Annotated in this window: 60 protein-coding genes and 1 pseudogene (1 of these 61 cut by a window edge); 36 read left to right on the top strand and 25 right to left on the bottom strand. The window is 42.2% G+C overall.

Annotated features, from left to right (window positions below):
• The first annotated feature begins 3 nt into the window (after positions 1-3).
• The 3 genes from rocD (at position 4) to rocF (ending at position 3798) form a co-directional block, all read left to right on the top strand.
• A complete protein-coding gene (rocD, locus tag ACZ07B_RS17245; RefSeq protein ID WP_033882758.1) occupies positions 4-1209 on the top strand; it encodes an ornithine aminotransferase in 1206 nt (401 codons plus the stop codon).
• A 222-nt stretch (positions 1210-1431) separates the two neighbouring features.
• Positions 1432-2835, top strand: coding sequence for an amino acid permease (locus ACZ07B_RS17240; protein WP_014481465.1), 1404 nt, complete (start codon positions 1432-1434; stop codon positions 2833-2835).
• A gap of 72 nt (positions 2836-2907) precedes the next feature.
• A complete protein-coding gene (gene rocF / locus ACZ07B_RS17235) occupies positions 2908-3798 on the top strand; it encodes an arginase (RefSeq protein WP_003226959.1) in 891 nt (296 codons plus the stop codon).
• A gap of 34 nt (positions 3799-3832) precedes the next feature.
• Here rocF and ACZ07B_RS17230 read toward each other — a convergent pair whose 3' ends face one another.
• Both ACZ07B_RS17230 and rapG read right to left on the bottom strand, forming a co-directional pair.
• Complete coding sequence (locus tag ACZ07B_RS17230; protein WP_003226961.1) at positions 3833-3949, bottom strand: Phr family secreted Rap phosphatase inhibitor; 117 nt, start codon at positions 3947-3949, stop codon at positions 3833-3835.
• A complete protein-coding gene (gene rapG, locus ACZ07B_RS17225; RefSeq protein WP_464877478.1) occupies positions 3950-5047 on the bottom strand; it encodes a response regulator aspartate phosphatase RapG in 1098 nt (365 codons plus the stop codon).
• 110 nt (positions 5048-5157) lie between these two features.
• Between rapG and ACZ07B_RS17220 the strand changes: the two genes are divergently transcribed.
• The 6 genes from ACZ07B_RS17220 to fdhA all read left to right on the top strand — a co-directional run bounded on the left by ACZ07B_RS17220 (position 5158) and on the right by fdhA (position 9509).
• Positions 5158-5628: a GNAT family N-acetyltransferase gene (locus tag ACZ07B_RS17220; RefSeq protein ID WP_106610977.1), complete on the top strand. Its 471-nt coding sequence runs from the start codon at positions 5158-5160 to the stop codon at positions 5626-5628.
• Positions 5629-5769: 141 nt separating this feature from the next.
• Positions 5770-6507, top strand: a complete 738-nt coding sequence (locus ACZ07B_RS17215; protein WP_021481070.1) for a YiiX/YebB-like N1pC/P60 family cysteine hydrolase — start codon at positions 5770-5772, stop codon at positions 6505-6507.
• A gap of 10 nt (positions 6508-6517) precedes the next feature.
• Positions 6518-7681 carry a hypothetical protein gene (locus ACZ07B_RS17210; protein ID WP_249850732.1) on the top strand — a complete coding sequence of 388 codons (1164 nt, stop codon included), beginning with the start codon at positions 6518-6520 and terminating at the stop codon, positions 7679-7681.
• Between the two features lie 15 nt (positions 7682-7696).
• Positions 7697-7945 carry a DUF2651 family protein gene (locus ACZ07B_RS17205; protein ID WP_213419473.1) on the top strand — a complete coding sequence of 83 codons (249 nt, stop codon included), beginning with the start codon at positions 7697-7699 and terminating at the stop codon, positions 7943-7945.
• 104 nt (positions 7946-8049) lie between these two features.
• Positions 8050-8220 carry a hypothetical protein gene (locus ACZ07B_RS17200; RefSeq protein ID WP_338731787.1) on the top strand — a complete coding sequence of 57 codons (171 nt, stop codon included), beginning with the start codon at positions 8050-8052 and terminating at the stop codon, positions 8218-8220.
• Positions 8221-8282: 62 nt separating this feature from the next.
• Entirely contained in the window at positions 8283-9509 is a 1227-nt protein-coding gene (gene fdhA / locus ACZ07B_RS17195) for a formaldehyde dehydrogenase, glutathione-independent (protein WP_464877477.1), read from the top strand.
• Between the two features lie 33 nt (positions 9510-9542).
• On the opposite strand, the gene ACZ07B_RS17190 is transcribed toward fdhA, so the two are convergent.
• Positions 9543-9956 carry a hypothetical protein gene (locus ACZ07B_RS17190; protein WP_464877476.1) on the bottom strand — a complete coding sequence of 138 codons (414 nt, stop codon included), beginning with the start codon at positions 9954-9956 and terminating at the stop codon, positions 9543-9545.
• Between the two features lie 184 nt (positions 9957-10140).
• Between ACZ07B_RS17190 and ACZ07B_RS17185 the strand changes: the two genes are divergently transcribed.
• The 5 genes from ACZ07B_RS17185 to ACZ07B_RS17165 all read left to right on the top strand — a co-directional run bounded on the left by ACZ07B_RS17185 (position 10141) and on the right by ACZ07B_RS17165 (position 13814).
• Positions 10141-10311, top strand: coding sequence for a CxxH/CxxC protein (locus ACZ07B_RS17185; protein WP_003236479.1), 171 nt, complete (start codon positions 10141-10143; stop codon positions 10309-10311).
• Positions 10312-10391: 80 nt separating this feature from the next.
• Positions 10392-10871 carry a 23S rRNA (pseudouridine(1915)-N(3))-methyltransferase RlmH gene (gene rlmH / locus ACZ07B_RS17180; protein ID WP_003226975.1) on the top strand — a complete coding sequence of 160 codons (480 nt, stop codon included), beginning with the start codon at positions 10392-10394 and terminating at the stop codon, positions 10869-10871.
• A gap of 61 nt (positions 10872-10932) precedes the next feature.
• Positions 10933-11574 carry a hypothetical protein gene (locus ACZ07B_RS17175; RefSeq protein ID WP_090556831.1) on the top strand — a complete coding sequence of 214 codons (642 nt, stop codon included), beginning with the start codon at positions 10933-10935 and terminating at the stop codon, positions 11572-11574.
• A 62-nt stretch (positions 11575-11636) separates the two neighbouring features.
• A complete protein-coding gene (locus ACZ07B_RS17170; protein WP_090556833.1) occupies positions 11637-13112 on the top strand; it encodes a hypothetical protein in 1476 nt (491 codons plus the stop codon).
• Between the two features lie 141 nt (positions 13113-13253).
• Complete coding sequence (locus ACZ07B_RS17165; protein ID WP_090556835.1) at positions 13254-13814, top strand: hypothetical protein; 561 nt, start codon at positions 13254-13256, stop codon at positions 13812-13814.
• Positions 13815-14208: 394 nt separating this feature from the next.
• On the opposite strand, the gene ACZ07B_RS17160 is transcribed toward ACZ07B_RS17165, so the two are convergent.
• From ACZ07B_RS17160 to fbp, 3 genes are all read right to left on the bottom strand, one after another.
• Complete coding sequence (locus ACZ07B_RS17160) at positions 14209-14514, bottom strand: nucleotide pyrophosphohydrolase (protein WP_072173747.1); 306 nt, start codon at positions 14512-14514, stop codon at positions 14209-14211.
• Complete coding sequence (locus tag ACZ07B_RS17155; protein WP_090556837.1) at positions 14511-16157, bottom strand: DUF2075 domain-containing protein; 1647 nt, start codon at positions 16155-16157, stop codon at positions 14511-14513. Before ACZ07B_RS17155 ends, ACZ07B_RS17160 begins: the two co-directional genes overlap by 4 nt.
• Positions 16158-16627: 470 nt before the next feature.
• A complete protein-coding gene (gene fbp / locus ACZ07B_RS17150; protein ID WP_464877475.1) occupies positions 16628-18553 on the bottom strand; it encodes a fructose-1,6-bisphosphatase in 1926 nt (641 codons plus the stop codon).
• Between the two features lie 471 nt (positions 18554-19024).
• Between fbp and ACZ07B_RS17145 the strand changes: the two genes are divergently transcribed.
• The 5 genes from ACZ07B_RS17145 to ACZ07B_RS17125 all read left to right on the top strand — a co-directional run bounded on the left by ACZ07B_RS17145 (position 19025) and on the right by ACZ07B_RS17125 (position 22452).
• Positions 19025-19174 (top strand): epipeptide YydF family RiPP, encoded by a 150-nt coding sequence (locus tag ACZ07B_RS17145; RefSeq protein ID WP_014478520.1) that lies wholly within the window; start codon positions 19025-19027, stop codon positions 19172-19174.
• A 57-nt stretch (positions 19175-19231) separates the two neighbouring features.
• A complete protein-coding gene (locus ACZ07B_RS17140; RefSeq protein ID WP_003242609.1) occupies positions 19232-20191 on the top strand; it encodes a YydG family radical SAM peptide epimerase in 960 nt (319 codons plus the stop codon).
• Positions 20172-20930, top strand: coding sequence for a zinc metalloprotease LiaK (gene liaK, locus ACZ07B_RS17135; RefSeq protein ID WP_019712618.1), 759 nt, complete (start codon positions 20172-20174; stop codon positions 20928-20930). The genes ACZ07B_RS17140 and liaK overlap by 20 nt, the downstream gene beginning before the upstream one ends.
• Before the next feature lie 149 nt (positions 20931-21079).
• Positions 21080-21709, top strand: a complete 630-nt coding sequence (locus ACZ07B_RS17130; RefSeq protein ID WP_014481448.1) for an ATP-binding cassette domain-containing protein — start codon at positions 21080-21082, stop codon at positions 21707-21709.
• 20 nt (positions 21710-21729) lie between these two features.
• Positions 21730-22452, top strand: coding sequence for a peptide ABC transporter permease (locus tag ACZ07B_RS17125; RefSeq protein WP_014478516.1), 723 nt, complete (start codon positions 21730-21732; stop codon positions 22450-22452).
• 130 nt (positions 22453-22582) lie between these two features.
• On the opposite strand, the gene ACZ07B_RS17120 is transcribed toward ACZ07B_RS17125, so the two are convergent.
• A complete protein-coding gene (locus ACZ07B_RS17120; protein WP_024571480.1) occupies positions 22583-22741 on the bottom strand; it encodes a hypothetical protein in 159 nt (52 codons plus the stop codon).
• 28 nt (positions 22742-22769) lie between these two features.
• Positions 22770-23480 (bottom strand): GntR family transcriptional regulator, encoded by a 711-nt coding sequence (locus tag ACZ07B_RS17115; RefSeq protein WP_134154905.1) that lies wholly within the window; start codon positions 23478-23480, stop codon positions 22770-22772.
• Between the two features lie 155 nt (positions 23481-23635).
• Between ACZ07B_RS17115 and ACZ07B_RS17110 the strand changes: the two are divergent.
• The 4 genes and pseudogenes from ACZ07B_RS17110 to ACZ07B_RS17095 form a co-directional block, all read left to right on the top strand.
• Positions 23636-23794: pseudogene (locus ACZ07B_RS17110) on the top strand (PTS transporter subunit EIIB); the annotation flags it as partial.
• A gap of 23 nt (positions 23795-23817) precedes the next feature.
• On the top strand, positions 23818-24045 hold the full coding sequence (locus ACZ07B_RS17105; protein WP_464877474.1) for a PTS sugar transporter subunit IIA: 228 nt from the start codon (positions 23818-23820) through the stop codon (positions 24043-24045).
• Positions 24046-24127: 82 nt separating this feature from the next.
• Positions 24128-25567 carry a 6-phospho-beta-glucosidase BglA gene (gene bglA, locus ACZ07B_RS17100; protein WP_464877473.1) on the top strand — a complete coding sequence of 480 codons (1440 nt, stop codon included), beginning with the start codon at positions 24128-24130 and terminating at the stop codon, positions 25565-25567.
• A 289-nt stretch (positions 25568-25856) separates the two neighbouring features.
• A complete protein-coding gene (locus ACZ07B_RS17095) occupies positions 25857-27209 on the top strand; it encodes a polysaccharide pyruvyl transferase family protein (RefSeq protein ID WP_144500431.1) in 1353 nt (450 codons plus the stop codon).
• Positions 27210-27320: 111 nt separating this feature from the next.
• Here the strand turns inward: ACZ07B_RS17095 and ahpF are convergent, their stop codons facing one another.
• The 6 genes from ahpF to gntR all read right to left on the bottom strand — a co-directional run bounded on the left by ahpF (position 27321) and on the right by gntR (position 34963).
• The gene (gene ahpF / locus ACZ07B_RS17090) at positions 27321-28850 is read right to left on the bottom strand and encodes an alkyl hydroperoxide reductase subunit F (protein WP_003243077.1); all 1530 of its coding nucleotides are present in this window, start codon (positions 28848-28850) and stop codon (positions 27321-27323) included.
• A gap of 13 nt (positions 28851-28863) precedes the next feature.
• Complete coding sequence (gene ahpC, locus ACZ07B_RS17085; RefSeq protein WP_003243686.1) at positions 28864-29427, bottom strand: alkyl hydroperoxide reductase subunit C; 564 nt, start codon at positions 29425-29427, stop codon at positions 28864-28866.
• A gap of 466 nt (positions 29428-29893) precedes the next feature.
• Positions 29894-31300 carry a decarboxylating NADP(+)-dependent phosphogluconate dehydrogenase gene (gnd, locus tag ACZ07B_RS17080; protein WP_029726133.1) on the bottom strand — a complete coding sequence of 469 codons (1407 nt, stop codon included), beginning with the start codon at positions 31298-31300 and terminating at the stop codon, positions 29894-29896.
• A 22-nt stretch (positions 31301-31322) separates the two neighbouring features.
• Positions 31323-32669, bottom strand: a complete 1347-nt coding sequence (gntP, locus tag ACZ07B_RS17075; RefSeq protein ID WP_003243139.1) for a gluconate permease GntP — start codon at positions 32667-32669, stop codon at positions 31323-31325.
• A 28-nt stretch (positions 32670-32697) separates the two neighbouring features.
• Positions 32698-34239, bottom strand: a complete 1542-nt coding sequence (gntK, locus tag ACZ07B_RS17070) for a gluconokinase (RefSeq protein WP_464877472.1) — start codon at positions 34237-34239, stop codon at positions 32698-32700.
• Entirely contained in the window at positions 34232-34963 is a 732-nt protein-coding gene (gene gntR, locus ACZ07B_RS17065) for a gluconate operon transcriptional repressor GntR (protein ID WP_015715035.1), read from the bottom strand. Before gntR ends, gntK begins: the two co-directional genes overlap by 8 nt.
• Positions 34964-35158: 195 nt before the next feature.
• On the opposite strand from gntR, the gene ACZ07B_RS17060 reads away from it, so the two are divergent.
• Entirely contained in the window at positions 35159-36307 is a 1149-nt protein-coding gene (locus ACZ07B_RS17060) for a glycerate kinase (protein WP_464877471.1), read from the top strand.
• A 92-nt stretch (positions 36308-36399) separates the two neighbouring features.
• Positions 36400-37431 carry a polysaccharide pyruvyl transferase family protein gene (locus tag ACZ07B_RS17055; protein WP_464877470.1) on the top strand — a complete coding sequence of 344 codons (1032 nt, stop codon included), beginning with the start codon at positions 36400-36402 and terminating at the stop codon, positions 37429-37431.
• A gap of 39 nt (positions 37432-37470) precedes the next feature.
• Here ACZ07B_RS17055 and ACZ07B_RS17050 read toward each other — a convergent pair whose 3' ends face one another.
• Positions 37471-38163: an LrgB family protein gene (locus tag ACZ07B_RS17050; RefSeq protein ID WP_003227015.1), complete on the bottom strand. Its 693-nt coding sequence runs from the start codon at positions 38161-38163 to the stop codon at positions 37471-37473.
• Positions 38133-38537, bottom strand: coding sequence for a CidA/LrgA family holin-like protein (locus ACZ07B_RS17045; protein WP_268556076.1), 405 nt, complete (start codon positions 38535-38537; stop codon positions 38133-38135). Before ACZ07B_RS17045 ends, ACZ07B_RS17050 begins: the two co-directional genes overlap by 31 nt.
• Before the next feature lie 226 nt (positions 38538-38763).
• Here ACZ07B_RS17045 and ACZ07B_RS17040 point away from each other — a divergent pair, with 226 nt between their 5' ends.
• A complete protein-coding gene (locus ACZ07B_RS17040) occupies positions 38764-39195 on the top strand; it encodes a MarR family winged helix-turn-helix transcriptional regulator (RefSeq protein ID WP_003243994.1) in 432 nt (143 codons plus the stop codon).
• Between the two features lie 56 nt (positions 39196-39251).
• On the opposite strand, the gene ACZ07B_RS17035 is transcribed toward ACZ07B_RS17040, so the two are convergent.
• Complete coding sequence (locus ACZ07B_RS17035; protein ID WP_464877469.1) at positions 39252-40322, bottom strand: SDR family oxidoreductase; 1071 nt, start codon at positions 40320-40322, stop codon at positions 39252-39254.
• Positions 40323-40452: 130 nt separating this feature from the next.
• Between ACZ07B_RS17035 and yxaF the strand changes: the two genes are divergently transcribed.
• The 3 genes from yxaF (at position 40453) to ACZ07B_RS17020 (ending at position 43451) form a co-directional block, all read left to right on the top strand.
• On the top strand, positions 40453-41028 hold the full coding sequence (gene yxaF / locus ACZ07B_RS17030; protein ID WP_019712606.1) for a transcriptional regulator YxaF: 576 nt from the start codon (positions 40453-40455) through the stop codon (positions 41026-41028).
• Positions 41029-41121: 93 nt separating this feature from the next.
• Complete coding sequence (gene qdoI / locus ACZ07B_RS17025) at positions 41122-42135, top strand: quercetin 2,3-dioxygenase (protein ID WP_464877468.1); 1014 nt, start codon at positions 41122-41124, stop codon at positions 42133-42135.
• 107 nt (positions 42136-42242) lie between these two features.
• Positions 42243-43451: a DUF418 domain-containing protein gene (locus tag ACZ07B_RS17020; RefSeq protein WP_464877467.1), complete on the top strand. Its 1209-nt coding sequence runs from the start codon at positions 42243-42245 to the stop codon at positions 43449-43451.
• Positions 43452-43480: 29 nt separating this feature from the next.
• Here the strand turns inward: ACZ07B_RS17020 and ACZ07B_RS17015 are convergent, their stop codons facing one another.
• On the bottom strand, positions 43481-43936 hold the full coding sequence (locus ACZ07B_RS17015; protein ID WP_015250840.1) for an RDD family protein: 456 nt from the start codon (positions 43934-43936) through the stop codon (positions 43481-43483).
• A 255-nt stretch (positions 43937-44191) separates the two neighbouring features.
• On the opposite strand from ACZ07B_RS17015, the gene ACZ07B_RS17010 reads away from it, so the two are divergent.
• Positions 44192-44617 carry a DUF5391 family protein gene (locus ACZ07B_RS17010; protein WP_464877466.1) on the top strand — a complete coding sequence of 142 codons (426 nt, stop codon included), beginning with the start codon at positions 44192-44194 and terminating at the stop codon, positions 44615-44617.
• A 100-nt stretch (positions 44618-44717) separates the two neighbouring features.
• The gene (locus ACZ07B_RS17005) at positions 44718-45950 is read left to right on the top strand and encodes an outer membrane protein assembly factor BamB family protein (RefSeq protein ID WP_464877465.1); all 1233 of its coding nucleotides are present in this window, start codon (positions 44718-44720) and stop codon (positions 45948-45950) included.
• A 63-nt stretch (positions 45951-46013) separates the two neighbouring features.
• Here ACZ07B_RS17005 and ACZ07B_RS17000 read toward each other — a convergent pair whose 3' ends face one another.
• The 5 genes from ACZ07B_RS17000 to ACZ07B_RS16980 are packed head-to-tail and all read right to left on the bottom strand — an operon-like array spanning position 46014 to position 50963.
• A complete protein-coding gene (locus tag ACZ07B_RS17000; RefSeq protein ID WP_153255536.1) occupies positions 46014-47213 on the bottom strand; it encodes an MFS transporter in 1200 nt (399 codons plus the stop codon).
• Positions 47210-49453, bottom strand: a complete 2244-nt coding sequence (gene asnB / locus ACZ07B_RS16995; RefSeq protein ID WP_464877464.1) for an asparagine synthase (glutamine-hydrolyzing) — start codon at positions 49451-49453, stop codon at positions 47210-47212. Before asnB ends, ACZ07B_RS17000 begins: the two co-directional genes overlap by 4 nt.
• 20 nt (positions 49454-49473) lie before the next feature.
• Complete coding sequence (locus tag ACZ07B_RS16990) at positions 49474-49956, bottom strand: hypothetical protein (protein WP_003243073.1); 483 nt, start codon at positions 49954-49956, stop codon at positions 49474-49476.
• Between the two features lie 3 nt (positions 49957-49959).
• Positions 49960-50229, bottom strand: a complete 270-nt coding sequence (locus ACZ07B_RS16985; RefSeq protein WP_350415771.1) for a PqqD family protein — start codon at positions 50227-50229, stop codon at positions 49960-49962.
• Entirely contained in the window at positions 50229-50963 is a 735-nt protein-coding gene (locus tag ACZ07B_RS16980; protein ID WP_029318574.1) for a class I SAM-dependent methyltransferase, read from the bottom strand. Before ACZ07B_RS16980 ends, ACZ07B_RS16985 begins: the two co-directional genes overlap by 1 nt.
• A 390-nt stretch (positions 50964-51353) precedes the next feature.
• Here ACZ07B_RS16980 and ACZ07B_RS16975 point away from each other — a divergent pair, with 390 nt between their 5' ends.
• On the top strand, positions 51354-52346 hold the full coding sequence (locus ACZ07B_RS16975) for a JmjC domain-containing protein (RefSeq protein ID WP_003243554.1): 993 nt from the start codon (positions 51354-51356) through the stop codon (positions 52344-52346).
• 79 nt (positions 52347-52425) lie between these two features.
• On the top strand, positions 52426-52905 hold the full coding sequence (locus ACZ07B_RS16970; protein ID WP_003244176.1) for a GNAT family N-acetyltransferase: 480 nt from the start codon (positions 52426-52428) through the stop codon (positions 52903-52905).
• Between the two features lie 38 nt (positions 52906-52943).
• Here ACZ07B_RS16970 and ACZ07B_RS16965 read toward each other — a convergent pair whose 3' ends face one another.
• Positions 52944-54281: an aldehyde dehydrogenase family protein gene (locus ACZ07B_RS16965; RefSeq protein WP_464877463.1), complete on the bottom strand. Its 1338-nt coding sequence runs from the start codon at positions 54279-54281 to the stop codon at positions 52944-52946.
• Positions 54282-54423: 142 nt separating this feature from the next.
• Between ACZ07B_RS16965 and ACZ07B_RS16960 the strand changes: the two genes are divergently transcribed.
• On the top strand, positions 54424-55566 hold the full coding sequence (locus ACZ07B_RS16960) for a TetR/AcrR family transcriptional regulator (RefSeq protein ID WP_217019926.1): 1143 nt from the start codon (positions 54424-54426) through the stop codon (positions 55564-55566).
• A 29-nt stretch (positions 55567-55595) separates the two neighbouring features.
• On the opposite strand, the gene ACZ07B_RS16955 is transcribed toward ACZ07B_RS16960, so the two are convergent.
• The gene (locus ACZ07B_RS16955; protein WP_217019928.1) at positions 55596-56417 is read right to left on the bottom strand and encodes an SDR family oxidoreductase; all 822 of its coding nucleotides are present in this window, start codon (positions 56415-56417) and stop codon (positions 55596-55598) included.
• Positions 56418-56533: 116 nt separating this feature from the next.
• Between ACZ07B_RS16955 and ACZ07B_RS16950 the strand changes: the two genes are divergently transcribed.
• Positions 56534-56785, top strand: coding sequence for a hypothetical protein (locus ACZ07B_RS16950; RefSeq protein WP_014481429.1), 252 nt, complete (start codon positions 56534-56536; stop codon positions 56783-56785).
• Between the two features lie 167 nt (positions 56786-56952).
• A protein-coding gene (gene htpG / locus ACZ07B_RS16945) for a molecular chaperone HtpG (protein ID WP_021481039.1) crosses the window boundary here: on the top strand, position 56953 shows a 1-nt sliver of it. The gene runs 1880 nt beyond the window's last position; a 1-nt sliver of its 1881-nt coding sequence is all that appears in the window; the start codon is cut by the window's right edge — 1 of its three bases falls inside, at position 56953; its stop codon lies beyond the right edge, outside the window.

Raw genomic sequence — 56953 nt, 5'->3', positions numbered from 1 at the left:
AATATGCCAGCTTTATCTAAATCCAAAGAAATTATTGATCAGACGTCTCATTATGGAGCCAACAATTATCATCCGCTCCCGATTGTTATTTCTGAAGCGCTGGGTGCTTGGGTAAAGGACCCGGAAGGCAATGAATATATGGATATGCTGAGTGCTTACTCAGCGGTAAACCAGGGGCACAGACACCCGAAAATCATTCAGGCATTAAAGGATCAGGCTGATAAAATTACCCTCACGTCACGCGCGTTTCATAATGATCAGCTTGGGCCGTTTTACGAAAAAACAGCTAAACTGACAGGCAAAGAGATGATTCTGCCGATGAATACAGGAGCTGAAGCGGTTGAATCTGCGGTGAAAGCGGCGAGACGCTGGGCGTATGAAGTGAAAGGCGTAGCAGACAACCAAGCGGAAATTATCGCATGTGTCGGGAACTTCCACGGCCGCACGATGCTGGCGGTATCTCTTTCTTCTGAAGAGGAATATAAACGAGGATTCGGCCCGATGCTTCCGGGAATCAAACTCATTCCTTACGGCGATGTGGAAGCGCTTCGACAGGCCATTACGCCGAATACAGCGGCATTCTTGTTTGAACCGATTCAAGGCGAAGCGGGCATTGTGATTCCGCCTGAAGGATTTTTACAGGAAGCGGCGGCGATTTGTAAGGAAGAGAATGTCTTGTTTATTGCGGATGAAATTCAGACGGGTCTCGGACGTACAGGCAAGACGTTTGCCTGTGACTGGGACGGCATTGTTCCTGATATGTATATTTTGGGCAAAGCGCTTGGCGGCGGTGTGTTCCCGATCTCATGCATTGCGGCGGACCGGGAGATCCTAGGCGTGTTTAACCCTGGCTCACACGGCTCCACATTTGGCGGAAACCCGCTTGCATGTGCAGTGTCTATTGCCTCATTGGAAGTGCTGGAGGATGAAAAGCTGGCGGATCGTTCTCTTGAGCTTGGCGAATACTTTAAAAGCGAGCTTGAGAGCATTGATAACCCTGTTATTAAAGAAGTCCGCGGCAGAGGGCTGTTTATCGGTGTAGAATTGACGGAAGCGGCACGTCCGTATTGTGAGCGTTTGAAGGAAGAAGGGCTTTTATGCAAGGAAACGCATGATACAGTCATTCGTTTTGCACCGCCATTAATCATTTCCAAAGAGGATTTGGATTGGGCAATAGAGAAAATTAAGCACGTGCTGCAAAACGCATAAATCCGCACCATGGCGGGATATTCACTTCGTTTGTATAAATTTACAACAGAAAAATCAGCACTCCCTATTTGCTCAGCTACAGTATTTTAGTATAATGTATCTTTATGAGAAGAAGTGAATTTTATATTAAATAGATAGAGACTCTTTGGACAGCAAACTGGGATAGCACCATGCAGATGTTCCAGCTTAGATCCAATACAAGTTGCTGAAGGGGTGCAGAATGTGAATACAAACCAAGATAACGGAAATCAGCTCCAGCGGACAATGAAATCACGCCATTTGTTCATGATTTCATTGGGCGGAGTGATCGGAACCGGTTTCTTCCTTGGAACCGGGTTTACCATTAACCAAGCGGGACCGCTCGGCGCGGTTCTGTCCTATTTAGTGGGCGGCTTTATCATGTTTTTGACCATGCTCTGCTTAGGAGAGCTGGCAGTCGCCTTTCCTGTGTCGGGGTCCTTCCAGACCTATGCGACAAAATTTATCAGCCCGGCCTTCGGGTTTGCGTTCGGCTGGCTGTACTGGCTCGGCTGGGCGGTTACATGCGCCATTGAATTCTTATCAGCGGGGCAGCTGATGCAACGCTGGTTTCCGCATATAGACGTATGGATTTGGTGTCTGGTCTTTGCGGCACTGATGTTTATTTTAAATGCGATCACCACAAAAGCCTTTGCGGAATCTGAATTCTGGTTCTCAGGCATTAAAATTTTGATTATCCTTTTATTTATTATTCTCGGCGGAGCTGCCATGTTTGGCCTGATTGATCTGAAGGGCGGAGAGCAGGCGCCGTTTTTGACACATTTTTATGAAGACGGGTTATTTCCGAACGGCATAAAGGCAATGCTGATTACGATGATTACCGTGAACTTTGCGTTTCAGGGGACTGAGCTGATCGGGGTTGCAGCCGGAGAAAGTGAAGACCCTGAAAAAACGATTCCACGGTCAATCAAACAGACAGTATGGAGAACGCTTGTCTTCTTTGTGCTTTCCATCATTGTCATTGCCGGCATGATTCCGTGGAAACAGGCGGGTGTCGTGGAAAGTCCATTTGTTGCCGTATTTGAGCAAATCGGAATCCCATATGCAGCTGATATCATGAACTTTGTTATTTTAATCGCGCTGTTATCTGTTGCGAATTCAGGTTTATACGCATCGACACGTATTCTGTACGCGATGGCGAATGAAGGACAGGCCTTCAAAGCGCTCGGAAAAACAAATCAGCGCGGTGTGCCGATGTACTCGTTAATCGTAACGATGGCTGTGGCCTGCCTATCACTTCTGACAAAGTTTGCGCAGGCTGAAACTGTATATATGGTACTGTTATCTTTGGCGGGTATGAGCGCGCAGGTCGGCTGGATTACGATCTCGCTTTCCCAAATCATGTTCAGACGCAAATATATCCGTGAGGGCGGGAAGATAGAAGATTTGAAATTTAAAACACCGCTGTACCCGGTGCTTCCGCTGATCGGCCTAACATTAAATACGGTCGTGCTCATCAGTCTTGCATTTGATCCGGAGCAGCGTATCGCGCTGTATTGCGGCGTACCGTTTATGGTCATTTGCTACATCATTTATCATGTCGTCATTAAAAAACGCCAGCAGGCGAATCGTCAGCTAGAGCTTTAAAACGTTGTCCGTAAGTCATCTTTGTTATAACCCGCATAGGACATTATCTTAAATGTTGAGGTGGAATCACAGATGGATAAAACGATTTCGGTTATTGGAATGCCAATGGATTTAGGACAAGCACGACGCGGAGTAGATATGGGCCCGAGTGCCATCCGGTACGCTCATCTGATCGAGCGGCTGTCAGACATGGGGTATACGGTTGAAGATCTCGGTGACATTCCGATCAACCGTGAAAAAATCAAAAATGACGAGGAACTGAAAAACCTGAATTCCGTTTTGGCGGGAAATGAAAAACTCGCGCAAAAGGTCAACAAAGTCATTGAAGAGAAAAAATTCCCGCTTGTCCTGGGCGGTGACCACAGTATTGCGATCGGCACGCTTGCAGGCACAGCGAAGCATTACGATAATCTCGGCGTCATCTGGTATGACGCGCACGGCGACCTGAATACACTTGAAACTTCACCATCGGGCAATATTCACGGCATGCCGCTCGCGGTCAGCCTCGGCATTGGCCACGAGTCACTGGTTAACCTTGAAGGCTACGCGCCTAAAATCAAACCGGAAAACGTCGTCATCATTGGCGCCCGGTCACTTGATGAAGGGGAGCGCAAGTACATTAAGGAAAGCGGCATGAAGGTGTACACAATGCACGAAATCGACCGTCTTGGCATGACAAAGGTCATTGAAGAAACCCTTGATTATTTATCAGCATGTGATGGCGTCCATCTGAGCCTTGACCTGGACGGGCTTGATCCGAACGACGCACCGGGTGTCGGAACCCCTGTCGTCGGCGGCATCAGCTACCGGGAGAGCCATCTGGCTATGGAAATGCTGTATGACGCAGGCATCATTACCTCAGCCGAATTCGTTGAGGTTAACCCGATCCTTGATCACAAAAACAAAACGGGTAAAACAGCAGTAGAGCTCGTAGAATCCCTGTTAGGGAAGAAGCTGCTGTAATAAGAAAACCCCCGCACCCGCGGGGGTTTTTCATTTATCCAATCATTTTCTCAGCGACTTTCATTTCCTGTGAATGGGTTTGATGGTCCGCAATAAACCAACCTGATAAAATCACCGCTGCGACGCCTGCACCAATCAGAAATCTTTTCATTTATATAACCTCCGTTCGTTTAATCAGTTCTTCAATTTGTAATGCTTCATAAAAAAAGTGGGCAGCTTCTTTGTAAAGCTCAAGTTCCCTATACCGTTCGCCAGCCAAAATGGAAAGTTCTCTTACACTGTCATACTCTTTCTCGGACAACAAGTCATCCATATGTTGTTTGCATAAGTGAAACGTTTCCGCATGACCCCCTTCTGCATAAATGGCATATAAAATGGCTATTTTTGCCTCACATATTCTATTCGGCTCAGTATTCAATTTTTCCTTCACTTCTTGGTAATAAGATAAGGCCTGTTCTTTCTTTTTGATCTTAAACAGCTCTCGTATCAGCAAGTAGACAGAATGATAATAATAGGCGGAGCGGGCATACTCATCGTTCCGTAGAGCCTCCTCTAATTTCGAAACCGCTTCTTCTGATTTGCCGCTTTGCGCATGAAGAAGGCCGAAGTTATGCAAAAGCTGGGCTTCAAAAAAATGATCCTCTAATTCACTCGTGATCCGAATTGCTTCGTCCAAGTAAGCCTCAGCTTCTTCAAACTGGCTCATCTCTGTAAAATTGCCTGACATGGTAATCAGGGCTGAAGCCAGCTTCTTTTTATAATCAGTTTCTTCCCTGAATGTTTTGACTGCTTGCCGTGTATGATTGAGGGATACAATATTTTGTCCCAGCTTATAATAGAGCTTTCCGACCTTCAGGTGAAATTCGGCTTTTTCAATCGGATCGGGAATGTTGTCGAGATACTGCTCTGCATCTTTATACAGCCCAATGGCAATGTCATAATTATTTTTATAGGCCTCATACATGCCTTCAAACAGAAAAAAGTAATATTTCAGCATGTCAGACGTAGCATTCATATGAGAAGGCTCCTCATGCTGAAAGCCCTGTCCTCTCGCCTCGTGAAGCAAAACCTTGTGGCGCAGTTCCAATAAGGAGAAGTAGGCAAGCACCTCCTGATCCTCTTCCATGTCATCCAATAAAGGCTTCACTTCTTCAAATAAACGGGAGGACTCTTCCACTTCATGTTTCTTGATAGCAAGGTACCAATCGTTGAGCATGCTAGCGATTTCTGCGGGTGCGATCTTATTCATGTGAAACTCCTTTCTCTAGTGACTTATCAATCTCAGTTGCTTATTCTGATAGTAACACCTCTTTCTATTTTATGTAAAATCCTCTAGTCAATATATGAAGGAGAGATGATATGACAATCATGCTGACCCCAATGCAGTCAGAAGAATTTCGGTCTTATCTCACATACACAACAAAGCATTACGCGGAAGAAAAGGTAAAAGCGGGAACATGGCTGCCTGAAGATGCACAGCTTTTGTCTAAGCAGGCGTTTACTGATCTGCTTCCGAGAGGGCTGGAAACACCCCATCACCATTTGTGGAGCCTCAAGCTGAATGAAAAGGATATCGTTGGCTGGCTCTGGATACATGCTGAACCGGAGCATCCGCAGCAGGAAGCGTTTATTTATGATTTTGGGTTATATGAACCGTATCGGGGAAAGGGCTACGCAAAGCAAGCATTGGCGGCATTAGATCAAACGGCACGCAGCATGGGAATCCGCAAGCTGTCCCTTCATGTCTTTGCCCATAATCAGACGGCGCGAAAGCTATATGAGCAAACCGGATTTCAAGAAACAGACGTAGTGATGAGCAAGAAGATTTAACGAAAAGGGCCTGATAAAGGCCTTTTTCTGTAAACGTTTTCTAAAAATTCTGTAAATAACCTAGTTACTTTCCTTATTTTCCTAATATAATGTGGGTGAGGAAATTACCTTTCCTACACTCACAAGAAAAGAGGAGATGTAATGAAGTTGAAGAAACGAGTGTCGATGTTTTTGGTAGCGCTTACAATGTGCGGCGGCCTGTTTGTTTCTCCCGCCAAAGCCGTAAAGACCACAAATTATGCTGAAGAAATCGCCGCACTGCAGCCAGGCACGACACCGGAAGAAATCATGAAATCTGCCAGCCAGATTGCCAAACAGCAGCACGTAAAGCAGGACATTATCCTAAAACAGTTCTATAAGGAAATCACGGCTGATAAAGCAGAGGGAGACCGGCTCGCCAAGGAAAGCGGCATGTCTATCATGGGCGGCTCGTCCGGCACGAAAAAACTCCCGACAAGCGCGAAAGGCAATATCTATTACACGAACTCCTACACAGCCTACTACAATCACGGCCATGTCGGCATGTACTCCGCCGCTGACAAAATTGTTGAATCTGTCCCGAGCGACGGCGTCAGGCAGATCGCGTATAATGCCAGAGACGTGGAAGACAACTCCATTGTGCAAACCGTCAGCGTATCCTCATCTCAAAAAACAGCTGCTGCCGACTGGGCGGTATCAAAAGTCGGCGACCCATACTCATTTAACTTCGTCAATAACAGAAATACCGGCCATGACGGCGCCAAAAACTGTTCAAAGCTCCTATGGTCTGCCTTTTTGCTGAAAGCAGGGATTGATATAGACAGCAACGGAGGCTTAGGCGTGTATCCGCGCGACATCACTAGTTCTTCTTATACGACAACCATTATGACCATTTACTAAGGAGAAGGCTATGAAAAAGTGGATGATTACCATCGCCATGCTGATTCTCGCAGGAATCGCACTATTTGTCTTCATTTCTCCTCTCAAAAGCCATAAAACCGTGAGTCAGCAGGATCTCAGAAATCCCGATTTCCTGGATGACAAAGAAGTCCTGCTGTATTTCTCATCCTCTGCGGATCAAGATGCATTTGGCGGCGGGAAAAGTTACGCCCTGTTTATCAGCCATGACGGGACGCTGTCTTCCTTTCAGATGAAGGGCCTTGAGCTGGGCTCAGCAAAGGTTCACGGTGACAGCGTGATGCTGGAGGACAAAAACACGATTTATACGATCAAAAACGGCCTGCGCTCCCATAAAAGAACCTATCAGCACACAGGCGACAGCGCGGGCTTTCTGCAAAACACGGACGGCTTTTACACCTTATACAACTCCGGCTACGACAAAAAGGGAGACGGATACCGCTCAGAGCTGTACCGCCAAATGGACGGAGAGTGGAAAAAAGACGTCATCCCCTACTACATCCGAGCCTCCGGTTTCCATGATGGCGCCATTTACGCACTCGTCCCGACAGATGACGGAAAAGGCTATCAGCTCCTTCAGATTCAAGCAGATCAGAAGAAGCTTACCTATCTCAGCATAACGGAATGGCAGTACCGGGAAGGAGCCTCAGTCGAATCCCAACTTGCCGTGGACGACCAAGCTGTGTATGTTATGGTTCGCGGCCAAAAAGCCCACAATCTCTATCAAATGGTCAAGATCAACAAAAAAAGCGGCGAAGTAGAGCTGCACGATATCGCCGAATACAAAAACGACGAACAAACGATATACAGCTCCATGCCCTTCAGCTTTAAAAACAGCTTTTTCCCTTATGACGGGAACCTGTATTTCATTGACGGCTTCGGAAAGGTACACAAAATCGATGCCAAGACAGGAAAAACAAGCATCGTCTTCACCCTTTCCCCGGACAAAATGAAAGCCGAATTCAAAGAAATCACCCAAAAAGGCAGCAGCCTCTATTTCTTCACATACACGTACAACAAGCCTGCCTACATTGAACAGTACAATCTGAAAACCGGAAAGAAAATGAAAGAAAAAGTGATTGGGAAGGTAAAGGACGTCGTGACGCCGAAGAGTCATTTGAAGCTGTATGATGTTGAGGTGATGAAGGGGTTTTAGGGCAAGGAGGTTAGTATGGGAGCTATCGCCGTTTTATTTATCGTTTTTGGTTTTCCGATTTTTGCAGGTGTATTTGGTATAGCGGGTCATTTTTTATTTAAGAGGTTTTGGGTGGCACCGCTCATCGTCCTTATCGCGAGCTTGATATTGTTATTTACGTTAGCTTCGGGCAATAGCTCATTCATGTTTTGGGTTGTTATGTATACGGCGATTTCGTTAGTAACCAGTATTGTCACATTATTTCTCAGGAAATTTTTTAATTGATCTCTAATTATGAAGAGACTGGTGTGAAGTCTCTTTTTTTGTTGAACCGAAATTTGCAGAGGATTTTGGGTATGGTTTAGAAACGAATCTAAAGGAGGAATTACATGCAGACCAAACGGGTTATTCTTCTGGCAGTTATGATCTGCCTGGTTTCGGCCATTACTGTGTTCTTGTTAAATGGATGTAAAGTCGACTTCTTAGACATCGGCGGAACCATTATTGGCTGCCTTCTTGGCATATTTGTTGTTGTAAGAATACAGAAAAAGCAGGCGTGAAAAAGGGAAAGAGTCATGCCGAACCGAAGTCATGTTCAAGGACGCAAAGTCCAAACACATGAATGGGAGGAATGGCGTTGACAGGAAACAAAGCGGTTGTGTACAAAGGCAAAGGGACTGTAGCGGTGGAGGATATCGGTTATCCGGAGTTAATCTTGAGGGACGGGCCCGGCGTCCCGAAGGCGAATGTGAATCGAAAATGTGAGCATGGGGTTATTCTCAAAGTCATTACAACCAACATTTGCGGAAGCGACCAGCATATGGTCAGAGGCCGCACAACGGCGCCTGAAGGCTTGGTGCTCGGACATGAAATCACCGGAGAAGTCATTGAAACGGGGCGTGATGTCGAATTTATCAAAAAGGGCGATATCGTATCCGTTCCTTTCAATATTGCCTGCGGACGCTGTGTGATGTGCAAAACGCAGAAAACGCATGTGTGCCTGAATGTCAATCCGGACCAGCCGGGATCGGCTTACGGCTACGTCGATATGGGCGGCTGGGTCGGCGGCCAGTCTGAATATGTCATGGTGCCATACGCTGATTTTCAGCTTTTGGTATTCCCTGATAAAGAACAGGCGTTAGAAAAGATTCTCGATTTGACCATGCTGTCCGACATTTTCCCGACCGGCTTCCACGGAGCTTACACAGCGGGCGTGCAAACAGGTTCAACCGTTTATATCGCGGGAGCGGGGCCTGTTGGCTTGGCAGCTGCACACTCCGCTCAGCTCCTAGGCGCCTCAACCGTGATTGTCGGCGATCTGAACGAAGACAGACTGGCACAGGCGAGAAGCTTCGGCTGTGAAACGGTCAACGTGCAAAAACACGACCGCCTCGGCGAGCAAATTGAACAAATACTAGGTGAACCAACCGTTGATGCGGCAGTGGACTGTGTCGGCTTTGAAGCATCCGGCCACGGCAATCAAGGAGAAGCGCCAGCCGCCGTGCTGAACTCGATCATGGACGTCACTCAGGTCGGAGGCAGCCTTGGCATTCCAGGCTTATACGTGACCGAAGATCCCGGCGCAAAGGATGCGGACGCCAAAACAGGCTCATTAAAAATCCGCTTCGGACTCGGCTGGGCCAAAGCCCACACCTTTGTTACCGGACAAACCCCTGCTATGACATACAACCGCAATTTGATGAAAGCGATTCTGAGCGGCAGAGCGCAAATCGCAAAGGCCGTCAACGCTACTGTCATTTCTCTGGACGACGCGCCAAAAGGCTATAGCGACTTCGACAAAGGCGCAGCCAAAAAATTCGTCATCGACCCGCATGGAACATTGAAGTAAAAGAAAAAGCCGGACGTTCTCAGAACGCCGGCTTTATTGCTGATAATCCGTTTCTTCAAATCGATTTCCCGTTTCATCCTGTACGATGAATTCCCCTTCGATTTTGTCCAGTCCAATCAAAATATAAGGGTTTTTCTCATTTGCCGTAGGAGCAGGTTTTCGTTTCACAGTTACAATCGTTTCTTTAGGTGAGAATTTGACGTCTGACACTTCAAGCTTCTTATCTTTCTCGCTGCTTCCGAGAGACACAATAACCATTTTTCTTCCTTCTAAAATGGTGAAGACTTGATATCCTTTTACATCATCATGCATTTGAAGGTAATTAGCGTATATTTCTAAGTCTGGACTGCCCTCACTGATTCGATCCTTCTCCAACACCCAATAAGACGGCTGACACCCAGCAAGCAGCAACATGATCACAAAAAGCCAAACCCATTTGATCTGCAAATGTAGACCTCCCCACACATCGGTTACATCCAAACTAACATACGGGCGAAATAGAGTCATCAACAGCTTGTTTGTCGAATTGTGGATAAAACTCAGCCCGAAGCACTACTAACATGTGAATAAATAGGTTATATTGAGAAGAGAACAATTGTAAAAATGGAAGAAAACATCGGAGGATTTGAACATGAAACAAACGTATTATTCCTGTGAAGAACACATCGAAACGGTGCTGGATATGTACATAGACGACCACGAGCTGCCGCCCGAAATCAGAAAAATCGAACATACTAACAGTTTATCCACAGCCTGTGAATTATGTGGAGACCCCGCAGTATATATAGTGGGGAACGAATGATCTTACACAAAATACAGAAAAGATATCCACAATTGTGGACAACATATATGAATAACTTGTTTTTAAAGTGGGGATGACCTGTGAATATCAATATTGTGACAATCGGAAAACTAAAAGAAAAATACCTCAAGCAAGGCATTGAAGAATACACCAAACGACTTTCGGCCTACGCAAAAATCGACATCATCGAACTCCCGGACGAAAAAGCGCCGGAAAACCTAAGCGACCAGGACATGAAAATCATAAAAGACAAAGAAGGCGACCGCATCCTATCAAAAATCAGCCCCGACGCCCATGTCATCGCCCTCGCCATCGAAGGAAAAATGAAAACATCCGAAGAACTAGCCGATACAATAGATAAGCTGGCTACATATGGAAAAAGCAAAGTCACCTTCGTCATCGGCGGATCACTCGGATTGAGCGACGCAGTGATGAAGCGAGCGGATGAAAAGCTGTCGTTCTCGAAAATGACGTTTCCTCATCAGTTAATGCGGCTCATACTAGTTGAGCAGATTTATCGGGCTTTTCGGATTAATCGTGGGGAGCCTTATCATAAGTAGTGCCATGATGGAACAAATAGGTTACAACAGTCTAAAAAAATTATGGGAGTGAATAATTAGAGTGGAAACTAAATTCAATTTTACTAATCTTCTAGGAGTATATTTAGAAGGACTAAACTCAGAAGATAAAATGACCGCTTTTGAGATCAAAATTAATAATGGCAGATTTGTTTTTATGATGTTTCTTTCGGAAGAGGATTCAGCCAGAAGAGACGAACTTTACATACATTTGAGACGAATTAACAAAATTATCAAACTTAAAACATATGGAAATCATTTAAAGGGGAATTTTGAAGTTTGGATAAAAGAGAAAGATAAAGAGGATATCATTTCTGAACTCGATCTACAAAAGAATGGCACCATGTTTGATTTCAAATCATTTCTTGAGCAACTTAACGACAAAATCCCTAATTCAATAACTAAGGAAGAAAAAATAGCAACGATAAGGGCTAACAAAGGTGTAATTGGTGAATTAGGTATTGATGAGAATGATAAAATTATACTCATTGGAACAAGGCATTTATCGATTGGCACACCACAAGATAAAACATTGCGAAAACTCTATGTTTATACGGACAGTGAGGTAGAGGTAATTGAGGAGTTTATAGAACGTTTAAAAGAAACGAACAGTACGGTTGCATGGACAACTGAAGAAAATAGGAAAAATGCTCCGGACATAAGAAATTTAATAAATGGCTTGTAGCTTTATCCTCATATATTAATTTCTTAGAAAAAAATTATTTTATCAGTTTAGGAGTGTAATAGATGAAAATAAGTGAATACTTTAATCTCAATAGAAAACAAAATGAACTAGATTTTGTAGATATTGATTATGAAAATGATATGCCACTTTTTCTAGATCCATATTTTCTATCTATTAGAGAAGATAGATGGTCTCAACAGGCAAATGCTACTCTCGAAAACTTCTTTCAATATACCTTAGCGCAATTCAAAAATGGAGATATAGAGGAAGCTCGAAGGAATTTTAGATTTACGGAGCCATATGAAACATGCTTAGGGTTATCTAAGACAGGTGTAAAAGGAAAAAGTATAGGGGACGATGATGCTTCAGAACTATTTCAGTACATTTTGGATAGTAACGCGCTTGACGATGGTTTAATTTCCAGTGTTAAAGAAATTAAAATATTTGTTGATAATATTTCTCATGATAAAATATCTGATCTATGTACAAATGTAATCCGAAAACACCTAATTGAATATACTAAAAGCCAGTGTGAGCTATATGGTATAAAATTAGAGAACGGGATTGCAACAAGGGAGTACTGGGATCCCGAAAATTTGGAATGGACGGCAAGCTATGAAGAAATGCTAGTAATAAATGATAAACCCATACTTTTAGTACCTAAGTCTATTGTGTGTAGAAAAAGGGGTTACTATTATGATTCGGAGCAGTATGCACGTCATTTTGTATTAAATTTCCTAGTAAGTGAAGAGTCACGATTAAATACCAGTTTAGTTAAAAGAAAAAAATTAAAAAGTGGAGAAATCAAAACTTCTGTAGTTAAAGAGGAAGTTGCCAAAAAGTATAATGCTTATAGTAAAGGTTACTTGAGAAAGTTCACTAAGCAGCATCCAGCTTTCTTTGAGTCATTTAAGGCATCTGCAAAAAGAAAAGTATCATCATTGTCTAACGAAGATATACTTGAGAATTATAGTGATGAATTTTACTTAGATATTATCGATAGACTGATTACAGGTTTTTCTGAAATCAATCCAGGAACAGCTGAGGCAAACAAATTTCATAATCAGATTATTGCTTGTATGAATTTTTTATTTTATCCAAGTCTCACAAATCCTGTAAAAGAAAAAGAGATAAACCAAGGAAGAAAGAGAATAGACCTATCTTATAACAATGCTGCAGAAGAAGGATTCTTCTTTAATTTACAAACGGTTAAGGATATTCCTTCAGCATACATTTTTGTTGAATGTAAAAATTACACGAAGGACGTTGCTAACCCTGAACTGGATCAGTTAAACGGAAGATTTTCTCCAAATCGAGGAAAAGTAGGTTTTATGGTATTCCGTACTTGTAGTAACGAGGAAGTGCTTTTTCAGAGATGTGCTGACTATTATAGAGATAACAAGAACTTAATACTACCATTGCAGGACAAAGATTTTATTTCTATTTTGTCTAAAATGAAAGAAGATATATTTGAAAGAACAAACAGACCTCAAGAGAGTTTTTTGAATGAACTGGCTCAAAAAGTTATTTTATCCTAAATATTCACCTGTTAGAAAACACCTCAAATTAATTATATGAATGTATACTTCAAACATTATCTAAATTCTATGTAGCTTGTATACGATCAATGACATATGAATCTTTTTAATCAAAAAAATATTAAATAAGAGGAGGGTAATATGAGTTCAATTTATGTAAAAAATTTAATTAAAACAGTTATTGAAAAATCGGTAAGTAAGTCATGGGATACTGCTGTATTAGAATGGGAAATTGATGATGTTATTGAAGATGAAGATAACGAATCTTCTTGTATATGTGGTAAAGAAAATATTAGATATTTATTTACAATTAAGAATATCAATAATCAAAACACACTTTCTCCTATTGGAAGTTCTTGTATTAAGAAGTTTGATCGTGAAGATTTAAATGAACTTACATTAGTTAACGAAAAATTGTTTAAATTATTCCATGCTGTTAAAGCAAATGAATTTATCACTTTAAATTCTGAATACTTCTCAAGAAAAGTATTAAAGTATATTTTTGATCAAGGTGTATTCGCGCCTAATAAGTATAATAATTTTAATGGAGATAATGATTACAATTTTATGCTAAAAATGTTTAATATGAGAGGCGAGCCATCTGAAAAACAGTTAAAGAAAATAAGAGCTATCATTATTACTTCTATAAAACCATACCTTATAGAATTACTTAATGATAAAGTTTTGAAAAAAAGCTTTTAGATTCAAAATTAATATGTTTATTTAAAGTACGAATTATTATTTATAACATAACAACATTAGAAAAATAAAAAGAAATGTATTCAAAGTTCCTAATGAGAAAACTCTTGTTGTTAAATTTATTGACTGTCTTGAGTCGCACTCAATTTATAGGAGGAAAAAAGTTTGGAAAAATCCTGAGCTAAATTAGCGCGGGCATTTAAATATAAATATAAATATAAGTATTATTTAAGGTTTTCTCATCAACTTCAAAATTATTTCTTTTGTTTAAAATTAGAAAGAGTAGTATCTAATTATTTGTAAATAAATACCAATCACATAATTAAAAGATCGTCATGCACTTATTTTATTTTCTGATACATGACGATCGCTTTAATTAATATAAAGGAAAATATAATTACTCTTTGACCGGATACTTCCGACCATTCTTCATAACTTTCTCCTCAATAATCTCTTTCACATCCATATTAAGATCTGAACAAAGCATCAGCGAATAGATAAGAACATCGGCAATTTCTTCACGAATGTTTTCTTCGTTTGCTTTGAGTGCTTCTTCGTTGCTTTTCCATTGGAAGTCTTCTAACAGCTCGGCTGCTTCAATTGAAATAGAGATGGCAAGATCCTTTGGGTTGTGGTATTGTCTCCAGTTTCGTGCGTCTCTAAATTCATTAATCGTGTTAATTAAATCTTTGATTTCGCTCATTTTTTCCTTCTCCTTTTTAACTCTAGCAATCTATTTCTTAATTTTACATCCGTTGCGTAAATGTAAAGACCGTTGATGCCTCGTTTCATGAGGACGTTGATAGAGTTTAGAATAATCTCTTCCTTTATTTTCTTAATTTTCTCCGCAGACATGTCATCTCGTGTGGTGAATGCGCCTGTATCTTTATATTTTGCAGTGTCGATGAAAAGCTCATCCTTTTCACTATCATAGCTGACAGAAGGTCCTAGAATGACGCCAACATAATTTAGGTCAAAACCTTGAACAGTATAGATTGAACCGACCTCTTTAATAGAATCTGCATGTTCTGCCCAAGTCCATTTGTCATTTGTAGAATTCCATGGCATGTTAATACCTTCCTCATCGACCATATAAGTAGCACCATCTTTTTTATGGATATAGTCAAAGGTCGAGACAATACGTGATAGACCTACTTCATTATTCTTTTTTTCAATTGCAGCTTTAAAGTCGGCATGGTCCTCAAAGATTTTGAGTTGGAAGGTATCATTATTTTCTTGCGGCAGAGGGAGCAATTGTTTTGAGACAAAATGGTTAATCCACTTTAGTGTGTCTGGATTTGCATTCATTCTCATTTGCTCCGTGAGCTTTACTGTTTTCGCATGATATTGATTGGTGATCTCCTCAAGCAACCTTTCATTCCAATAGCTTTTAATTTTTAACACTTGTTTAGGATCGAAGATGACAATAGTGATTCTACTGCGTTTAATGATTTCTTGTAGCTGATTTTGATAGTGGAAATTATTATATCTATCCTCTTTGGTTAAAAGCAGATGAGCCTCATCTACTAATACAATATCAGCTATTTCCCCTGTTTTTGACATTTGATTTATAAAGGAGGTAGGCTTCATTAAGTTTTTTTTCTTTAAATTTGGCAAGCTGTTTGCGATGCTTTTATACGTCTTCAGCATTTCACCATGGTTCACAAGTAAGTAATTGTTCTTGTTTTTCAAATGTGAATTTTCATCTTTAGATAAATCTTGAATTGTATTAAATAGAGAGCTCAGTAGGACACTTTTCCCTGTTCCGGCATCTCCTTCTATAGAAATAACATGGTTACCTGGTTTCTCGATATGTACCTTGCAAAAATTAAGAATTTCATTTTTGATCTCCACCTGCTGAGGAGAGAGCTCTTTATACGGAGATAGTTTGTAAATGTCTTTATTTCTGAGGTTTTCAAGAGTGTCACTGACAATGTTCTCTTTCCGAAGCTGATCCCATATCTCCTCAAAAAGCTGTTCGTTATAAAAATTCTTTTGATAATAATGATGCATTTCTCTCGATCTAGTTTGACTGATATTTTGTAATTGGTAGTGATTTTCGGCAATAAAGTAATTAATAAGATTTGTCTCAATATTGTAGGATGCGGACTGGTGGAATCTCTCATGACCAATGAAAATGGTTTGCGTTAAATTTTTTCGCTTCTTGTCTCTCAAATGATTTTTCAATCGTCGTGTAGCCTGTACAGTCTGCCCAATATATGCAGTCGGCTTCTTTTTTTCGTTGTAAAGAATGTATACAATCGGATGGTTATCTAATTTAGATGCCTTCAATGCAAAAATTTGTTCTTGATTAAAATCTCTTTTTTCAAACACAAGTTCACTCATATGCTAGCCCCTGTATGTCTTTTACTGTCATCGTATCATAAATTTAACGGATGATCTCAGAGCGTTTAATGAATGACTCATAAATTTACTAAAAAAAGTGAATGAGACGGATCAATCATTTAGGTACATTGTATAGATAGCAATTGGATCAATAAAGAGAAAAATAGCCGAAAGCTTTTACAAAATAGGAGGAAATAATGGGGAAGATAAATTCTGTATTAAATGTTGAGATGAATTGGGAATAATTCATTCTTTGGATGTTCGGCGACGAAAGCAAACAGAAAAAGTTCTTTTTTCTGAAAGGCTTTGGGAAAGGAATCGGTTGAAGGATTCGTAGACGGAATCATAAGGTCTAATACTTATATGGATACTTAGCATATTGTATAGCGAGATTCTCAATTTTGATTTTGAAAAGTATTTATACTCGATTGTAAAAAAGAGCCCAGAGAATATCTCTGAACTCCATATACCTACTTCATATACCGATACTCCCGCAAACTCTCCAAAATCGCAACTTCCTGCAACAGTTCCTCACCCACATTCGTTTCCTTCACTTTCTTCCGCTCAAGCTCTTTGTCCACTAATCGTTTCACCGTTAAGACATCGGTGCCGGTGCTTAGGACTTCTGCCTTGGAGTTGAAGTGTTTATGGGCGACGAGCTGCATGCCGTAGGAGTTGTATAGCAGTGTGTAGCCGGCGATGCCTGTTGTGGATTGGTAGGCTTTAGAGAAGCCGCCGTCGATGACGATCATTTTTCCGTTTGCTTTGATTGGGTCTTCTCCTTCGATTTCTTTTACCGGCGTATGGCCGTTGATGATATGGCCGTGATCTGGATTGAGGCCGAATTCTGCCAGGATGTTTCGGCAGGTTTCCTCGTCTTCACGTAAATAGTAATACGGGTTTTTCTTCTCTTTATGCGTTTCCTTCTCTTTAATGAAATACCGTTCAAATGTCGTCATGGCGCGTTTTCCGAAGAGGGAGGAATACTCGCCTGTCCATAAATACCAGGTCATATCTGTCGCCAGATCATCGGTTTCTTCCGGGTGGGCAAACGCTTCCCGTAAGAATCGTTCAAATACATCAAGCAGCTCACGGCCCGCATATGATTTATCCTCAATCATCATCGTTTCCATATTGCCGTTTTCATCGACAGGAATACAGCCGTGAATTAACAGGTTGCCGTTATATTTTAAATAAAGGCTGCCTTTTTTCATCATGAAATTCATATGGCGGCCCAGCTTTTCGGAATGCTGGACAGAGAATAGCAGCTTGTCTATGACCTCTGCTTCTTCTTCTAATAGCTGGTCTGGCTGCTCCGGATTTATCGTCGCAAAGCAGGTGTTTTCCAGTTGATATGTTTTTCCGTTTAGCGTGATTTCGTTTTTGTCGTAATCTATTTTCTCTAATAACAGCCGCTCTTCCATATTAAAGTTCGGCCGTCTCTTGATAATCGGGCTCTCAAGCTTGAATTGAATCATCGCAATGGCTTGATGGATTTTTGTGATTTGCTTAATCTCATCCTCTGGCCTGTTGTCGTCTGCTTTTGGACGGAACGCTGGATTATCATCGTAATATTTTTCGGCCAGGTTCAGCAGCGGTCTCAGGTTGATGCCGTACACGTCTTCAATAATATCCAAGTTGTCGTAGCGGGCACAGATGCGGATAATATTGGCCAGGCACACTTTGGAACCGGCATAGGCGCCGATCCAAAGGACATCGTGATTTCCCCACTGAATATCGACAGAATGATAGTTGATCAGTTCTTCCATAATCCTATCCGGCTGCGGTCCGCGGTCGTAAATATCGCCGACCACATGCAGATGGTCGACCACCAATCGCTGAACGCTGTAAGCAAGACCGGTGATCAGCTTATCGGCTTGGCCAAGCTCAATGATCTGATCAATGATTTCGGAGTAATATTGCTCCTTGTTGCCAGCTTGTTCTGTTTTGTATAGCAGCTCCTCCGTAATATAAGCAAATTGGGCAGGCAGTGCTTTGCGTAATTTGGAGCGGGTATACTTGGAGGAGCAATATGAAACGAGCTTAATCATTCGATGAATCGTTTCTTTATACCACTCGTTTAACGCTTCTTTCGCAACAAAGTCATGTTTGATTAACTTCAGTTTGTCTTCCGGATAGTAGACCAATGCTGCTAATTCATCGATTTCTCTATCGTAAATGACACCGCTGAAGATGTCGCGTATCTTCTCTTTGACTCGTCCTGAACCATTACGCAGCACGTGTTGGAATGCCTGATACTCCCCGTGCAAATCACTGACAAAATGCTCAGTGCCCTTCGGCAGGTTCAATATCGCTTTCAAATTAATGATTTCTGTTACCACTTTTTCTTCACAATCGTATTTTTGAGCGAGTAGATCTAGGTACTTGCTTTCCAAAATCGTCCATCCCCTTTTTAGAATAAACCCCTATATATGATCATGTGCATGATAAGGTGAATTTAAAAGTATGACATTATTTTTAAACATTGGACCTTTATATGATAGTACCGCATAACTGCTTTTAGAGACAATTAAAACGAGAGAAAGAGGTGCCAAATGGGGTAAGCAAGAGCTTAAAACAGCTTTTCAGTACAGGTTGGTTTAGGGTAAGATTGTTTGCCTCATTTCTTCCACTTAAAATCTTTATATCCCTTAACTAGTGTAGTCAATATTGATGTTTTACTTTTCATTACGAAGCTTTAAATCAAACTATGGCCTTTCATTCGGTATAGCTTAGAGGGGCTAGAGGACTATAGGCTTTATATACCAAGAATAGTGACATTTTTCAGATTTTTTAGTTACAATATATTGACATGTATTGAATCATATAGAATAATTGGTTTATATTAGAAAAGGAGGAGGGATAATATGAAAAAGGAAAACACTAACAATGAGACTGTGAAAAACTTAGAATTTAAGGGTCTATTAGATGAATCACAAAAGTTAGCAAAAGTGAATGATCTTTGGTATTTTGTAAAATCAAAAGAAAATCGCTGGATTCTTGGAAGTGGTCATTAATTAGAGGGGGACAAAGGAGAGTCTAACTCTCCTTTACCATTTGTTGGGGGATATTTCATGTATAATAAAACAGTATCAATCAATTTAGATTCAAGGTGTAATGCATCCTGTGACCATTGTTGTTTTTCTAGTTCACCAACTTCAACAACCAGGATGGAAAAAGAATACATAAGAGAGTTAGTAACTGAATTTGCAAAAAACAAAACCATTCAAGTGATTTCTTTTACAGGTGGGGAAGTTTTTTTAGATTATAAATTTTTAAAAGAACTAATGGAAATCATTAAACCATATGAAAAACAAATAACGTTGATCTCTAATGGATTTTGGGGTTTGAGCAAGAAAAAGGTCCAGGAGTACTTTCATGATATGAATTCTTTAAATGTGATAGCACTGACTATAAGTTATGATGAGTACCATGCTCCATTTGTCAAGTCTTCCAGTATTAAAAACATATTAGAACATAGCAGGAAATACCCTGATATCGATATTTCTCTTAATATGGCAGTTACCAAAGACAAAATGTCCAACCATATTTTAGAGGAATTGGGGGATTCAATCTTAGGTGTAAAGATAACAAAATTTCCAATGATATCAGTTGGCGCTGCTAAAACTAGAATTAAGCAAGAAAACATACATAAATTTTACAGTCTTGAAGATGAAGATTCCTTACATTGTCCCGGATATGACATTGTATATCATCATGATGGAGAAATTTATCCATGTTGTTCCCCTGCTATTTTTGAAACGAAAATAACCCTAAGGGAAGAATATAACCAAAGTTTCGAAAGAACCGTGGAAAAGTTAAATTCCAATTTGCTATTATTTATTCTTAGAAAAGAAGGATTCAAATGGTTTTTGAATATTTTAAAAGAGAATAACAAGATAGAGGAATTTGACATTCCTTATGAATTTTCCTCTATTTGTGGAGTTTGTGGTTCCTTATTCAACTCTGCAGAAAAAATAAACTACTTCTATCCTTATATGGAAAAATACTATAATGAAAATTTTAAAGTATGAAGATGAAAAATATGAAGTGCTTGTGCAAAACAACGTATTTATAAAAGACAAAAAAAGCGGAGAATACTATAAAAATAGTTTAAATTCTCTGTCAGATGAACAATTATTACGTTTTAAAATGTATAAAGAGAAAGTATCACCAAAGTTTTTTTATCTGTTCTTATCCTTTACGGCTCTCATGTTCATATTAAATTATATTCATTTAATAAAATTGCAAAATGGATTGTCCTCAGTATTTTACGGCTGGAAAATGTGGATAATTATAGTTATTTACTTTATAATGAATATAGTGCTTCATGAACTGGGACATATTTATTCCTTAAAATTTTTCGGGAAAAACTTTGATAAAGTGGGATTCAAACTGAATTTTTATGTATTTCCTGCTTTTTATGTCCAATTGAATGAAACCTACATGCTATCAAGAAATGAAAAGATAATCGTTCATTTATTTGGCTTGTTTATCAATTATCTTTTAATAAATACATTAGAATTAATAAATCAATTTACATTTTCCAGTGAAGCATTAACTATGGCATTTATGCTTTTCTCGTCTACTTTATTGTGGAACTTAATCCCAATATTGAATTCTGATGGTTACAAAATTCTTTTAGCTTTTCTGAGCTTAGATGAATATAGCCGTTTTAAGACAAATCATTGGTTAGTTCTTACGATTCAAATTATAGGGATTGGCCTTGCAGTGAATTCAGTTGTACATTGGATATTATATATTGTAAACTAGAGTAAAAGATCTCCAAATTAGCCATCTAAAAACATTTCTTTCGCTTCCGGATCGGAAACGAAAGAGGTACCTCAAAAGCTTAGACATTAGTAACAAATCACAAGGCAGAACATTTTATTATTATGCAAATATTTCCTAGGAGTATGTATATGAATATAGCGAATTACACTTTAAAAGTGAAAGGCAAAACGTTACTTCAGGACACCGACTTGCATTTTTCGAGCGGGAAAATTAATCACGTTGTCGGAAAAAATGGAGTCGGTAAATCACAGCTTGCTAAAGACTTTTTGTTGAATAATAGCAAAAGAATTGGTAGAGATATTCGTCAAAATGTTTCTTTAATATCCAGCTCGTCGAATATACCTAATGATGTTTCTAAGGACTTTTTATTACACTTTTTGAGTAAAAAATTTGATGCAGAAATGATAGATAAAATCGCACATTTACTTAATCTGGATAATATTGATGGAAAAGTTCTGATCAAAAATTTGAGTGATGGACAAAAGCAAAAATTAAAATTGCTCAGTTTCTTATTAGAGGATAAAAATATTATTGTTTTAGATGAAATAACGAATTCATTAGACAAAAAAACGGTTATAGAGATTCATGGCTTCTTAAACAAGTATATTCAGGAGAACCCCGAGAAGATTATCATCAACATTACACATGATTTGTCTGATTTAAAGGCGATAGAAGGGGATTATTATATATTTAATCACCAAGAAATTCAACAATATCATTCAGTGGATAAATTAATTGAAGTGTATATAAATGAGTAATAAAACATTGGGGGCTTGAGATGAAATTAGAGTTTAAAAAGAGTATTAGCAACAAAGTTATCATTATTTTAGGAGCAATGTTTGTATTTTTATTTTTGCTGGGTTATTTTTTACTTGTTGGAATTGATAAAGTCAGTAATGTTACACCTGAAATGTTTTTCTTTAGCTCCTATACTGTTGCGACCCAGTTTGGTTTGATGTTATTTTCATTTGTTATAGCTTTCTTTATTAATAGAGAGTATTCAAACAAAAATATTCTCTTTTACAAGTTAATTGGAGAGAACATCTATACTTTCTTTTATAAAAAGATAGCTGTTTTATTTTTGGAATGTTTTGCATTTATAACGCTAGGCCTGCTAATCATATCATTGATGTACCATGATTTTTCGCATTTTGCATTATTACTTTTTTTATTTTCTGCAGTTATACTGCAGTATATTCTAATTATCGGAACTATAAGCATGTTATGTCCTAATATATTAATTAGTATAGGTGTCAGTATCGTTTATTGGATGACTTCTGTTATCTTAGTAGCTATAAGCAATAAAACGTTTGGTTTCATTGCTCCTTTTGAGGCAGGTAACACTATGTATCCCCGAATAGAAAGAGTGCTGCAATCTGATAACATGACACTTGGGAGTAATGATGTTTTATTTATTATTTTGTATTTAGTTTCAATTATTATCATAAATGCGATTATCCTTCGCTTTTCTAAAACTAGATGGATCAAAATGGGCATTTAATAAAGGGAGCTACTTCACAATGAAGTAGCTTTTTATGTGCACCTATATATCATTAACATCAAGATTAATGCATGTGACTGGCTGAGTTTGTTAAGGGAAGGATGTTTTTCTGTTTGCATCGCCCAAACTATTATTGTTTTTCTTTCACCAGCTTTACAAAGAGGAAAAAGATAATGAATACGATAAAGTAGTTCATTGGATTCTTAACGATGCTCATCTCTAGTGAAATCTGTAAGAGTATCCAGAGCGCAAAGATGGCTAGTATGGCAGGAATGATAATTTTATACATGTCGATCACCTTCCATAGTGAAGCAGCCCTATAATAAAAAACTATTAGCCTGCACCACAAACTGCGACTGCTTATAATTATACGAAATCTTCGAGTAATCAAACGGCTGCCCATTTGTCAGGTGAAAAATACTTTCTATATACAGCTTCGGCAGTCCAGCCTCTAATCCCAAATATTCCGCTTCCTCCTCATTAAGCTGGCCCACGTGCAGAAACAAATCAGAAAAACCAATCTTCAACCCCAGTCCTTCCCGGATGTAATGGAAGATGGAGTGGGAGACGATTTCGTTGTTTAAATACGTCACGATCAATTTGTTGTAATAGGATTCTTCGTAGCAAAGGGTCTGGCCATTGATGTAACGGACCCTTTTGACATAGTAGATGTCCTCGTCCATTCCGATGTTCAGGTTTTCCGCCGCTTCCGGAGTTGGCTTTCTCACGTCCAGTTCGATAACTTTTGAGGTGACGTTGAAATCCTCGAGGTCTTTTTTAAATCCCTGATTCGACAGAAGGCTGATATAACCTTTTCGTTTATGTTTTCTGACGAAAATGCCGCTTCCTCTGACTTGAAAGATCGCGCCTTTTTGCTCTAATAGCTCGAGGGACTTTGTGATTGTGCTTTTGCTGACTTCAAACTGGGCCATGAGGGTTTCTAGGACTGGCAGTTTGTCTCCCTGCTGAAGCTGGTGTTCTTCTATATATGTTTCAATTTCCGCTGCGATTTGCTGGTATTTTAACATACGCATTCCTCATTTATTCGTTTAGTTTCACTGCCAAAATTATAGCATAAACCGCTTACAATGATAGTAAGTGCGTAAATATTTTGTTTCGGTATTGATATATTATACCGGTACAATTATAATGAAAGCGCAACCAAAACGAAGGGGTGGGTGAAATGTCGGGGAAAGTGAGAGATTATACGAGACTAGCAAAAGACATTTTAGAGGCCGTAGGCGGGGAAGAGAATGTGATTGGGGCTTCTCGCTGCGCTACCAGACTTCGATTGGTGCTGAAGCGGTCTACCCCTAAAGCGAAGGATATCGTGAAATCGATGCTACCATCCCGGCGTCATTACGGTTGTCATGGTGGCGCCTACAAAGCCTGCGTTCAGCGTCCGGCGTCGAATTGCTTGCGCACATCGGGCTGGATACGGTGACATTAGGCGGCACTCCTTTTTCCTTGAAGGTAAAAGAAGGCGATACCGTCAAAAAAGGCGAAGTGCTTGTTGAGTTTGATAAAGCTTTCATTGAAGAGAAAGGATTAACAACGATTACCCCAGTCATCATCACGAATTCACATGTGTAGCAGGAAATTCTGATTGAAGAGATTGAGGAAAGTGCATTACATCAAAAAATATTTACAGTCGTAAGCTGAGGAGGAATTAAACATGGGAAACATGCCAAAGGATTTTTTATGGGGCGGTGCTTTAGCTGCCCACCAATTTGAAGGCGGATGGAATCAAGGCGGTAAAGGGCCGAGTGTCGTCGATGTGATGACAGCGGGTGCGCACGGCGTGCCGAGAAAAATCACTGACACGATTGAAGAAAACGAATTTTATCCAAACCATGAAGCCATTGATTTCTATCACAGATACAAGGAAGATATCGCTTTGTTTGCGGAAATGGGATTAAAATGTCTGCGGACGTCCATCGGCTGGAGCCGGATTTTTCCGAAAGGCGATGAGGCTGAACCGAACGAAGCCGGTTTGCAGTTTTATGATGGTGTGTTTGATGAATTGCTGAAGCATGGGATCGAGCCGGTCATTACCCTGTCTCACTTTGAAATGCCGCTGCACCTGGCAAGAGAATATGGCGGCTTCAGAAACCGGAAAGTCGTGGACTTCTTCGTCAACTTCGCAGAGGCTTGCTTTACCCGTTACAAAGATAAAGTGAAGTACTGGATGACATTTAACGAGATTAACAACCAAATGGATGTGAACAATCCGTTGTTCCTATGGACGAATTCAGGTGTTGTGGTTGGCGAAAACGAAAACGCCAAGGAGGTCATGTATCAAACGGCACACCATGAATTAGTGGCGAGCGCATTAGCAGTGGCAAAAGGAAAAGACATCAATCCAGAGTTCCAGATCGGGGCTATGGTATCACACGTGCCGATTTATCCTTTCTCCTCCAATCCTGAAGATGTGATGCTGGCTGAAGAAGAAATGAGGCAGCGCTATTTCTTCCCTGATGTACAGGTTCGCGGTTATTATCCAAGCTACGCGTTGAAGGAATTTGAACGCGAAGGCTACAACATCACATTCGAAGACGGCGATGATGAGATTTTAAGAAACGGAACCGTCGATTACTTAGGCTTCAGCTATTACATGTCAACAACTGTGAAAAGCGATGTGAAAAATGATAACACTGGCGATATTGTAAATGGCGGCTTGCCGAAGGGTGTCGAAAATCCGTACATCACTTCGAGTGACTGGGGATGGGCGATTGATCCAACCGGGCTGAGATATACGTTAAATCGTTTTTATGACCGATACCAAATCCCGTTATTCATCGTTGAAAATGGCTTTGGCGCAGTGGATACGCTGGAGGAGGACGGAAAGGTTCATGATCCGGAACGCATTCAATATTTAAAATCGCATATTGAAGCATTGGAAAAAGCGGTCACGTACGACGGTGTTGATTTAATTGGCTACACGCCGTGGGGCATTATTGATATTGTCTCCTTTACAACTGGCGAAATGAAAAAACGCTACGGCATGATCTATGTTGATCGTGACAATGAAGGAAACGGATCCATGAAACGATATAAGAAAGACTCCTTTGAGTGGTACAAAAATGTCATTCAAACGAATGGCGAGGAACTATAAGAAGCTGGCCCGAATCGAGCACGTTTACCGTAGTGCCTGGTTCGGGTTTTTGGCATGACAAGACCCGATATCCAGTAATGGGAATAGATTACTAGCGCTGATTGTTATGTTATGATTTCACCTGTAAGATCCTTTTTTGTATAATTTAATATTAGAACGGAAGAAAGGGAGAGCGTTTGTGAGTAAAAAGGGATGAAAGCGGGTGTCCGGCTGAAGATTTTAAGATCATGATAGAGTTCCCTAAGCAAATCTCCTGACAAAAATTTGGCGAGGAAGGGGCAACATCACATTGAAAAACATTTTAATAAGAGCTGGCATATCACCATTTGATACATTTAATGCAGCTGAAATGATTGTTCGCAACTCCATTGGCGGCAATGTAGGAAACCTAGTATATGCCTACAGTGTGTTTCGCACGCTGATGACAGAAGGAACGACGATTACTCCTGATTATTATCGGATTAATCCAGCGGATGCTGAACAAATTAATAAAAATTATGATATGTATATTATTCCGCTGGCAGATGCATTCCGCGAGGATTTCGTGCCTTCTTTACGGAAATATACCCAATTAATTAAGAAACTAACCATTCCGGTTGTTGTGATTGGTGTTGGTTTGCGGGCTCCGTTTGAACCAAAATTAAATGAAGGTTTTCCTTTTGATGAGGATGTAAAAGCGTTTGTAAGTGCTGTGCTGGAGAGATCAAATATGATCGGTGTCCGGGGTGAAATTACAGCGAAATACCTTTCCAGATTAGGCTTCCGTGAAGGCATTGACCATACGGTGATTGGGTGTCCTTCTATGTATGCGTTTGGCAGAGAACTGAAGATAAGAGAAACTAATATCACAACAGAATCTATGGTGACGGTTAACTCATCAAGGCTGTCTCCAAAGCATGTGCTGGACTTCATTACGAGAAGCATGAAAGAGTTCCCGAATCATTACTTTATCCCGCAATGGCGAAAAGAAATGATTCTGACGTATGCGGGTGCGCCTGCGCTAGCGAAGCCTGCTGATAATTATCCGGTCAGCATGGAAGACCCGGCTTATCAGAATGATAGAGTCCGATTCTTTTTAAATGTGCCGACTTGGCTGGATTTCCTGAGAAAAGCCGATTTGAGCTTTGGCGCAAGGCTGCATGGAAATATCGCAGCGACGATTGCCGGTACACCGAGCCTGTTGCTTCCGAAAGATGCCAGAATGCGTGAATTAGCTGAGTACCATCAATTAACGCATGTCATGGCAAATGAGATAACCGATCAGACAAAACTGTCAGAATTAATTGAAACACTTGATTTTCATCAGCCTGAGAAACGGCAAGCGCAAAACTTTGACCATTTCATCAGCTTCTTGAATCAAAATGAATTAGACCATATTTATAAAGAGAAAGCGATTCCTGATACCGTTCCTTTTGACGAAAAACTATCTAAGACGAAGCTTCTTCCGGCTGTGACTACAGTTAGCGGCTGCAGTTCCACAGAAACAGCGAAACGCTGGGAAACGCTAGTGGCATTAGAAAATGCCAAAAAGGAAAAAACCATTAAAGATCTGAAAAAAAAGGTCAAAAAGTATCAGGGCACGTTAAATAGAAAATCAGTGCGTATCGCTTTAAAAACAGCAAATATGCTGAGTGTGAAGTGACCATTCACTAACATTACAACTATATTACAGTTGTATAAAACTTGCAATATTTTTGGAATAAAAAAGAAAGCCGCAATGCTGCCAATCTGGCAATATTGCGGCTTTCTTATATTAGTTACGGATAAGGTAATCAAACGCGCCGAGAGCGGCCGTTGCTCCTGATCCCATCGAAATAATGATTTGATTGTACGCACTGTCTGTGCAGTCGCCGGCAGCGAATAAGCCTGGCACGCTGGTTGCGCCGTGTTTGTCGACGATGATTTCGCCCATGCGGTTGCGTTCAACCGTTCCTTCTAACCATTCTGTGTTTGGCACGAGACCGATTTGGACGAATACACCTTGAAGTTCAACGTGTTTTTCTTCGCCTGTTTCGCGGTCTACGTATGTGATGCCGTTAACACTCTGATCACCTGTGATTTCTTTTGTTTGTGCGTTTTTCACGACAGTAACGTTAGGCAGGCTGTAGAGACGTTTTTGCAGGACTTCGTCTGCTTTCAGTTCCGGCGCGAATTCTAGCACAGTAACGTGATTGACAATACCTGCAAGATCAATCGCTGCTTCGATACCAGAGTTTCCGCCGCCGATTACCGCAACGTCTTTGCCTTCAAACAATGGCCCATCACAGTGCGGGCAGTATGCGACACCTTTGTTTTTGAACTCTTGTTCACCGGGTACGTTGACATTGCGCCAGCGTGCACCTGTTGAAAGGATCACTGTTTTACTTTTCAGGACAGCGCCGTTTTCGAGTTCAAGTTCGAACAGATCTTTCTTCTCAAGGCGTTTCGCACGCTGAAGGTTCATGACATCAATATCATATTCCTTCACATGCTCTTCAAGACTTGCCGCAAGCTTCGGCCCTTCCGTCGCTTTGACGCTGATGAAGTTTTCGATGCTCATGGTGTCGAGTACCTGTCCGCCGAAGCGTTCAGCGACAACCCCAGTGCGGATGCCTTTACGTGCAGTATAAATCGCTGCACTTGCACCAGCAGGTCCGCCTCCGACAACAAGAACGTCAAACGGCTCTTTGTCAGCAAACTCAGATGCATCTGTGCCGCTGCCCATTTTCGCAAGGATTTCTTCAAGCGTCATACGGCCGCTTCCGAAGGATTCGCCATTCAGGTAAACGGTCGGCACTGCCATGATGTTTTTGCTTTCAACTTCTGCTTTGTATGCTGCACCGTCAATCATCGTGTGCGTAATGTTCGGATTCAGCACGCTCATCATGTTTAAAGCTTGTACAACATCAGGACAGTTGTGGCATGTCAGGCTGATATAAGATTCGAAGTGGTATTCACCGCTGATCTTCTTCACCTGATCAATGACTTTTTGGTCCACCTTAGGCGGTCTGCCGCTCACTTGGAGCAACGCCAACACTAATGATGTGAATTCGTGGCCCAGAGGGATACCAGCGAAAGTTACGCCAGTGTCTTCTCCGACACGATTGACACTGAAGCTTGGCGTTCTGTTTAATTCAGCTTTTTCAACTGAAATTTTCGATGACATGGAAGCCAGCTCATCAACGAGAGCCAGCATGTCCTTAGAAGTGTCATCTTCGCCTGCGCTAACTTTGAGAACAATGTCATTCTCAATTAGCTGCATATATTGATTTAATTGTGCTTTGATGTTTGCATCAAGTACCAATTGAATGCACTCCTTAGATTTTACCTACTAGATCAAGGCTAGGTGTAAGAGTTTCGCCGCCTTCTTCCCATTTAGCCGGGCAAACTTCACCTGGGTTTTGACGAACGTATTGAGCTGCTTTTACTTTGTTTACAAGGTTGCTTGCGTCACGGCCGATACCGCCTGCATTGATTTCAACAGTTTGGATAACGCCGTCTGGATCGATGATGAATGTTCCACGGTCAGCAAGACCAGTTTCTTCGTCAAGAACATCGAAGTTGCGAGAGATTGTTTGAGATGGGTCACCGATCATTGCGTAAGTGATTTTGCTGATTTTTTCAGAGCTGTCATGCCAGCCTTTGTGTACGAAGTGAGTATCTGTAGAAACAGAGTATACTTCAACACCTAATTCTTTAAGAGCAGCATATTGTTCTTGAAGATCTTCAAGCTCAGTTGGGCATACGAAAGAGAAATCTGCTGGGTAGAAGCAGAATACGCTCCATTGGCCTTTCAAATCTTCGTTTGTTACATCGATGAATTCACCGTTTTTGAATGCTTTTGCTTCGAATGGAAGTACTTCTTTACCGATTAAAGACATAATGTATATTCCTCCTAAAAATGTATTAGAAAGCATATTCGCTTTCAATAATAATTCTAATTATATATGAATTATTAATTAATATATATTTTTTGTCAAGCCATAACCTACTTTTTTTCATCTTACTAAAGGTGTGACAGGTAGGATTTATGCATTTCTTTTATAACAAATGAGAGGCTGATTCTCAATTAGACAAGGTTTTCAGGGACTTTTGTAAATCAGAATGACAGGCCGTTTTGGCATTTGAACATTTTATGACACCATGGACAAGGGGCAAAGGACAATGGCCAAAAGCAGAATAGAACGGAACAGCAAGCTGCTGTCACATGATGATCTTGGGGATTGTTTCTAGCTATTATTGTATCACTGTTTATGATATTTAAAACATAACTTATGTCTTCTGTTGTTTGGGATAGAAGAAAAAAACACGGTTCAGTTGAAAACTAACCGTGTTTTTGATGACAGGTTATTCAGACCAATTCGTATGGAAAACGCCGTCCATATCAGTCCGTTCGTACGTGTGAGCGCCAAAGTAATCGCGCTGCGCCTGCAAGAGGTTCGCATTGGAACGCCCTGTGCGGTAGCCGTCGTAATAAGAGAGCGCGGTAGTTAAGCATGGGAAAGAGATTCCGGTGCTGATACCCTCGCAAACGACTTTTCGCAGGCCTGTTTGATAGGCATGGAGCTTATCTGTGAAATAAGGCGCGATCAGCAGGTTTGCCAGATTTGGCTGCTCACTGAATGCTTCGCTGATCACGTTTAGGAAATCAGCGCGGATGATGCAGCCGCCTCGGAAAATCAAGGCAATGTCTTTGAGCGGCAGATTCCAGCCGTAAAGCTCAGATGACATCTTATATTGGGCAAAGCCTTGTGCATAGGCGCATACTTTCCCCATGTAAAGAGCCTGTCTGACGTATTCAATCCAGGTGTCTTTATCCAAGTGTTTTTCTTCGGATTCTGGGCCTGCTAATACGTCTTGAGCTGCCATCCGTTCTTCTTTTAAGGATGACAAGTAGCGGGCGAACAAGGACTCTGTGATGATCGTGGACGGGATGCCGTTATCAATCGCCTGCATGCTTGTCCATTTCCCAGTGCCTTTTTGTCCAGTTTTATCAAGGATGACATCGATCAGAGGCTGCCCTGTTTTTTCGTCTTTTTTGCGTAAAATCTCAGCTGTAATCTCTATTAAATAGCTTTTCAGCTCACCTTGATTCCATGTTTCAAAAATAGATGCAATTTCATCTAGCGGCAGACGAAGCGTTTCTCTTAGAAACGTATACGCTTCTGCAATCAGCTGCATGTCTGCATATTCAATGCCGTTGTGCACCATCTTTGTAAAGTGCCCTGCCCCTTTTGGTCCGATATAGACACAGCAAGGGTCATCTCCGACTTGAGCTGCGATTTTCGTCAGGATAGGAGCGGCTTTCTCATAGACGTCGCGATCTCCGCCCGGCATGATGGAAGGCCCTGTTAATGCACCGACTTCACCGCCGGAAATGCCGACTCCCAGGTAGCCGATCCCTTTTTCCTTCAGCTCGTCATATCTTCTTTCTGTGTCTTCATAGTGGGAGTTTCCTCCGTCCATGATGACGTCGCCTTCTTCAAGCAAAGGCTTTAATGATTGGATGACGGAATCTACGGGTTTTCCCGCTGTGACCATCAAAAAGATTTTTCTTGGTTTTTCTAACGATTGAACAAAGTCCTCAAGCTCGTAATACGGGCTGAGAGATTGTCCATCCAGCTTTTGGATAAGCTGGTCCGTTAAATCTCTGGTGTAATTATAGACAGCGACGTTTTCGCCTTTATTTGCCATGTTTAAGGCGATGTTGCTTCCCATTACGCCTAAGCCTATGACACCAATCGTATTGAACATGTGTTACAGCTCCTTCTTAATTTCATACAACTAAACTTAACAATAAAATGAATCCCAGTCCAGCAACGGAAATAATGGTTTCCAGCAATGTCCATGTGGCAAATGTTTCTTTCATGCTTAATCCGAAGTATTCCTTGAACATCCAGAAGCCGGCGTCATTGACGTGTGAAGCGATGACACTTCCGGCGCCTGTTGCGAGCACGACTAACGCCAGGTTAACATCAGAATGACCCAATAACGGAATGACCAGACCTGTTGTGCTTAGTGCGGCAACAGTCGCTGATCCTAGAGAAATGCGCAGGATCGCCGCGATGAGCCATGCCAGAATGATTGGCGATAATGCCGTTCCTTTGAATAGGTCTGCTACGTAATCGCCGACACCGCCGTTGATCAGCACTTGTTTGAAGGCGCCGCCTCCTCCGATGATCAAAAGCATCATGCCGATTTGTGAAATGGCAGTTGAACAAGAATCCATCACGGTTTTGACTGGAATGTTGCGCTTAATGCCCATTGTATAGACTGCGACCAATAACGAAATAATCATAGCAGTCGATGCGTTTCCAATCAATCTGATAAAAGCCAAAACTCCGTTATCTGCAAACCCGATTGTTTCTTGAAGCAGGTCGATAATGGTCGCGACCGACATGATGATAATCGGGAGCATTGCAGTAAAGACACTGATTCCAAAGCCGGGTGTTTCTTCAAGGTTAAACGTTTTTTGTGTGCCGAGTGATGCAATATTGCCGTTTTTCGCAAATGATGCAGGAACGATTTTTTTCGCGAACTTTGTAAATAACGGCCCTGCGATGAGCACTGTCGGAACAGCAACGATAAAGCCGTACAGCAGCACTTCTCCAATGTTTGCGCCATACTCACCGGCGATCGCCGTAGGTCCCGGGTGCGGCGGCAGGAAACCGTGTGTGACGGATAGTGCCGCGACCATCGGGATTCCGAGAAATAAAATAGAAATCTTCAATTCTCTTGAAATTGCAAAGACAATCGGAATTAATAGAACCAGTCCTACTTCAAAAAATAAAGCAATCCCAATAATAAATGAGGCAATGACAACGGCCCATTGAATATTTTTCTCACCGAATTTGTTGACGAGCGTCATCGCAATGCGCTGTGCGCCTCCTGAATCCGCGATCAGCTTGCCCAGCATCGCACCGAGTCCGAAGATGAGCGCGATGTGGCCAAGAGTCCCCCCTATTCCTGCCTCGATGGAGCTGACAACTTTATCGAACGGCATCCCGAGTGCCAGTGCCACGCCGAACGATACGACCAGCAGGGAAATAAATGTGTTTAATTTTAAGCCCATAATCAGAAATAGTAATGCTAAGATCCCAAGTGCAACGATGATTAACGGCATGGTAATGCCCTCCCCTTCATGTCATATACTATTTGTGTGTGATTAAGCCCCTCTGATAATCTGCAATTTGTGTATATTGATTTTCTAATAATCTTGATAGATTGATGAAAATCGGCATTAATGTTCTGTATTCCTTGGCTGAGTCTTCGATCGGTGTATGTCTGTATGTGCTGCCGATCATGTCGGACACGGCGTCGAAAGAGTCAATTTTTCCTGTTGCATACAGGCCTAAAATGCAGGCGCCGAGACATGAGCTTTCGTAGCTTTCCGGAACGACAACCTCTGATTCGAAGATATCCGACATCATTTGGCGCCAAACCTCTGACCTTGCAAATCCCCCTGTCGCTTGGATGCGGGTTACCGGGCCATCCATGCATTCAGTTAACGCCAAGAACACCGTGTACAGGTTGTAAATGACGCCTTCCAATGCCGCGCGTATCATATGCTCTTTCTTATGCGACATGGTCAGGCCGAAAAATGAGCCGCGTACATCCGGATTCCACAACGGAGCGCGTTCTCCGGCGAGATATGGGTGGAACAGCAGACCGTCAGAACCGGGTCTGACGCGTTGGGCAATTTTCGTCAGCACGTCATATGGATCAATGCCCAGCCGTGTCGCTGTTTCGATTTCGGAGGAGGCAAACTCGTCTCTGATCCAGCGAAGGACGATGCCCCCGTTGTTCACAGGTCCCCCAATAACCCAATGCTTGTCCGTCAAGGCATAGCAAAAAATTCTCCCTTTTTCATCGGTTTGCGGCTTGTCAATAATCGTCCGGATGGCACCGCTTGTACCGATGGTGACGGCGATTTCGCCCTTTTTAATGGCGTTGACGCCGAGGTTGGACAGCACGCCGTCGCTGGCGCCGATGACAAAAGGCGTTTCCGGATCGATTCCCATTTGGATCGCTATTTCCGGGCTGCAGTGCTGAAAGATCTCGGTTGTCGGCACGAGTTTGGATAAGTGATCCGGCGTGATGCCTGCGATGCGCAGTGCCTCTTCGTCCCAATCCAAGCCTTTCAGGTTCATCATGCCTGTCGCTGATGCCAATGAGTAATCGATGACATACTCATTGAACAGCTGTTTAAAAATGTATTCTTTGATGCCGATATATTTTTTTACCTTGGAAGCGATTTCTTTCCTTTCATTCGTGATCCAGGCAATTTTACTTAACGGTGCCATCGGATGAATCGGTGTTCCCGTCCGTTTGTATACCTCATGTCCGTTCAATTCCTCTTTGATCTTATGCGCCCAGCCTTCACTTCGGTTGTCGGCCCATGTGATGCATGGCGTCAGCGGCTTGTCATTTTCGTCGATTGCAATGACGCTGTGCATGGCGCTGCTGAATGAAATGAAAGAGATCTGTTTTTCGGGATGCTGTTTTGTAATTTTCGCTGTTGTATGGATGACTGCCTGAAAAATCTCTTCCGGGTTTTGTTCTGCTGTTGAGATGTCCGGTGTATAGAGCGGGTAGCCGATGCTTTCTTTCTGTACCACATCCCCGTTTTCACTGAACAGCACAGCTTTTGTGCTTGTCGTGCCGATATCGATTCCTAACATATAACTAGTCATTGTTGTATTCAGCTCCTTTTGCCAGCATTTGTTGTGAGAGCCATAGGTCTTCTACCTTATCCTGCACATCATCAAAGTTTTGGTGAAGAGACTGAATCATCAGCACCCTATCCTTTGTTTTGATGGCTTGAATATAAAGCTCGTGGTTATCTAAAATCCTTGTGAAGTCTTCATACTTTTCCTTTAACCGTACCCGCATCGATAAAAGAATAAAGCTTTCCATGACGGGTTTTAGATTGTTCCAGATCATCTGAATGTATGAATGATCAATCGCTCGGATAATGGTTTCATGGAACAGCACATCTTGAAATGAAAATTCGTCAGCATCCTCATATTTGATTGAGACTTTCATCATTTCAAGAATTTTGCTGAGATCCTTAACTAAAGGCTCAATGTCTATTTTGACAAGCCGTTCAAAGACAAATGTTTCTAATAGTAACCGCACATCATAAATTTCCGCGATTTTCTTCTCAGTTAAACCAATTACGACCGCTCCCATTCGTTCTAAGCGGATGATTTTTTCGGATGCGAGTATTTTTAGCGCTTCGCGAACCGGCGAACGGCTTACTGAAAACTCGGCGGCGATTGTATTTTCTGATAAAATGGTACCGCTTTCAATCAGGCCTGAAACGATCCGCATTCTCAGCTCGTATGCGACACGAACTCCGGTTGACGCTTTTGAGAGCCATTTTGCGGGATACAACAGGTCTTTGGAGTCTAGCATACACTCACCTTCCTCACTCAAGAAGTATACTTGTATACAAGTATGATAACGTGAATATTTCTTTTATGCAAACACTTTCATTTCTAATTTTTAATAAAATTTTTCCCAATCATTATGGTATTTATTTCTAAATGGAATATGGTACATTGGAGATAACTAGCATAAGTGAATCATGTTTTGAAAGAGGCGATTTGGATGAAAATCATCATTGCACCTGATTCTTTTAAGGAAAGCTTATCAGCTCTGGAGGCAGCCGAAGCGATAGAAAGAGGTTTCAAATCGGTCTTTCCGGGTGCTGATTACAGAAAATTGCCGGTGGCGGACGGCGGCGAGGGAACCGTTCAATCTCTGGTCGATGCGACCAACGGAAGGATCATAGAGCAAGTTGTCACAGGGCCGCTGGGGGAACCGGTGAGAGCTTTCTTTGGCATGATGGGAGATGGGAGAACAGCTGTGATTGAAATGGCTGCTGCTTCAGGGCTGCATCTGGTGCCTGTTCATAAGCGAAATCCGCTCATCACTACATCAAGGGGAACGGGAGAATTAATCAGAGCAGCTCTTGATGCGGGAGCGGAGCGATTGATCATCGGAATCGGCGGAAGCGCCACGAACGACGGGGGAGCCGGGATGATTCAGGCATTGGGCGTAAGGCTTCTTGATAACTCAGGCCGCGAGATTGGCCCAGGGGGCGGCGCGTTATCTCAGCTTGCATCAATAGATGTGAGCGGGCTTGATTCCAGACTGCGGAATGTCAAACTGGAAGTTGCCTGTGACGTGGATAATCCGTTAACAGGACCAAAGGGTGCTACGGCTGTTTTCGGGCCGCAAAAAGGCGCGACAGCCGACATGCTGGATGTACTAGAGCAGAACGTAAGCCATTTCGCTGATATGGCAGAAAAAGAGCTCGGATCAACCTTCCGATATACAGAGGGCGCCGGTGCAGCGGGCGGTCTTGGATGGAGCCTGCTGACTTATCTTCAGGCTGACCTGAAAAGAGGCATTGATATTGTCCTTAATGCGGTTGATTTTGAAAGTATCGTTCAGGATGCAGATCTTGTGATTACGGGCGAGGGACGGATCGACAGCCAAACGGTTCATGGAAAAACGCCGATCGGCGTAGCCAAGGCGGCTAAATCATACGATGTGCCCGTCATCGGCATTGCGGGATCAATATCCCGAGACAGTGATGCCGTCTACCAGCACGGAATCGATGCGCTTTTCAGCATCGTTCCCGGAGCCGTGACTCTAGAAGACGCGTTTGAACATGCCGCAGAATATATGGAAAGAACGGCGCGGGACATTGCTGCGTCTATCAAATTGGCGAAAACAATGTTTCTGATATAGCCGATGCACATGCCAATGCATAGCCATCCTTCTTTTTGGGTAGAGACAGTTAACACACAATGAGGAATTCATCCCAGAAGGAGGACGCAGATATGACTGTACAAGAAATCAAAGGCAAAAAACTAGTAAAAGGCATTGCGCCAAATGTGGAGCCGGAAGCTCTGTTAAATGATAAACGAAAAGTATTTTTGTTTGGTTCCCCTAGTTACACAAACATTGGCGACCAAGCGATTGCGTATGCGGAAGAGAAATTTATCAAAAATCATTTTCCGTATTATGAATACATTGAGATTATGGATTATGCGACGGATGAGGGCATTGAACTGGTGAAGGAGATCATTCGTGAAGACGATATTGTCTGCTTTACAGGCGGAGGGAATTTAGGAAACCTTTATCTCGATATTGAGGAAGACAGAAGAAAGGTCTTTTCGGCGTTTAAAGATTACAAATCAATTTCTCTGCCACAATCCGTTTATTTTGAGGATACAGAGGAAGGACAGAAGGAAAAGAAAAAAACACAGGATGCGTACCATCAAAATGCAAATTTAACGATTGCTGCGCGTGAGACGCAAACACTGGATGTTGTGAAGGAGACCTTCAACTCCAATGTGATCTTTACACCGGACATGGTGCTTTCCTTGGATATTGTGCCGCGAGAGCTCGAGCGGGACGGCGTTCTCTTTATTTTAAGAGCGGATAAGGAGAAAGTGACTGACGAAGATTTTATTTCACAGATGAAGAAATGGGCAGAAAAAACAACTTACACAGAGCGTACCGATACGGTGCTGGATACGGTCGACACCATCGACTACGCCGACCGTGAAAAGCATTTTATGGAGATGCTAGACCGCATCGGCTCCAGTAAATTGGTGATTACCGACCGCCTTCACGCGATGATTTTCTCGATTATCACCAAAACACCTTGTCTTGTCTTTGGAAACAGCTATGGCAAAGCCAAACATTCATACCGGGATTGGTTTGAAAGCTTAAACTTCATTGAGTATACGGATAAGAATGATGTTGAGGAGCTGGAGCGCATGATTGACCGCCTGCTTCAAGCAGAACCGAATGACGTTGATTTATCTAAGGACTTTCAGCCGCTGATTGATTTTTTTGCTTCTTAAACGAAAAAGACTGCCCTCCCCCGGGGCAGTCTTTCTTTGTTAAATATGAAACAGCCAGACGACGAGCGGGCCGAAGAATGAGCCGAGCACCGCACAAAGCGTCATGGAGACGGAACTCATGGAGACGGCCAGTTCTCCATATTCCAATGCTTTGGAGGTACCCAGTGCGTGGGAGGCGCTGCCTAATGCAATGCCTTGTCCAAGGGAACTGCGTATGCGAAGCCATTTTAGGAAAAGCGGCCCGAGGATGACGCCTGAAAAGCCCGCAATCATGACAAATACGACTGTCATGGAAGGGACGCCGCCAAGACCGGCGGCGATCTGAATAGCGACAGGTGTTGTGATCGACTTTGGCAGAATGGATAATAAGAGATCATGATCAATCCCGAATGCTTCTGCGAAGATCAGCCCGCTGATCATTCCCATGCATAATCCGACCAGGACGCCGCCTAAAATGGGAACACAATGTTTGACAATGATATGCCATTGTTTATAAAGCGGATAGGCCAGTGCCACGACAGCCGGCCCAAGCAAAGAATTGATCCATTTCCCCCCGATCATATAGCCTTCATAGGAAACATGAAACATCATCAAAGCCGCTACAATCAAAATGGTCGTTGTCAGAACAGGGATCAGAAATGGAAGCGGGAATCGCTTATAGAGTTTGACCATCGCTAAATAAGCGGCAACTGTTAAAAGAATTATAATGATCGCGATACATGCTTGCTGCATTTCTCTTTCTCCTCCCGTTTTTTTGCTTTTTTCTCTAATAGCTGGCTGGCGAATCCAGCCGCAATGATCGTGACGATGGTGCTCAGAACGACTGTAATCAGCAGCATCAGACCATTGAATGAAATGAGAGACGGATAGTTTATCACTCCTGTCATTGCCGGGATGAACAACAATGGAAGGAAGGATAATAAAAACCCTGCTCCGTCTTCAATGAGGGAGACGGGAACAATACGGAGGCCCAAGCAGATCAGAAGCAATACCAATCCAACGATGCTTCCTGACACGGGTAAATGAAACAGATGCTGAATGGCTTCCCCGATCATAAAAAATACATATAATATCAACACTTGCAAGATAATTCGTATGGTTTTCACATCAAGTGCTGCTCTCCAATCAGAACAGCTTCCTCCTTTCTGGTGCTTGCTTCTAGGATGGTTCTGAGGAATCGCTTTACTTTCTTCTTATATGATTGTACTATACAAGTATAATAATTGATTTAGTCATATAACGACTTGTATTTATTCAGTTAATGTACATTTGTATTATACAAGTATATATGATGTTGTCAATGCCGGAGATTGGAATAGGGAGCGAGAGCGATTGCAAAATCAAAATCCAGTTGAATTAATTGAATATGAGCTGACGACTTTTATCAGGAGAGCTGTTTATCTGGATCAATCAGAGAAAAGAACAGGGAATTTGGAGAGATCTTCGTACTTATTACTGAGACAATTGGATGAGTTTGGCCCTGCTCGTGTTAAGGAATTGGCAGAATCGTTTAAGCTTGATATTTCTACTCTTTCAAGACAAGCAGCTGCTTTAGAGGCAAAGGAGCTCATCTATCGTTTCTCAGACCCATCTGATGGGAGAGTCAGCCTGTTTACCATTACAAAACTCGGCAAACAACTATTAAAAGCCGATCAGCAAAAGCGCCTTGAACGTTATGAACAGATGCTGAAAGAATGGTCAACACAGGAAAAAGAGATGTTCGGCGAGCTACTGCAGCGTATGAACAAGGCTTTTATCGATTAACAGCTAAAAAACCCATGGTTCGCTGGAACAGCATGGGTTTTTCTTATGGTCAGAGATTATCTGCATCGTTTGGCGGCAGCCCAAGCCACTAGTCCGGCAACAACAGCCGCCGATACAATGGGGCGCTTCGTCGCTTTTGTGTAGTAGCTTCTTGACCTCATCCATCCTTTATTTGTGCCTCTGTCATGCATACCGCAGCCCGCATCATAAAGAGCGCTTTCTTCTCGCGGTTTGGACGGTTTTTCGGCATGCTGGCTGTGATACATGATTTTTTCCATCAGTCTGTCGGTCAGACGAGGAAAAAGCGCGCCCAGCATGGCGATGGCTTTGGCCTGTGAGCCGATGTACATGTCGCGCTTAGGGTGTTCGGCGGCAAACAGGATAGCTTCGGCGACCGCTTCCGGCGGATAGATCATGGAGCGGTAATGAGCCGGCTGTTTGTCGAGGTAGCTGTGCGCATGCTCGTTATATGGTGTGTCAATTCTGCCCGGGTGGATGAGCGTTACCGAGACGGGCGCCTGTTCCTTTTCAAGCTCCATTCGGATGCTTTCCGTCCAGCCGTGAAGCGCAAATTTGGCAGACGCATATGTGGATTGAATGACTGTTCCCCTGTCTCCGAACAGGCTTCCTACATTAATGAGTGCGCCCGGCACACCTCTGCCGGTGTAGTGTTTGACAGCCGCTCTTGTTCCGTAAACAGGTCCCCAGAAATTTGTGTCGAACATGCGCTTCATGTCTTCGACGGTGACGTCCATGGCATGTCCGAAAGTCGAGACGGCCGCATTGTTGACCCATGTGTCAAAGCGGCCGAATGTGCTGATCGCGGTTTCTGCGATGCGGTTGACGTCCTCTTCTTTTCCGACATCCGCCTTTACCCATATGGCGTCGTGCCCTTTTTCCTTAAGTTCATCAGTGAGCTCCTTCAGCGCGTCTTCATTTCGCGCTGCTGCCACGACCTTTGCGCCTTTTTCTGCTGCCATTCGTGCCGTGACAAGTCCGATACCGCTTGAAGCGCCGGTAATGACGATTACCTGATCCTTGAGTTTTTTCAGTTTGATCTTCGTTTTCATGCCGGGGTTCTGTTGTTCAAGCTGCTCTGTATTCGTGACTGAATGATCGATTGTCATTGAGAGATCCCTCCTAGACGCTGTTTTTGTACATTACCCCATCCGGAAGGGTCTTACCCCTTTTGACAATCACAGGGTTCTTTTTTATATTATATAAGTCGCTCTACCATACCTAGGAGGGAATGTTTTAATGACTAGCAGAGGAGATTCACGTGAAAAAATCCTTCACACGGCGTCACGTCTGTTCCAGCTGCAAGGATATCACGCGACAGGTTTGAACCAGATTGTAAAAGAAAGCGGTGCTCCTAAGGGATCGCTTTATCACTTTTTTCCGAATGGCAAAGAAGAATTAGCAATTGAAGCGGTTACATATACAGGTAAGATCGTTGAACATCTGATACAGCAAAGCATGGATGAGTCCTCTGATCCAACAGAAGCGATTCAGCTTTTTATCAAAAAAACAGCCAGCCAATTTGACAACACAGAAAGCATTAAAGGTATTCCAGTCGGTTTGCTGGCGAGTGAGACAGCGTTAATCAGTGAACCGCTGCGGACGGTTTGCATGAAGGTGTTTAAAAGCTGGGAAGCGGTTTTTGCCAGAAAATTAATGGAAAACGGATTTGCAGAAGAAGAAGCAAATCAGCTTGGAACGCTGATTAATTCGATGATTGAGGGTGGCATCATGCTTTCGTTAACGAATAAAGACAAAACGCCCCTCCTTCTCATTGCCGAACAAATACCAGTGCTGGTGAGAAAAAAAGGGTAGCATTTTGTTATCCTTTCTCCTACAATTATATAGAACGGTCTAGACAAATAAATGATAATATATAGACTGGTCTAAATTGGAGGAAGCGATAATATGAAAACATTATGTACACATTCATTGCCTAAAGAAAAAATGCCTTATTTGCTCCGGAGCGGAGAAGGCGAGCGCTATCTGTTCGGCAGACAGGTTGCCACGGTGATGGCGAATGGGAGAAGCACAGGTGATTTGTTTGAGATCGTGCTTCTTTCCGGGGGAAAAGGAGATGCCTTTCCGCTTCACGTCCACAAGGACACACATGAAGGAATTCTCGTTTTGGACGGGAAACTGGAACTGACACTTGATGGTGAACGCTATTTATTAATATCAGGTGATTATGCGAACATTCCGGCGGGAACACCGCACAGCTACCGGATGCAGAGCCACAGAACAAGACTGGTATCTTACACGATGAAAGGAAACGTAGCGCACTTGTATTCCGTTATTGGGAATCCGTATGATCACGCTGAACATCCGCCGTACGCAAGCGAAGAAGTCTCAAACGAGCGATTTGCAGAAGCAGCCGCTGTAGTGGACATTGTATTTCTAGATGAAGAAAAGCCTGCATGTTCGGCCAAATTAGCGGAACTTACAGAGCTGCCAGATGGAGCCGTTCCATACGTTCTTGAATCTGGAGAAGGAGATCGCCTGTTGACTGGAGATCAGCTTCACCGCATTGTGGCTGCACAAAAAAATACAGATGGCCAGTTTATCGTTGTATCCTCTGAAGGCCCTAAAGGTGACCGAATCGTTGATCACTACCATGAACATCATACAGAAACATTTTATTGCCTTGAAGGCCAGATGACGATGTGGGCAGATGGCCAGGAAATTCAGCTGAATCCGGGAGATTTCCTGCATGTCCCTGCAAATACCGTTCACTCCTATCGCCTTGATTCTCACTATACAAAGATGGTGGGCGTATTGGTTCCTGGTTTATTTGAACCGTTTTTCCGGACGTTGGGCGACCCGTATGAAGGCCACATCTTCCCATGTGAGCCTCAGGCTTTGCGCCTTGATCGCGTTTTGCAGAATATCGAAGCATTAGATTTAAAGGTGATGAAACCATAAAGATGACAAGATTGTAAGGTTTTCATGCCGGCCTGACACCTAAATCGATGTTTCCGCGCTTCATTTTTTCATACCCTTAAGGTACAGAAAAAAGGAGCGTGATGGCTATGTCTTCATTACAGCCGATTTTGGCAAATGAGCGGATCGGTGTGCTTGATGTGCTGAGAGGAATGGCGATTTTCGGCATCTTATTTGTCAATCTGGCACATTTCAGTTATCCGGATATGTATTTGTCTATGCTTGGAAAAGAGAATTTTTTCATGGATAAGTGGTCTGAAGCTGATTTTGCCGCCGCAGACATACTGAAATTCTTCATTCAAACAAAATGTATTTTATTGTTTTCCTTTTTATTTGGATTTGGCATGGTTGTCATGATGGAGAGAGCAGAAAACAAAGGGAAACGGTTTGTTCCGTTATATGTGAGAAGGTTAATGGCGCTTCTCTTGTTTGGAACGATTCATGCCTTTTTGATATGGGACGGGGATATTTTAACAGAATATGCCCTGCTCGGTTTTGTCCTGCTCTTGTTTCGAAAAGCAAAGCCGAAAACACTGCTGATATGGGCGGTCTCTTTGTATCTTCTGTTTTCCATTCCGTTCATGTTGACAAGTTTTGATCAATCAAACGGACAGGAATGGGTACAAGCGGTAACACAGCAGGCAAAACAAGCGATTCATGTTTATGGAAGCGGCAGCCTGAAGGATATTGCAGAACAGCGGATCCACGACCGTCTTGTTTACATGTCTTCGAATGGCATGCTTACGTATAATCCGCTCAACTTCTTCTTTGCATCCATTCCATATTTCAGCATGTTTTTGCTGGGAGCTGCGGCAGCGAAATCTCGGTACTTGCATGAACCAGAAAAGCATCGCAAAGGATTAAAACGATTGTGGATGGCTGGGCTTGTCATCGGCATCGGCGCCCAGGTGCTGTACAGTGTAACGGATAAAGAAATATGTTTGCTGATTGGCGCGCCTTTCCTCATGTTTTTCTATGTTACAACGGTTGTCTATCTTTATCATAAAACAAGAGTGAGAACAGTGCTGCAATCATTCTCCCCTGTTGGGAGGATGGCATTTACCAATTATCTGATGCAGTCTATTGTATGTACTTGGATTTTTTATCATTACGGCTTGGGCCTGTATGGAAAAGTGTACCCTGCTGCCGGTGTGCTCATTACAATTGCTGTTTGTGCCGTTCAAATGGTCTTCAGCCACCTTTGGCTTCGTGTCTTTCGGATGGGGCCGTTTGAGTGGCTGTGGAGAAGCGCTACGTATCTGTCGTGGCAGCCTATTGTAAAGAAAACAAAAGTCTAGATGCCTATTGGCGTCTAGACTTTTTTCTATTATTTATACACGACACGTGTTTTGCAAATGATGTCATGCAGGCCTTTTTTCTCTCCAAAGGCGATCATGATAAACCCGATATAAAAGATGATTCCAGATAAGATATAGGCAAAGTAACGGCCAATTCCCTGTCCGACAGAAACCCGTTCACCTTGTTCATTGACCACTTTCAGGCCAAGAATTTTTTTGCCAAGTGTGCCTTGCATTTTAGAAGCTGTGAGCAGCCCGTAATATAACACGCTGATGACGATCATGATCAGCATAGTAGGCAAAAATGCAAGCGTCATGTATTTCACTAAATACTCTTCTTCCGTCATGTAAGGGTTTGTTGCCACAGCCCCAGCTACAAAAACAGAATTGATCACAAATAGAATAATATAACTAGGAACAGATACAATAATGCCATCAATAAAATAAGCTAAAAAACGAATCCAAAATCCTGCTGGTTTTTCCATGTATTTTTCTCTCTCCTCTGAATTAATCTGGAATAGTATACTTTGAAAAAGAAGTACATGCAATATAGTATGGTGATAAAATCCTGATATTACAGAAAAATGAGTCTTTTATCCTTTGTTTTTTACTATATAAATATACTAGAAAGAATCACATCATTTCTGTATGTTCTGGATTTTTTTAAAAAATATAATGAATATAACTTTCAACTTACTTATAATAAAAAAGGTTAATATTTCTATTAAAGGAGGAGTTTGATGTCTAAAAAAAATAGCGTGGCGATCATGACAACCATTTCTGCGTTTATTTTTTGCGCCGTGATTGTGGCGGCTTCACTTTCGCCGCTGGCCGGAACGGGAGCGGCGGCCAATCAGTTTAATTCGGTTGGCATGTGGTCAGCTGTCGGTATGATCCTTGTATTGTATTTCATTCCATTTCTCGTTTATATGCTCGGAGTAGATGCAATGAGGTATGTCATGGCGGTGCTTTGCGGCTTCGGGCTTTTGATTCATTTTTCTTCGGCCGGTTTTATCTTGATGTTTAGTTTCTTTAGTGACCATCTGCTTTCTGAGGTGATCTTTGTTTTGGGAGTTAGTCTCGCTGCGGCTGCTGTCAACGTCATTTGGTTTGTGGCTGCATTTCGGCCGGGTGCTGAAAATACGTCCGTGAATACTCTTACATAGTTTTCTAGTTTGTGATGTTTTTGTGAAATAGATTTATAAAATGGATGAATATGTTATGATGGTCACAAATTAGAAGTTACATATAATGGGGGTCTCAATGATGGTCAAGTCATTTCGTATGAAAGCTTTGATTGCGGGAGCTGCGGTGGCGGCGGCTGTTTTGGCCGGCGCTGTTTCTGATGTGCCCGCTGCCAAAGTGCTTCAGCCGACAGCTGCTTATGCGGCGGAAACGGTGTTTTCTCAAAATAATGGAGCATCTGGCTTTTTGACAGGAAGATATGATGTACAAGCGATGGCGCCTGCCATGTTTAACTGGTCACGCGAAAGCCGGTTCGCCGGAAATACAGACGGGACGCTGAAATGGCAAAACGACATCAGAACGACTCCGCAAAATGGAGCGGGGGCTGTGATTGACGGAGACGGCACAGTATATCTTCATTCCAGAGACGGGGAAATGAAAGCCTTTAATCCAGACGGCTCAGTCAAATGGGTGACGGGCAATCTTGGAAAAACATATACGCAATCTCCTGTACTTGGGACCAACGGCGTTATCTATCTGGCATCCTATGACAAAAAGATTTATTTTATTGACAAAGAAACGGGAGAAATTTTAACAACGGTTCCGTTAAGCGGCGGGCCAAGCTCTGAAACGGTGATCGGTTCAGACGGGACGTTGTATTTCTCAACACTTGATAATTATGTTCACGCGATCAAACCGACGTCAAAATCAACTTGGACAGAGCGCTGGAAGTTGAAAACAAATGGTGTCGTCAGCTATGTGCCGGTGCTTGCCAAAAACGGCACCGTGTATGTCGGCACATATAATTACGTGTTTTATGCGATCAACTCCGGAACCGGACAGGTGAAATGGTCCAGAACGACGTCAAATGCGTTTAAAGGATATCCGGTGATTGATAAGGACGGAAACATTTATGCCGGCAACCAAGATGGACAGCTGTATGCTTATACATCAACAGGCAGTTTGAAATGGACATTCCCGCTAAACGGGTTCTCCAGCTCATCTCCTGCGATTGATCATAATGGCAATATCTACATCGGCTCAGGAAGCGGCGAGCTGTTTTCCATCAGCAAAAACGGGGATATGAACTGGTCATTCTATACAGACGGCCCTGTCAGAACGGCGCCGCTGATTGACGCGAAGGGAACGGTGTATTTCGGGTCAGATGATATGAAGGTTTATGCGGCAGACGCAAACGGCAATGAATTATGGAACTATCAAACCGACAGCAACGTCGTGTCTTCTCCTCAGCTCGCTGAGGACGGAACGCTTTATATTGGAAGTTATACGAAGCTGATGGCTTTTGGGAAATAACTGAATAGAATAGCGGAAGACCTTCTTTTAATAAGAAGGTCTTCTTACTGTGATACAAAACATTTACACTTGCTGGGATTTTTCAATCTGAACTTTCATATCATTGTCTTTAATCTTAGGCACTATCGTATAAAGGATAATAGGGATTAATAGAAATACAGCTACAACAACAAACATGGCAGAGAGCCCAAAGGCTGCGGAAATGATGCCGAAAATGACACCGGAAAGAATTTCTCCAATTGCTCCTACCCCTGAGTTTAACGAGAAAAGTGTGTTCTTGTATGAATCGGGGAAAAACTTATTTAAGTAACTTGTTACGATCGGATGATGAATATCTTCAATTGCAAGCAAAAACGCTGTACATGGAATGCCCAGCGGCCTGAATGCTCTAGACAATAGAAAAGTCATGACCATGCCCATGGAATCCAATGAGGTTAAAGCGAGATATGGATTTTTTTCGATCTTCTTTTCGAACCTGATGGTTAATGTCAAAAGAACGAGAGCGGTAAACCCTCCTAGGGCAAAAATATATCCCAGTGACTTTTCTGAAAAGCCTAAATCACTCAAAAAAGGCTGCCAGTAACGGGAAATTGTGTCATAGGCTGTGGCTGTAAAGAAACCGGCTATGACGATTAAAAGAACCCTTTTTTTGTTAAGGATAATTTTTAAACTTTCTTTGATAATCTTTATCGAATCATGTTGGTTCTGATCCCCATGATTTGTTTCGGAAACAGAAGGGACTTTAATAAATACAGACATCCAAATAAATAGTAATAAGTAGATCACCATAACGAGCAGGAAAGGAAAATAGATATTTAATGAATACAAATACCCGCTGGCAATACTTCCAATAATTAAAAAAGTGATTAGCAATTGTGTGTTTTTCATCATTTCTTTGCCGAATCGATCTTCCCCTGCGACACGGCTCATCCAAGTTTCAAAAGAACCGGAAATTAAGGAATCTGATAAAGCCCATATGATCATAGCCAGTATGCAAATAGCAGCTGAATCGATAAAAGGGAAGAAGGCCCATGTAAGGATGGAGAAAAAGAATGAACTGGCAATTGAAATTTTAATTCCATAACGATCAGCAAAAACGCCGGAAGGAACTTCAAATATAAGCTTAGCAATTTCAAGTACCGCTCCCATTAATCCAATCTGAAGGAAATCATAATCTTTAGATATCAGATAAAGAATCCAAATAGGCGAAAAAATCCCCATTGCTAATCCCCTAAGTGCGGAAAACGAATAAAAGATGCTCATCTATATGCTCCTTCTGGCAGATTTTTTTGTTTGATCAAAATGATATTGTGTTCGATGGCTTCTTGAATATATTTGGCCACTTCTTCAAGGCTGACACCATGTCTGTCTAAAATCGTATGAAGTGTGTCTTTTCCATTAATATCGCAGAGAATATGCAGCCAAGCTCCGACGTCTTCCTCCGAAACAATAAACTGAATAAATCCTTCTTTCGCAATGTAGATGCAATGCTCACTATCGCTTTCCGGCCTTAACAGAGTGACGCCAGGGTTTAGCGCCAAAATATCTTGTCCTTCACACTTATTGGCTGAGATATTTAAACGGCTGGCAATATCACCTTCCTGTGAGTGCCAGTCTTTTATTGTTATCGATTCTAAATGGCTGGTTATGTCTAATTGAACAGAATGGGTTTCTTTAGTCATTTTTGATAAAAGTCCCATGTTCACCAGTCTTAATAAAAATTCAAAATTTGTAAACTCAGGATCATCCTCCAAATATGTCATGATGGCATGAATGTGTTCAACCTGTATTATGCTGGAGGCATCGCTGTGAGAGAAGGCCTCCTCTATAAGCTGATAATTGTTTTTCTTCAGAAGATGAAACATCATTTTATGTGTATATCTCACGTCCTTACCATAGAAAAAAGGAACCTTTGGCCGGTGGGTATAGCTTGTATGCAGCTCATTTGTTAATGATTTTCGCAATATCGACTTATCCCATAACAAGTCTTTACGGAGTCCATCAGGTATTCCGCAAACCCATTCAACAAGCCGATGGTCCAAGAACGGTACACGGTTTTCGATATGATTAGCCGCGGCGATCCGATCTTCATGCCAGCAATTATACATTTGCAGGTCACGGTATTTTGTCAGGACATACGATTGCCAAGGATCTGCTTGGCTGGAATCATTGCTCTTTAAATAAGAAAGGTTTATAGGAGAAAGTCCAAAATGCTCCTCCCACACTCTAAAGATATTTCCCTGCAGCCGATGCAGCCGGTTCATCTCCATCGTATTGACCGATTCAATAAATCCTTCCCAACTTGGGTTCTCGGCTGGTGAAAGTGTCGTGCTGTAACCGCCGTTAAATTCGTCGCTGCCCTGGCCGGTCAGCATGACTTTCAGGTTTGGCCTTATCGCTTTGGCATACTTATGTAAATGAAACTTATATAATTGTTCCGGTCCGCAAAACGGTGTTTCACAGATCCATAACAAATGTTTATATGACTCTGGTTGTAATAACTCATCGTTCCCTAATTGATAGAGAACCTGATGATTTGGAAGGTGTAAATCTTTAGCCAGCCAATGGGCATATTTTGCATCTTCATTTGTAAATGTACTTTGGCTTAATACTGTAAACGTATGGAGATCCTGTTTTTCTGCAGCAAAATGTGCGACTGCAGCTGAATCAATGCCACCGCTAAGAAACAACCCGACTTCAACGTCGCTTTGTAAACATCTATGGACTGAATCTGCCAGCAGTTCTCTATATCCTTCAATCAGGTCATCGGGATGGAGATTCTCATGATAGCCTTGCCTGAGCAAAATATCCTGTAAAGACCAATAGCTTGCTGTTTTTCGTTCATTTGTTGTCAAATTAATTTCGAGATAATGGCCAGCATCGAGATTTTGGATGTTTACAAAAAAGGAAGTGGTTTCTTTATGATTACTGGCTGCTTCCCCGCTTAGCCAAATGTCTGAGAGTGCTTCTTTCCAATTAAATTGGCGGGGACAGTGAGGATGAGAAAATAGGGATTTTATTTCAGAGGCAAATATAAGCTCGTGTTTTAGCTCTGTGTAAAAAAGCGGTTTAATCCCAAAGCGGTCACGAACTAAAAATACTTTGTTTTTATTTTTGTCCCAAATGGCTATTGAAAACATTCCGATGATGTCGTCTACAAATCCAATCCCTTTTTCTTCATATAAATGAACAATTACTTCACAATCAGATGTCGTTTTAAACATATGATTGTGTAAAGAAGCCTTCAGTTCTTTATAGTTATAAATTTCTCCATTTACCATAACGACGATTGATCCATCCTCATTTAAAAAGGGCTGCTGTCCATTTACAAGGTCAAGAATGGACAATCGCCGAAATGCAAAGCCGACTTTGGAATCAATATGATATTGTTCATCATCCGGTCCCCTATAGCTGATGGCATCTGCCATGCCTTTCAATATATGAAAGGTACATTCCTGAGAACGGGGAGCAGCCAGATTTATAATACCCGCGAGCCCGCACATATGTCTCCCTCCCAATAGCGTTATTGATGTTTATAGATATAAGCTGTCTCTACATCTGTTTCTTTTACAATATCGATTTTAATTCCGAGACGTTTTGCGTTTTCGATTGCGAGAATGGAAGCGTACGCAGAAAATTCTTCGGGATCAATTTCAAAATAAAAAAAGGCCTCACTAGGTTCTTTTTCATACCAAGTGTGGGTATTTACGACATATTTATCTTCTGTTTCAAACAATTCAATTTTGTCATAAAGTAAACGTCTTCCTTTTATAAAGAGTTCCACAAATGATCCAACTGGTTGTTGGCTGTTAATGTGTCTCCACTCATCATAATATCCTCTTTCCTCATATTGCTCGTGAATCCAGCTTACAATATCTTGATGAGTCAATCCTTGTTTTTTGGCAAAGGCAAGCAGAGTGATGATGTAATTTACGATTGATTTAGAACGGTGTGTACTCAGCTCATGTACATCGTCTGGTAAAGCAAGCACTTTTTGTTTTTCCAATTCTCATGCCCCCTGCTTAACTTTGATTGCTTCATGTTCAATAAGCAACTCAAACAGCTCCATACAATCTTCTAAGCAGGTTTGATAATCAACATCATATTCATTGACGATTTTTGAGCAAATATCATGTATGCTGACCTTGCCGTCGATATGGTTATAAATATCTGATGCCATTTCATTTAAAGTGATGCCCGGCTCTATAATAATGCTTTTCAAATATTTTCTTGATGGCATTTCTCGATTTTTGGATAAAACAGTTGATTCATTGATCATTACAATGCACCTTCCTTTTCTTTTTCTATCGTTAACATCCATGTGACAGACTCAATTTCATGATCAGCGCTTTGATCATTTTGTTCCCACAGGGGAGCATCCTCCAGCTCATCTAAGCTTTCTATAAAATCCTCCGGTAAAAAGTGAAAGGTTTCTAATGAATAATTGGGAATGCCGGCATCCTGAACAAACTGGTGAATGTCTTCAAAGGAATAACTTTCTTCAAATGCCTCTCTTACAAACCTGAAGTATTCCGGTTCTTTGATTTGTTTTCGCATAATCTCTAAATGGCTTCCTTGGGGATTAAATGTATCCAAAATGACAATTTTTCCGCCCGGAGCCAGAACTCTATAGCACTCTTTAAGTCCTTTAACAACGTCTTCCCAATGATGCAGGCAAGAGTAGGAGACGATGAAGTCAGCATATTGGTCAGCGTAAGATAAATGGTGGACATCTTCCAAATCAAATGAAATCAGGCTGCTTACTCCGCTTTTTTTAGCTTCTTCTTGAGCGATTTCATGCATGGCCGGGTTAATATCGACAGCATGCACGTGCGCATTTGTTCTTTTAGCCAACTGAATGCTTAAATAACCTGGACCTGTGCCCATATCGATAATGACTTTGTTTTTGGGGGAATACATCCGGGACAGTCTGGCGCCAAGCAAGGGGTAAAGATAGGATTGGTAAAGATCAACAAATTCTTTGTACGTTCTGCATTCTTCAGCCGTAATCATCTTCAGCATCCTCCTTATCAAGTTGGCGTGATAGCCTCAAACGTTAATCGTTTTGGATAAGATTAATGACCGCCAGCTGCTACAGCGCGGCGCAATTCAAAAAGGCGAGGTTTCTTATAAGCTTTTTTCATTGAGCATCCCTCCTAAAATAGAGTACTAGATGTCAAATGCTATATGAGATTAATGGCCGCCAGCTGCTACAGCACGGCGTAGTTCAAAAAGACGAGGTTTCTTATAAGCCTTTTTCATCCTGTTCCCTCCTTCCTTGTAAAAAAATAGGCTATCACGCACAACTAAATATTATAATACTCTGATAATTCTGTCAATATTTACTTTTAGAAAAAAATGTTATATCTTTGTGATGAAGTTACTTTTTTTGGGAGGGATAATATGAGTGCTGTAACCGAATCGGTTTTGGAGTCTATCATCAGTCCTGTAACGATGAGTGAGTTTTTAGAAGAATATTGGCCTGTAAAACCTTTGGTAGCCAGAGGAGAAGTGGAAAGATTTACAAGCATACCGGGGTTTGAAAAGGTTAGAACGCTAGAAAACGTATTGGCTATCTACAATAATCCAGTCATGGTCGTTGGTGATGCTGTGATTGAAGAATCTGAAGGGATCACAGACAGATTTCTTGTGTCACCTGCAGAGGCTTTAGAGTGGTATGAAAAAGGGGCTGCATTAGAGTTTGATTTCACCGACCTATTTATTCCCCAAGTCAGAAGGTGGATAGAAAAACTCAAAGCGGAATTAAGACTGCCTGCGGGTACTTCTTCCAAAGCCATTGTTTACGCGGCGAAAAATGGCGGGGGATTCAAAGCCCATTTTGACGCCTACACCAACTTGATTTTTCAAATTCAAGGTGAGAAAACATGGAAGCTTGCCAAGAATGAAAATGTGAGCAATCCAATGCAGCACTATGATTTATCAGAGGCTCCTTACTATCCTGATGATTTACAGTCATATTGGAAAGGAGATCCGCCAAAAGAGGATCTGCCAGATGCAGAAATCGTTAATTTAACACCGGGAACCATGCTGTATTTGCCAAGAGGTTTATGGCACTCCACCAAATCTGATCAAGCAACGTTAGCTTTAAATATTACATTTGGCCAGCCTGCATGGCTTGACTTGATGCTAGCAGCTCTTCGAAAAAAATTAATCAGTGATAACAGATTTAGAGAACTCGCTGTAAATCATCAATCCCTACATGAATCGTCCAAATCAGAGTTAAATGGATATTTGGAAAGTCTGATTCAAACGTTATCAGAGAACGCAGAGACATTGACCCCAGAGCAAATCTTCCAATCTCAGGATTCAGATTTTGATCCTTATCAATCCACGCAATTGGTATTCAGACAGCTTTTGACAAGTTATAAGTTCTAGTAAATACTAGATAAGGGGATTAATGACATAAAATAGGTTGTTAATTCTCTTATTTTTGTTCAGCTAAAAGGAGGAAAATATGAATATTATTCCGACATGCCAGATACCTAAAGATCTTGTTTCCGCGTTTTTTCAAAAACACTGGGGCAGTCCGCAAATGGTTATTTCTAGCGGTATTTATAACTGCGATGAATTAGATGGTTATGGAATGCTCAACGATGATAACCAGATTGTTGGCCTTATTACATACATATTTGAAGAAGATGCCTGTGAAATCATTTCGCTGGATAGTGTCATTGAGAATAAAGGGATCGGAACAGCTCTGCTAGAGAAAGCCGAGGAAGCATGCAGAGAGAGAAATATCAAACAAATAAAACTGATCACAACCAATGATAATATTCATGCATTAGCGTTTTATCAGAAGAGAGGGTACCGGTTGGATCGACTATTTGTGAATGCAGTCGAGACGGCCAGAAAGATGAAGCCCGAAATTCCTTTACTGGCAGATAATAAAATACCTATCCGTGATGAATTGCTTTTGGTCAAGGAGTTACAATAAAAGGCGCTCCTCTAAGGAAGCGCCTTTTGATCATGCGATTATTCAGCGGCCTGAATAAATACACCCTTCTCATGAGAAAACTCTTTGAATCCGTATACCCCATGATAGGAGCCGATTCCGCTTGTGTTGACGCCGCCGAATGGCAGGTTGACGTCACTGAAATGGACGACGACATCATTGATGGCGGCATTTCCTGATGTCGTGTGCTGTAGGACGTTGTCAATCAGGTCTTGGTTTTTGCTGAACACATAAAGTGCAAGCGGTTTATCGCGGTCATTTACGTAATCGATGACCTCGTCGATGTCTTCATAGTTCATCATTGGCAGAATCGGTGCGAAGATTTCCTCCTGCATGATTTTCATGTCAGGCGTGACGTTTTTCAAAACGGTTGGCGAGATCGTGCGGTCGCTGGCATCAAATACGCCGCCGAACACCACTTCCGCCCCTTTTTCGATGGCATCGTCGAACAGATCTTTGACGCGGTTGAAGTTGCGGTCATTGACGATCTGCGTAAATTTGCTGCGGTCTGGGGTATGATCATCCTCCATAAATCCAGCGTTGACGACTGTTTGTAAAATCCCCGCGAACCTGTCCTGAACGTCTTTTTTAATGAACAGGTAATCAGGTGCGATGCAGGTTTGGCCGGCGTTTACGAATTTCCCGATGGCGATCTTTTTCGCTGCGTCCATCAGATCGTATTCACTGTCAATAATCGTCGGGCTCTTGCCGCCAAGCTCAAGTGTGACAGATGCCAAGTGTTTGGCAGCCGCTGTCATGACGATTTTCCCGACATTTGTGCTTCCAGTGAAGAAAATATGGTCGAACGGCTGATCAAGTAGTTCGGTTGCCACCTCAACCTCTCCTTCAAAAATCGCGACTTCTTTTTCATCAAAAGCGTCTCTTATCACTTTAGCGGCAATGTTGCTCGTGTTCATCGTGAAATCGGACAGCTTCACAATCGCGCTGTTTCCGGCTGCGAGAGAAGCGGCAAGCGGCGCCATCGTCAGCATAAACGGATAGTTCCACGGGCCGAGGATGAGTGTGACGCCTTTAGGCTCGTACATAAGAATTCCGTTTGCGTCAGGGCTTAACGATGAACCGACTTCTTTAGGCGCCATCCATTGTTCCAGGTTATTCATATTATCTCTAATCGCTTTTTTTGTTCCTTCGATTTCCGCTTTTTTGACTTCGTGATATGGTTTGCGGACGTCTTTGCGGATCGCTTCGATGATTTCTTCTTCATGGGCGATGACGGAATCTAAAAAGCGTTGAAGCTTTTCTCTCCGCTGTTCCGCTGTTGAAGCGCGCAAGGCTTTTTGCTGTTTTTTCTGAAGCTGAAAGACACGCCGGATGTCGTCCTTTACTTGTTGTTCCATTGTAAAATCCCCCTCATTTGCTTTCTTCTTTTCTCGGACCTATTATAAGGTGGTACCTTTTCTGTAAGAAAGACAACGGTGAACCATCTATACGTTACCGTACATATATCGAACATTTGTCTAATGATTGGGGGTGTCTTTTGTGCCGGAATCTGCCGAAGCTCAAGTGAAAGAGGCGCTGCTGGCTTTATTGAAAGAAAGAGATATTCAACACATCACAATGAAAGAAATCGCTGAGAAGGCCAAAGTGAGCCGCGGATCGCTCTACCTTTATTATGAGGATAAGTTTTCAATCATTGAGGATTTAATCGAAGACATGAAGGAAGGGCTGGGCAAAGCGCTTTTTGACGCCTTCAGTCATATGGATATCCTCCATTTGAACAAAAAACGGCAAACGGTGCATCCGACGCTATCCTTTGTTCATGAGCATCGATCCTTTTTTTCTGTGATGATGAACAGAGGGCATTTCCATCGTTTTTTTAAGGATGTGTTTCAGCAGGATGTTCTGCTGACTCCGGTCCATGTGAATTTGACGCCGATCGAACGGGAAATTTACGGACATTACCGGGCCTTGTACACGTACGCGATTATCCTGTATTGGCTGAATGAGGATGCGGCCGCGACTCCGGAAGCTATCAGCCAAAAGGTATGGGAGCTTGTTTCTCAAAAGAGATTTTATTGGCTGTTTGGACAAGCTGTGCCAGGAGAGCGAGAGAAGAACAAGCAAATCGACAGGCGTGTGGTTCGAACGAGAGAGGCGCTCCAGAAGGCATTTCTGGACGTGCTGGCGGAGAAAAAAGACTACGCAGCCATCACGATTTCGGATATTACCCGGAAAAGCAATATCCGCCGTGCAACCTTTTATGATCACTATGCCAATAAGGAGGAATTGCTCCAAACCCTGATACAGCGATCATGTGCGGAGATCATTGATCACCTGACGATTGCCTCCAGCCCGAATGAATTTTCCTTAAAGGAAGCGGAGAAGGCGCTCGCCAGTCTGCTTTCTGCTTTGTCAAACATGCCCATTGTCCATTTTCTCAATCGGGAATGGGGTGTTCCTCATGTGATACCTGATATGTTTAAAGCGCTGGAATCGTTTTATCTGCATCAGCAAACTGATATTCACGCAGAGAAAAAGCTTTATGCCCATTATGTATCCGCAATGATTATTGGGTTGCTTTTGTATCGGCTGGATGAAGGAAAGGCGCATCCGCCTGAAGTGCTGGTGAGGGAATTTTTGCAGTTTTTGGATGTAAAAAAGTATAAGGTTGTATTGCTTTGAAAGACAAAAAGAGAGGGACATCCCCTCTCTTATTTCGTTTCTTCCTTCCATTTCTCATCAATCAGCATCTTCCCAGGCCATGTGTACGCCATGATGCCGCCGTCTGCGGTGATGTCCTCTCCTGTGACGTATGAGCTGTCGTCTGACGCGAGGAACAGTGCCACTGTTGCCATTTCCTTCGGCTGGCCGAGACGGCCGAGCGGCGTGATCCATTTGTTGGCTTCGCGGAATTGTTCGCCCATTTCCTGTTCTTTTGTGCCTGCCAGTTTATCAATCAGCGGTGTTTCGATCGTGCCCGGTGAGATAGAATTGACGCGGATGCCGTTTCGTGCATAGTCGATTGCCATTGCCTTTGTCAGGTTGGTGATGCCGCCTTTTGCTGCGTTGTAGCCGGAGCGGTCAAGGTCCGCGGCACGGCCTGACATGGAGGAGGTGTTGATGATGGAGCCTCCATTTTCGAGCATGAGCGGAATCAGATATTTGCTGCAAAGGAACGTGCCGCGCAGGTCGACGGCGATAATGCGGTCAAACAGGTCAACCGGATATTCATGCACCTTTCCGCCCTCCTGATCAACGCCGGCATTATTAAACAGTATATCAATCGTTCCGCATGCATCCTTGATTTGATCAGCAAAAGCTTTCACACTGTTTTCATTTGACACATCGAGGTGAAAGGATTCGGCCTGTCCTCCGTTTTTTCTGATTGCGTCCACTGTTTCTTCCATTTGATCTGTATTGATATCTCCGATGATCACGCGCGCGCCTTCATTGGCAAAAACCTCTGCCGTCGCTTGACCAATGCCGGTCGCGGCGCCTGTGATCACTGCTGTTTTGTTTTCAAGTCTTCCCATGATACGAGACCTCCTTTTTCTATTTGTCTTCCCGCTATGTGCAGTGATAAACATGCGAGAAAAGAAAGGCCAGCATATGTTAAGATGAATTAGAAATTGTTGGGAGGTTTGTATGTTTGAAGGTACAGCATAAGAAGGAGCTCAAGTTTTATTGCTTCATTACCATTCCATCTGCATTTGTTGTGCTGACTGTCATCTCTTTTTTATTGCAAGAGATTACGTTTCCGGTGACTGCAAGCGCATTTCTGAATGCTTCATGGCATAATCTATTGTTTTTAATACCGTTCGGTTTGTTTTTCTACCCGGTGCATATATGGATGAAGCGGGAGTTTGGCCGCTGGAATGACACAGAAAAAAAGAGAGGATGATGAAGCCTCTCTTTTTTATGAGAATGAGTGAGAAAAAGAGTGAAAACAAATCCAACTAATGTTAAATTTACATATATATGCATCTATCAATCTAATTGACAATTGTCATCTTATGTGATAAATAGATGCTGAAAAGGGTTTACATAATGGTAAAGGAGCGATCAAGAG

Source organism: Bacillus sp. 9.4 (genome assembly GCF_055486415.1).
This window is presented reverse-complemented; position numbering and strand designations above follow the sequence as displayed.

Excerpts from the sequence above, each read along its gene's own strand:
- rocD (WP_033882758.1), top strand. The coding sequence starts at position 4 with ATGCCAGCTTTATCTAAATCCAAAGAAATTATTGATCAGACGTCTCAT.
- rocF (WP_003226959.1), top strand. The coding sequence starts at position 2,908 with ATGGATAAAACGATTTCGGTTATTGGAATGCCAATGGATTTAGGACAA.
- ACZ07B_RS17230 (WP_003226961.1), bottom strand. The coding sequence starts at position 3,949 with ATGAAAAGATTTCTGATTGGTGCAGGCGTCGCAGCGGTGATTTTATCA.
- rapG (WP_464877478.1), bottom strand. The coding sequence starts at position 5,047 with ATGAATAAGATCGCACCCGCAGAAATCGCTAGCATGCTCAACGATTGG.
- ACZ07B_RS17220 (WP_106610977.1), top strand. The coding sequence starts at position 5,158 with ATGACAATCATGCTGACCCCAATGCAGTCAGAAGAATTTCGGTCTTAT.
- ACZ07B_RS17215 (WP_021481070.1), top strand. The coding sequence starts at position 5,770 with ATGAAGTTGAAGAAACGAGTGTCGATGTTTTTGGTAGCGCTTACAATG.
- ACZ07B_RS17210 (WP_249850732.1), top strand. The coding sequence starts at position 6,518 with ATGAAAAAGTGGATGATTACCATCGCCATGCTGATTCTCGCAGGAATC.
- ACZ07B_RS17205 (WP_213419473.1), top strand. The coding sequence starts at position 7,697 with ATGGGAGCTATCGCCGTTTTATTTATCGTTTTTGGTTTTCCGATTTTT.
- ACZ07B_RS17200 (WP_338731787.1), top strand. The coding sequence starts at position 8,050 with ATGCAGACCAAACGGGTTATTCTTCTGGCAGTTATGATCTGCCTGGTT.
- fdhA (WP_464877477.1), top strand. The coding sequence starts at position 8,283 with ATGGGAGGAATGGCGTTGACAGGAAACAAAGCGGTTGTGTACAAAGGC.
- ACZ07B_RS17185 (WP_003236479.1), top strand. The coding sequence starts at position 10,141 with ATGAAACAAACGTATTATTCCTGTGAAGAACACATCGAAACGGTGCTG.
- ACZ07B_RS17170 (WP_090556833.1), top strand. The coding sequence starts at position 11,637 with ATGAAAATAAGTGAATACTTTAATCTCAATAGAAAACAAAATGAACTA.
- ACZ07B_RS17165 (WP_090556835.1), top strand. The coding sequence starts at position 13,254 with ATGAGTTCAATTTATGTAAAAAATTTAATTAAAACAGTTATTGAAAAA.
- ACZ07B_RS17160 (WP_072173747.1), bottom strand. The coding sequence starts at position 14,514 with ATGAGCGAAATCAAAGATTTAATTAACACGATTAATGAATTTAGAGAC.
- ACZ07B_RS17155 (WP_090556837.1), bottom strand. The coding sequence starts at position 16,157 with ATGAGTGAACTTGTGTTTGAAAAAAGAGATTTTAATCAAGAACAAATT.
- ACZ07B_RS17145 (WP_014478520.1), top strand. The coding sequence starts at position 19,025 with ATGAAAAAGGAAAACACTAACAATGAGACTGTGAAAAACTTAGAATTT.
- ACZ07B_RS17140 (WP_003242609.1), top strand. The coding sequence starts at position 19,232 with ATGTATAATAAAACAGTATCAATCAATTTAGATTCAAGGTGTAATGCA.
- liaK (WP_019712618.1), top strand. The coding sequence starts at position 20,172 with ATGAAAATTTTAAAGTATGAAGATGAAAAATATGAAGTGCTTGTGCAA.
- ACZ07B_RS17130 (WP_014481448.1), top strand. The coding sequence starts at position 21,080 with ATGAATATAGCGAATTACACTTTAAAAGTGAAAGGCAAAACGTTACTT.
- ACZ07B_RS17125 (WP_014478516.1), top strand. The coding sequence starts at position 21,730 with ATGAAATTAGAGTTTAAAAAGAGTATTAGCAACAAAGTTATCATTATT.
- ACZ07B_RS17120 (WP_024571480.1), bottom strand. The coding sequence starts at position 22,741 with ATGTATAAAATTATCATTCCTGCCATACTAGCCATCTTTGCGCTCTGG.
- ACZ07B_RS17115 (WP_134154905.1), bottom strand. The coding sequence starts at position 23,480 with ATGTTAAAATACCAGCAAATCGCAGCGGAAATTGAAACATATATAGAA.
- bglA (WP_464877473.1), top strand. The coding sequence starts at position 24,128 with ATGGGAAACATGCCAAAGGATTTTTTATGGGGCGGTGCTTTAGCTGCC.
- ahpC (WP_003243686.1), bottom strand. The coding sequence starts at position 29,427 with ATGTCTTTAATCGGTAAAGAAGTACTTCCATTCGAAGCAAAAGCATTC.
- gnd (WP_029726133.1), bottom strand. The coding sequence starts at position 31,300 with ATGTTCAATACGATTGGTGTCATAGGCTTAGGCGTAATGGGAAGCAAC.
- gntP (WP_003243139.1), bottom strand. The coding sequence starts at position 32,669 with ATGCCGTTAATCATCGTTGCACTTGGGATCTTAGCATTACTATTTCTG.
- gntK (WP_464877472.1), bottom strand. The coding sequence starts at position 34,239 with ATGACTAGTTATATGTTAGGAATCGATATCGGCACGACAAGCACAAAA.
- gntR (WP_015715035.1), bottom strand. The coding sequence starts at position 34,963 with ATGCTAGACTCCAAAGACCTGTTGTATCCCGCAAAATGGCTCTCAAAA.
- ACZ07B_RS17060 (WP_464877471.1), top strand. The coding sequence starts at position 35,159 with ATGAAAATCATCATTGCACCTGATTCTTTTAAGGAAAGCTTATCAGCT.
- ACZ07B_RS17055 (WP_464877470.1), top strand. The coding sequence starts at position 36,400 with ATGACTGTACAAGAAATCAAAGGCAAAAAACTAGTAAAAGGCATTGCG.
- ACZ07B_RS17050 (WP_003227015.1), bottom strand. The coding sequence starts at position 38,163 with ATGCAGCAAGCATGTATCGCGATCATTATAATTCTTTTAACAGTTGCC.
- ACZ07B_RS17035 (WP_464877469.1), bottom strand. The coding sequence starts at position 40,322 with ATGACAATCGATCATTCAGTCACGAATACAGAGCAGCTTGAACAACAG.
- yxaF (WP_019712606.1), top strand. The coding sequence starts at position 40,453 with ATGACTAGCAGAGGAGATTCACGTGAAAAAATCCTTCACACGGCGTCA.
- qdoI (WP_464877468.1), top strand. The coding sequence starts at position 41,122 with ATGAAAACATTATGTACACATTCATTGCCTAAAGAAAAAATGCCTTAT.
- ACZ07B_RS17020 (WP_464877467.1), top strand. The coding sequence starts at position 42,243 with ATGTCTTCATTACAGCCGATTTTGGCAAATGAGCGGATCGGTGTGCTT.
- ACZ07B_RS17015 (WP_015250840.1), bottom strand. The coding sequence starts at position 43,936 with ATGGAAAAACCAGCAGGATTTTGGATTCGTTTTTTAGCTTATTTTATT.
- ACZ07B_RS17010 (WP_464877466.1), top strand. The coding sequence starts at position 44,192 with ATGTCTAAAAAAAATAGCGTGGCGATCATGACAACCATTTCTGCGTTT.
- ACZ07B_RS17005 (WP_464877465.1), top strand. The coding sequence starts at position 44,718 with ATGGTCAAGTCATTTCGTATGAAAGCTTTGATTGCGGGAGCTGCGGTG.
- ACZ07B_RS17000 (WP_153255536.1), bottom strand. The coding sequence starts at position 47,213 with ATGAGCATCTTTTATTCGTTTTCCGCACTTAGGGGATTAGCAATGGGG.
- asnB (WP_464877464.1), bottom strand. The coding sequence starts at position 49,453 with ATGTGCGGGCTCGCGGGTATTATAAATCTGGCTGCTCCCCGTTCTCAG.
- ACZ07B_RS16985 (WP_350415771.1), bottom strand. The coding sequence starts at position 50,229 with ATGATCAATGAATCAACTGTTTTATCCAAAAATCGAGAAATGCCATCA.
- ACZ07B_RS16980 (WP_029318574.1), bottom strand. The coding sequence starts at position 50,963 with ATGATTACGGCTGAAGAATGCAGAACGTACAAAGAATTTGTTGATCTT.
- ACZ07B_RS16975 (WP_003243554.1), top strand. The coding sequence starts at position 51,354 with ATGAGTGCTGTAACCGAATCGGTTTTGGAGTCTATCATCAGTCCTGTA.
- ACZ07B_RS16970 (WP_003244176.1), top strand. The coding sequence starts at position 52,426 with ATGAATATTATTCCGACATGCCAGATACCTAAAGATCTTGTTTCCGCG.
- ACZ07B_RS16965 (WP_464877463.1), bottom strand. The coding sequence starts at position 54,281 with ATGGAACAACAAGTAAAGGACGACATCCGGCGTGTCTTTCAGCTTCAG.
- ACZ07B_RS16955 (WP_217019928.1), bottom strand. The coding sequence starts at position 56,417 with ATGGGAAGACTTGAAAACAAAACAGCAGTGATCACAGGCGCCGCGACC.